The 44,841-nt window shown below is 62.4% G+C and carries 44 protein-coding genes and 4 pseudogenes; 15 read left to right on the forward strand and 33 right to left on the reverse strand.

Features of this window, described 5'->3' with window-relative positions:
• Positions 1–84: 84 nt before the first annotated feature.
• The gene (locus E7T06_RS16795; RefSeq protein WP_136366925.1) at positions 85–681 is read right to left on the reverse strand and encodes a hypothetical protein; all 597 of its coding nucleotides are present in this window, start codon (positions 679–681) and stop codon (positions 85–87) included.
• A gap of 402 nt (positions 682–1,083) precedes the next feature.
• On the reverse strand, positions 1,084–1,365 hold the full coding sequence (locus E7T06_RS16800) for a hypothetical protein (RefSeq protein ID WP_136366926.1): 282 nt from the start codon (positions 1,363–1,365) through the stop codon (positions 1,084–1,086).
• A 1,104-nt stretch (positions 1,366–2,469) separates the two neighbouring features.
• Between E7T06_RS16800 and E7T06_RS16805 the strand changes: the two genes are divergently transcribed.
• From E7T06_RS16805 to E7T06_RS16820, 4 genes are all read left to right on the forward strand, one after another.
• Complete coding sequence (locus tag E7T06_RS16805; protein ID WP_136366927.1) at positions 2,470–2,973, forward strand: hypothetical protein; 504 nt, start codon at positions 2,470–2,472, stop codon at positions 2,971–2,973.
• 278 nt (positions 2,974–3,251) lie between these two features.
• Positions 3,252–5,150 (forward strand): ATP-binding protein, encoded by a 1,899-nt coding sequence (locus E7T06_RS16810; RefSeq protein ID WP_136366928.1) that lies wholly within the window; start codon positions 3,252–3,254, stop codon positions 5,148–5,150.
• A gap of 86 nt (positions 5,151–5,236) precedes the next feature.
• Positions 5,237–5,431 carry a hypothetical protein gene (locus tag E7T06_RS16815; protein ID WP_136366929.1) on the forward strand — a complete coding sequence of 65 codons (195 nt, stop codon included), beginning with the start codon at positions 5,237–5,239 and terminating at the stop codon, positions 5,429–5,431.
• Positions 5,432–5,567: 136 nt separating this feature from the next.
• Positions 5,568–5,816 (forward strand): hypothetical protein, encoded by a 249-nt coding sequence (locus E7T06_RS16820; protein ID WP_136366930.1) that lies wholly within the window; start codon positions 5,568–5,570, stop codon positions 5,814–5,816.
• 232 nt (positions 5,817–6,048) lie between these two features.
• Here the strand turns inward: E7T06_RS16820 and E7T06_RS16825 are convergent, their stop codons facing one another.
• Both E7T06_RS16825 and E7T06_RS16830 read right to left on the reverse strand, forming a co-directional pair.
• Positions 6,049–6,381 carry a hypothetical protein gene (locus E7T06_RS16825; protein ID WP_136366931.1) on the reverse strand — a complete coding sequence of 111 codons (333 nt, stop codon included), beginning with the start codon at positions 6,379–6,381 and terminating at the stop codon, positions 6,049–6,051.
• A gap of 364 nt (positions 6,382–6,745) precedes the next feature.
• Entirely contained in the window at positions 6,746–7,003 is a 258-nt protein-coding gene (locus E7T06_RS16830) for a hypothetical protein (protein WP_136366932.1), read from the reverse strand.
• A 367-nt stretch (positions 7,004–7,370) separates the two neighbouring features.
• Here E7T06_RS16830 and E7T06_RS21320 point away from each other — a divergent pair, with 367 nt between their 5' ends.
• Complete coding sequence (locus E7T06_RS21320) at positions 7,371–9,299, forward strand: EAL domain-containing protein (RefSeq protein WP_168733607.1); 1,929 nt, start codon at positions 7,371–7,373, stop codon at positions 9,297–9,299.
• Here E7T06_RS21320 and E7T06_RS16840 read toward each other — a convergent pair.
• Positions 9,296–9,658, reverse strand: coding sequence for a hypothetical protein (locus E7T06_RS16840; protein ID WP_136366933.1), 363 nt, complete (start codon positions 9,656–9,658; stop codon positions 9,296–9,298). The genes E7T06_RS21320 and E7T06_RS16840 overlap by 4 nt on opposite strands.
• Positions 9,659–9,806: 148 nt before the next feature.
• Complete coding sequence (locus E7T06_RS16845) at positions 9,807–10,013, reverse strand: hypothetical protein (RefSeq protein ID WP_136366934.1); 207 nt, start codon at positions 10,011–10,013, stop codon at positions 9,807–9,809.
• Between the two features lie 419 nt (positions 10,014–10,432).
• Here E7T06_RS16845 and E7T06_RS21910 point away from each other — a divergent pair.
• A pseudogene (locus E7T06_RS21910) lies at positions 10,433–10,675 on the forward strand (IS6 family transposase); the annotation flags it as partial.
• On the opposite strand, the gene E7T06_RS16850 reads toward E7T06_RS21910, so the two are convergent.
• Positions 10,661–10,843, reverse strand: coding sequence for a hypothetical protein (locus tag E7T06_RS16850; protein ID WP_136366935.1), 183 nt, complete (start codon positions 10,841–10,843; stop codon positions 10,661–10,663). The pseudogene E7T06_RS21910 and the gene E7T06_RS16850 sit on opposite strands and share 15 nt — an antisense overlap.
• 481 nt (positions 10,844–11,324) lie before the next feature.
• On the opposite strand from E7T06_RS16850, the pseudogene E7T06_RS16855 reads away from it, so the two are divergent.
• Together E7T06_RS16855 and E7T06_RS21915 are read left to right on the forward strand one after the other, a co-directional pair.
• Positions 11,325–12,010: pseudogene (locus E7T06_RS16855) on the forward strand (IS6 family transposase).
• 84 nt (positions 12,011–12,094) lie between these two features.
• Positions 12,095–12,277: pseudogene (locus E7T06_RS21915) on the forward strand (ISKra4 family transposase); the annotation flags it as partial.
• A 54-nt stretch (positions 12,278–12,331) separates the two neighbouring features.
• Here the strand turns inward: E7T06_RS21915 and E7T06_RS16865 are convergent.
• The 9 genes from E7T06_RS16865 to E7T06_RS16905 form a co-directional block, all read right to left on the reverse strand.
• Complete coding sequence (locus E7T06_RS16865; protein ID WP_136366936.1) at positions 12,332–13,447, reverse strand: aminopeptidase; 1,116 nt, start codon at positions 13,445–13,447, stop codon at positions 12,332–12,334.
• The gene (locus E7T06_RS16870; protein WP_136366937.1) at positions 13,444–14,226 is read right to left on the reverse strand and encodes an SDR family oxidoreductase; all 783 of its coding nucleotides are present in this window, start codon (positions 14,224–14,226) and stop codon (positions 13,444–13,446) included. Before E7T06_RS16870 ends, E7T06_RS16865 begins: the two co-directional genes overlap by 4 nt.
• On the reverse strand, positions 14,223–14,906 hold the full coding sequence (locus E7T06_RS16875; protein ID WP_136366938.1) for an RraA family protein: 684 nt from the start codon (positions 14,904–14,906) through the stop codon (positions 14,223–14,225). Before E7T06_RS16875 ends, E7T06_RS16870 begins: the two co-directional genes overlap by 4 nt.
• Positions 14,903–16,552 (reverse strand): DUF885 family protein, encoded by a 1,650-nt coding sequence (locus E7T06_RS16880; protein WP_240741126.1) that lies wholly within the window; start codon positions 16,550–16,552, stop codon positions 14,903–14,905. The genes E7T06_RS16875 and E7T06_RS16880 overlap by 4 nt, the downstream gene beginning before the upstream one ends.
• A gap of 8 nt (positions 16,553–16,560) precedes the next feature.
• Complete coding sequence (locus tag E7T06_RS16885) at positions 16,561–17,748, reverse strand: Gfo/Idh/MocA family oxidoreductase (RefSeq protein ID WP_136366940.1); 1,188 nt, start codon at positions 17,746–17,748, stop codon at positions 16,561–16,563.
• Positions 17,745–18,824: a 2-dehydropantoate 2-reductase gene (locus E7T06_RS16890; protein WP_136366941.1), complete on the reverse strand. Its 1,080-nt coding sequence runs from the start codon at positions 18,822–18,824 to the stop codon at positions 17,745–17,747. Before E7T06_RS16890 ends, E7T06_RS16885 begins: the two co-directional genes overlap by 4 nt.
• A gap of 84 nt (positions 18,825–18,908) precedes the next feature.
• Entirely contained in the window at positions 18,909–19,793 is an 885-nt protein-coding gene (gene opp4C / locus E7T06_RS16895; RefSeq protein ID WP_136366942.1) for an oligopeptide ABC transporter permease, read from the reverse strand.
• The gene (locus tag E7T06_RS16900) at positions 19,786–20,739 is read right to left on the reverse strand and encodes an ABC transporter permease (RefSeq protein WP_276605584.1); all 954 of its coding nucleotides are present in this window, start codon (positions 20,737–20,739) and stop codon (positions 19,786–19,788) included. The genes opp4C and E7T06_RS16900 overlap by 8 nt, the downstream gene beginning before the upstream one ends.
• A gap of 67 nt (positions 20,740–20,806) precedes the next feature.
• Complete coding sequence (locus E7T06_RS16905) at positions 20,807–22,426, reverse strand: peptide ABC transporter substrate-binding protein (RefSeq protein WP_136366944.1); 1,620 nt, start codon at positions 22,424–22,426, stop codon at positions 20,807–20,809.
• Positions 22,427–22,633: 207 nt separating this feature from the next.
• Between E7T06_RS16905 and E7T06_RS16910 the strand changes: the two genes are divergently transcribed.
• The 3 genes from E7T06_RS16910 to E7T06_RS16920 are packed head-to-tail and all read left to right on the forward strand — an operon-like array spanning position 22,634 to position 25,850.
• Positions 22,634–23,842 carry a hypothetical protein gene (locus E7T06_RS16910; RefSeq protein ID WP_136366945.1) on the forward strand — a complete coding sequence of 403 codons (1,209 nt, stop codon included), beginning with the start codon at positions 22,634–22,636 and terminating at the stop codon, positions 23,840–23,842.
• A complete protein-coding gene (locus E7T06_RS16915) occupies positions 23,839–24,642 on the forward strand; it encodes an IclR family transcriptional regulator (RefSeq protein WP_136366946.1) in 804 nt (267 codons plus the stop codon). The genes E7T06_RS16910 and E7T06_RS16915 overlap by 4 nt, the downstream gene beginning before the upstream one ends.
• Positions 24,639–25,850 (forward strand): Xaa-Pro peptidase family protein, encoded by a 1,212-nt coding sequence (locus E7T06_RS16920; RefSeq protein WP_136366947.1) that lies wholly within the window; start codon positions 24,639–24,641, stop codon positions 25,848–25,850. The genes E7T06_RS16915 and E7T06_RS16920 overlap by 4 nt, the downstream gene beginning before the upstream one ends.
• 322 nt (positions 25,851–26,172) lie before the next feature.
• Here E7T06_RS16920 and E7T06_RS21325 read toward each other — a convergent pair whose 3' ends face one another.
• From E7T06_RS21325 to E7T06_RS16955, 8 genes and pseudogenes are all read right to left on the reverse strand, one after another.
• The gene (locus tag E7T06_RS21325; protein WP_168733608.1) at positions 26,173–26,592 is read right to left on the reverse strand and encodes a DUF421 domain-containing protein; all 420 of its coding nucleotides are present in this window, start codon (positions 26,590–26,592) and stop codon (positions 26,173–26,175) included.
• A 278-nt stretch (positions 26,593–26,870) separates the two neighbouring features.
• Positions 26,871–28,178 carry a sodium:proton antiporter gene (locus tag E7T06_RS16930; protein WP_136366948.1) on the reverse strand — a complete coding sequence of 436 codons (1,308 nt, stop codon included), beginning with the start codon at positions 28,176–28,178 and terminating at the stop codon, positions 26,871–26,873.
• A 9-nt stretch (positions 28,179–28,187) separates the two neighbouring features.
• Positions 28,188–29,540, reverse strand: coding sequence for an ArsB/NhaD family transporter (locus tag E7T06_RS16935; protein WP_136366949.1), 1,353 nt, complete (start codon positions 29,538–29,540; stop codon positions 28,188–28,190).
• Positions 29,533–29,706, reverse strand: a complete 174-nt coding sequence (locus E7T06_RS21330; protein WP_168733609.1) for a hypothetical protein — start codon at positions 29,704–29,706, stop codon at positions 29,533–29,535. Before E7T06_RS21330 ends, E7T06_RS16935 begins: the two co-directional genes overlap by 8 nt.
• A gap of 271 nt (positions 29,707–29,977) precedes the next feature.
• Positions 29,978–30,772: an ABC transporter permease gene (locus E7T06_RS16940; RefSeq protein ID WP_136366950.1), complete on the reverse strand. Its 795-nt coding sequence runs from the start codon at positions 30,770–30,772 to the stop codon at positions 29,978–29,980.
• The gene (locus tag E7T06_RS16945) at positions 30,750–31,664 is read right to left on the reverse strand and encodes an ABC transporter ATP-binding protein (protein WP_136366951.1); all 915 of its coding nucleotides are present in this window, start codon (positions 31,662–31,664) and stop codon (positions 30,750–30,752) included. Before E7T06_RS16945 ends, E7T06_RS16940 begins: the two co-directional genes overlap by 23 nt.
• Before the next feature lie 544 nt (positions 31,665–32,208).
• Positions 32,209–32,942: pseudogene (locus tag E7T06_RS16950) on the reverse strand (LysR substrate-binding domain-containing protein).
• Positions 32,939–33,298, reverse strand: coding sequence for a PD40 domain-containing protein (locus E7T06_RS16955; RefSeq protein WP_205750964.1), 360 nt, complete (start codon positions 33,296–33,298; stop codon positions 32,939–32,941). The pseudogene E7T06_RS16950 and the gene E7T06_RS16955 overlap by 4 nt, the downstream one beginning before the upstream one ends.
• A gap of 199 nt (positions 33,299–33,497) precedes the next feature.
• Here E7T06_RS16955 and E7T06_RS16960 point away from each other — a divergent pair, with 199 nt between their 5' ends.
• From E7T06_RS16960 to E7T06_RS16975, 4 genes are all read left to right on the forward strand, one after another.
• Positions 33,498–35,186 carry a YncE family protein gene (locus E7T06_RS16960; protein WP_136366952.1) on the forward strand — a complete coding sequence of 563 codons (1,689 nt, stop codon included), beginning with the start codon at positions 33,498–33,500 and terminating at the stop codon, positions 35,184–35,186.
• A gap of 11 nt (positions 35,187–35,197) precedes the next feature.
• The gene (locus E7T06_RS16965; protein WP_136366953.1) at positions 35,198–36,361 is read left to right on the forward strand and encodes a hypothetical protein; all 1,164 of its coding nucleotides are present in this window, start codon (positions 35,198–35,200) and stop codon (positions 36,359–36,361) included.
• 111 nt (positions 36,362–36,472) lie between these two features.
• Positions 36,473–37,189, forward strand: coding sequence for a plastocyanin/azurin family copper-binding protein (locus E7T06_RS16970; RefSeq protein WP_136366954.1), 717 nt, complete (start codon positions 36,473–36,475; stop codon positions 37,187–37,189).
• 38 nt (positions 37,190–37,227) lie between these two features.
• Positions 37,228–37,677 (forward strand): CHRD domain-containing protein, encoded by a 450-nt coding sequence (locus E7T06_RS16975; RefSeq protein ID WP_136366955.1) that lies wholly within the window; start codon positions 37,228–37,230, stop codon positions 37,675–37,677.
• 116 nt (positions 37,678–37,793) lie between these two features.
• On the opposite strand, the gene E7T06_RS16980 is transcribed toward E7T06_RS16975, so the two are convergent.
• The 9 genes from E7T06_RS16980 to E7T06_RS17020 form a co-directional block, all read right to left on the reverse strand.
• On the reverse strand, positions 37,794–38,486 hold the full coding sequence (locus E7T06_RS16980) for an anti-sigma factor (RefSeq protein WP_136366956.1): 693 nt from the start codon (positions 38,484–38,486) through the stop codon (positions 37,794–37,796).
• Positions 38,483–39,037 carry a sigma-70 family RNA polymerase sigma factor gene (locus E7T06_RS16985; protein ID WP_136366957.1) on the reverse strand — a complete coding sequence of 185 codons (555 nt, stop codon included), beginning with the start codon at positions 39,035–39,037 and terminating at the stop codon, positions 38,483–38,485. The genes E7T06_RS16980 and E7T06_RS16985 overlap by 4 nt, the downstream gene beginning before the upstream one ends.
• Positions 39,038–39,247: 210 nt before the next feature.
• Positions 39,248–39,460 (reverse strand): hypothetical protein, encoded by a 213-nt coding sequence (locus tag E7T06_RS16990; protein WP_205750966.1) that lies wholly within the window; start codon positions 39,458–39,460, stop codon positions 39,248–39,250.
• A gap of 75 nt (positions 39,461–39,535) precedes the next feature.
• A complete protein-coding gene (locus E7T06_RS16995; RefSeq protein ID WP_136366958.1) occupies positions 39,536–39,973 on the reverse strand; it encodes a four-helix bundle copper-binding protein in 438 nt (145 codons plus the stop codon).
• Positions 39,974–40,175: 202 nt separating this feature from the next.
• Positions 40,176–40,925, reverse strand: coding sequence for a cytochrome c biogenesis CcdA family protein (locus E7T06_RS17000; protein WP_136366959.1), 750 nt, complete (start codon positions 40,923–40,925; stop codon positions 40,176–40,178).
• Positions 40,926–40,936: 11 nt separating this feature from the next.
• Positions 40,937–41,419 (reverse strand): thioredoxin family protein, encoded by a 483-nt coding sequence (locus E7T06_RS17005; protein ID WP_136366960.1) that lies wholly within the window; start codon positions 41,417–41,419, stop codon positions 40,937–40,939.
• 429 nt (positions 41,420–41,848) lie between these two features.
• Positions 41,849–42,268 (reverse strand): OsmC family protein, encoded by a 420-nt coding sequence (locus E7T06_RS17010; RefSeq protein WP_136366961.1) that lies wholly within the window; start codon positions 42,266–42,268, stop codon positions 41,849–41,851.
• A 232-nt stretch (positions 42,269–42,500) separates the two neighbouring features.
• The gene (locus E7T06_RS17015) at positions 42,501–43,724 is read right to left on the reverse strand and encodes a zf-HC2 domain-containing protein (protein WP_136366962.1); all 1,224 of its coding nucleotides are present in this window, start codon (positions 43,722–43,724) and stop codon (positions 42,501–42,503) included.
• Positions 43,721–44,407, reverse strand: coding sequence for a sigma-70 family RNA polymerase sigma factor (locus E7T06_RS17020; protein ID WP_136366963.1), 687 nt, complete (start codon positions 44,405–44,407; stop codon positions 43,721–43,723). The genes E7T06_RS17015 and E7T06_RS17020 overlap by 4 nt, the downstream gene beginning before the upstream one ends.
• Positions 44,408–44,841: the final 434 nt, after the last annotated feature.

Below are 44,841 nucleotides of genomic sequence, written 5' to 3' on the forward strand. Positions count from 1 at the left end.
TTCGGGTCGATCATGGCGGGTCAGCCTATCCCACTCCGGTTAAGGCAACACAACCCCCCTGACAGCTCAACCTTCGCCGGGCCATTACGCCACCTTCAACGGCTGAACCAACTTCTGCACATAAGCACGTGGGTTGTGCAGCTCGTCCTTCTGACGGTAGGCACACACCACCACCTCCAGCAGGGCCTTGGACGGTGTGCGCTGAACCAGCGCCCGCGCTTGCCTCGCGGAAAAGCCCAACAACAGCAGACCGTCATACGCCCGCAGGAACTCCGGGACTTGTCGCCCGGCTTCGTCATAGAACGACCGGTGGACACGCAGCACCAGCGGCTTATTCGTCTCGATCATCCCGATCAGCAGTTGTTCCTGGCCCCCAAAGAGCCAGCTCCATTCCACGCACTCCCCCTGCTCCAACTCCGTGAGCTGATCTGAGACAAACAGCCACAGCCCCGCCTTCTGCGGCTGAGGCCTTGGAGCAGCTCGTTGGGGGGCCGTAGAGGGAGCAACGATCAACGCCTGCACATCACCCCAAGCTGGGTCGGCTTCATGGAGCGTGGGCGTTGACCAGGGAGACCAGGACAGATCCGCCATGACCCCAGTCATCAACACGGCACGGCGCTGCTGATCCTCCACCCGACCACACAAGGCCAGTGGCGTCAGCAACTCCGCGACCGTCGGCACCCGTTCAGCTTGAGCATTCCCCTGGACAAATACAAGTGGATCGACCCTCATCACTCAATCCCTCACACCAGGCGTCAGCAACTCACAACCATGCGCATTCCAGCTGCCCAACTCTCGGTCTTCAACTCTTCCCACCTTGTCCTCAACAACCTCCCCCAGGTCACGCCCAACTCCAGGGTTTCAACAGGCTTCAGGGTACGCCTTTACCCCCTTTTGCTGACCCCTTCACTCCAGAGCAACAAGGCGCAAGGCAGATTTTCGAGTGCCTTGCGCTCCAACATGCGCCAGGACGCATAGGAACACGCGCTGCAAGCGCACTCTTATCCTGCCCTCAGCCCTGGCTTGTTCCAGAGCGAGGGCCAGCGCAAACTGTGCACGACGAATCAGCAAAGGGGGATGACGTTACTCGGATAAGTCCATGCTGATGACATCGGGAGGGATGTCCTCCAACAGTCCCTGGATCTCTGGTCGATCACACAACCGTTGGAGGTTCAACCCAGGGTGCTCTAACGCAAATGCCTCATCTCTGGCCTGACATTTCGCGTAGTACTGACGGCGCCTCTGAAGCACGCTGGCCCAACTCTCTGGCGTGCCGTCATAACCCACGTGAGAGCTCTCAGGTCTGCCTGATCCAAGGGCAAACAGCACGTCCACATTCGCTGGGGTGTAGTCGTCGTTCGGCATGATCCATGCTCCTCGCATAACGCCTGTCGTATGGGTCGTTTCACGACACTCTCTAGGGCTTTCCCTGCGGCTGATGAAGTGGACTTCCTCGGGTGAACACTCAGGCTAAGCCTCAGCTTCTCCCACAGCTGCATGCCACGTTGAACAACGGCTCACACCGCGGCTCTTTCAGGCCTTCAGAGGACAAACTTCTGCACCTCCAACTGCCTTATTAAGTTGGTGCGCAACTTAATAAGGTTAGGTAGCGTCCAGGACAGCAAAAGGGCAACTGCTTAGTCTTACTATTATCCTGCCTTACGCCCACATAACCCCAAACGCCCCATGTTTTGCTGCGTTTGTTGGCAGGTTACTGAGGGTCCAAAACAGGTCGTTGACAGGCGCAAGTTGCAGGCTTGTCGCAGGCGAAGATCACGGTCAAAAAACAGTGGAATCTGGCTCTCGAGAGCGGATTCTGCTTCAGTGCCGTGCTGGAGAACAGATTCCCGTTTCGGAATCAGATTCTTATCCTGCCTTACGTTCCCTTCCACCTTCAACGGTCACTTGTTCCCCTCTTGTTGAAGGCGTTCGCGAGGGCGAAGAACGGCAGGAAGTTGCACCTTGTTCTGGCCATGTTGTGGAGCATTTACTAGGGTTAAAGCAGGGCCAAAAACACCTTGGCCAGGTAGCCGACACCTGGCCAAGGTTGGCGCCGCTCTCAGACGGCGAAATCTCGCACCGTGACCTTGTCCTTATCCTGCCTTACGTTCCCTTCCACCCCAAACGCCTTATCGGGACTACCCTCTTGTTCAAGCCGACGCTTGCCAGATCAACAGTTTGAATCCCCACGTCATGGCCCCAAAAGTCGGAAGAGCAGATCCCACTTTCAGGGGGCTGGCGAGGGCACGGCAGCCCCCTGAAAGTCACCGGGGAAACATTGAACAGGAGTGCAGCCTTAGCTTGAGTCCGCTCGTGGATCATCTTGCGTAACGACCAATCCAGGGCAGAAAACCTGAAATCTGAAGCGGCTAAAAAGCCCACCGAGCGGCGGGCCTAAAAGCACTTCAATGGACACACCAACAGATGTGCGGACTGCCTGCTTTGCCAGAACACCTAGACTTATCAGCTATGTCGTCCCAAGAAGCTCAACCACATTCACGCGAATGGTACGCCCGATTAGCTGAAGAGCTTGGCGGGTACCGTCATCCCTGGCAGCGCTCACTCGATGGCCCAGACGTCTTCGCGCTGCTGGGCCGCGAGAGCTGGCTGTCGTTTGTCAAGAACAAGCTGAGAATTGCCGGGTGGCCGGAAGACTTGCAAGACGCCATGCGGAACGGGCTGCCTTATTCGCTCGCAGGCGTGATTGCCGGGGCACCCGTGGAGATTCGGGCACAGCTCTTAGAAGCGGCCATTGCTGGAGCGTCCCGGGAAGACCTGCGGGCACTCGCAGTGAAGTTAATGCCCCCAGCACCCCGGCAACGCTTCGACGAAACACGGGTAGTCAGTGTGGCCCGGCAACTGGGAAGCGTGCGACTGCTGCGCGGACTGAACGACGCCGAGCAAAAGGCACTGGACACCTGGCTGAAGAAGATGCCGCCCCTATTAGCGGAACGGCTGAAAGAACTGGAGTAAAGATCTCTCCCTTAGACATCTCGCTCAACGAGGAGCAGGGGGTCAACATAAGGCGTGCCCAGTAATGATCACCTTAATTACGGACTGCGCTTAACTTGAACGAAGTGAGAAGCAAAGACGATGGAGTGCGGGAGACCAACCAACATCCGGCGTTGTTGTGAACGTCAGGGGATCATACGCAACCCGTAGAAGGGACTCAGTCATAGAGGATCAGCCTCCCCCTGTGGCGCTCAGTCAACACAACCATTCGAACACACCGCAGGCATTATGCTGCGGCCATGTTCGAGCCTTTCCAAGGCGCGCCGGGCCAGAGTGAACAGGCTGTGCCTGCTGGTTCGGCTTCGTCCCTCTCTACCACTCACTTGCAGGGCTGGTGGCACCTGACCCAGGCCCTCAGCACCGCCCAAACGCCCCAACACGTCACCGACGCAGTGGTGCAAGAGGGGATTGGCGCCATGGGCGCGCAAGCGGGTTCCGTGATGCTGCTGGGCCAGGACGGAACAGCCCTAAACATCGCGGCGTTTTCGGGCTACACCCTAGCGCAGGTGGAACCTTGGCGTGTGTTGTCTCTTGACCGAACGACGCCAGCCACCCAGGCCATCAAGCAGAGTCAGGCCCTGTTCATCGAAACCAAACAGCAGGCCCTGCTGGACTATCCGCTGCTCCAGGACGCGCTCCAACAGTTTTCAGGCAGCATCGTGGTTCTTCCGCTCGTGGTTCAAGATCAACGGCTGGGCGTCTTAAGCCTCAGCTTTGATGCGCAGCGGTTGTTTTCGGAAGTCGACCGGTTGTATCTGCTGTCGCTGGCCAGCCAGTGCGCCCAGGCGCTCCAGCGCACCACCGCGCTGCAAGAGGCCCACATCCTCAATGACCGCCTCGCTTTTCTGGCCGAAGCCAGTGAAATCCTGAGCGGTTCGCTGGATATGACGGTGACGTTGAACACCATCGCCCAGTTGGCCGTGCCGCGCTTGGCCGATTGGTGTGTGATCAGTCTGCCGACCCCGGATGGTCTGCTGGTGCCCGTGACGGTGGTGCATCAGGACCCGGCGATGGTGGACTTGCTGCGCCAGTTTATCGCCCGAAATCCAGTCGAGATCACCGCCGAAAATGGCTCTGGCCGGGTGTTTTTGACCAACGTACCGGAGCTGGTTCCCGTGGTCACCGACGAAATGTATGACGTCATTCCTCAACCTGAAGACTGGAAAGCCGAGGTTCGGCGCTTGCAACTGCGTTCCGTCATCACGGTGCCGATGCGGTCACGCGGGCGGGTGGTTGGTGTGTTGGGCATGGCCCGCACCAGCCTCGACCGGGTGTATGGCCCCGCTGATCTGACGTTTGCCCTTGAGGTGGCCGCGCGGTCGGGTGCCGCCGTCGAGAACGCCAGTCTGTATGGTCAGGCCCAGCAGGAAGTGTTGATGAGGACGCAGGCGCAACAGGAACTTGACGCCGCGCTGCTGCTGCTGGAGGAACGGGTGAAGGAACGCACCCACGAACTGGAACAGGTGAACGGAGAACTCGAAGCCTTTGCCTACTCCGCTTCGCACGACCTGCGAACACCGATTCGGCACATCACGAGCTTTGCCCAGTTGCTCAACCGGCACTTGCAGGTCAGCGATCCGCGGGCCTCCCGACTGCTCGACCAAATTCAGCAGGCGGCCACACGGCTTACGGCTACGGTGGACGGGATTCTCAGTTTGTCTAAATCCAGCCGGTTGCCCCTCCAAGTCGAGGCGGTGGATCTCAATGCGGTGGTCAGAGACGTGGTGCGGGGATTGGCCGCTTTTCACCCAGACCGGGTTATCGACTGGCAACTTGCCCCCTTGCCCGTCGTGCAGGGCGACGCGGCGCTGCTGCAATTGGCCCTGCAAAACCTGCTGGACAATGCCGTGAAGTACACCCAGTTTCAACCGGAAGCCCTGATTCAGGTGGCGGCTCAGGAAGAGGACGGCGAATACCTCGTCACGGTTCGGGACAATGGAGTGGGATTCGAGGCCGAGTACGCCCACAAGCTCTTTGAAGCCTTTCAGCGGCTGCATCATCCCGCCGAATTCGAGGGCACCGGTATCGGACTGGCGAATGTCCGCCGGATTGTGGGGCGGCACGGCGGGCGGGTGTGGGCCGAGAGTGAGCCGGGGCAGGGGGCCTGCTTTTCGCTCAGTCTGCCCAAAAGGGCTTAGGCAGGGCCAAAGAGCCCCTGTTGTTGCAAGGATCTGGAAGAAATCTCAGCTCAAACTTGCTGTGGCAAAACACTGTGAAGGCTGTGATGATCCACCTGGACGGGCGCAAAGAGCTGCTGAACCTGCTGGAGGGAAATATACGCCTGAGTGCTTTGCAAGGCGCGGTAGGCGGCTGGATCGCGTATTTCCCAGAAGCGTTCCACGAATTGAACCATTGGGAAGTGGTGCACCTAAACGACTGGTACGGCCAGCCTGTCAACCATGAGAGGCGGGGCGCATGATCGGCCTGCCCTCCACCTGCGCCCCACTGCAAGGGCCAGTGGTGTTGATTCCGTTGCGCGAGGGTCAGGACAACCGCGCTGAGCGTGAGCACTAGCGCCGGTACTTCGGCATGCTGGACGCGGTGGATGCTGGCTTTTGCACGGCAGCAGAGGCAGGCATCGGTGCCTTGATCCGGGTGGACGCGGCGTGAGTGAGCCGGATCTGGAGCTGGAGGGTCACCTGCAGGCGGTGGCCCGCGGGCTCGGCCAGCTCCTCCGGGCGCTGGGTCTGGAGTTCGACGAACGGCAGGAGGTGCGGGAGGCGGCAGTCGCCAGCACGCACGCGCTGACCCAGTTGAAGTTGCGCTTGCTCCAGCGTGACCTGAAACGGCAGGGCCAGCTGTGATCGAGGTGGATTTCCCGGACGAGTTCCGCGAGCCTGACTTGGAGCCGTCCGGCCCTGACTGCCCAGCGTGTGGGAGCAGCTACTACTACCAAGTGCACCACGACATCACTGGGGAGTTTTTAGGTTACAAATGTGGGAGTTGCGGGCATGAGGTGGACTCAGGGGCATCTTGACTCGTGTCAAGAAAGAGGCGCGGCGACCCGATACAGGTCGCCGCGCCTTTTGAATGGGCTCAGGAGTATCGGGAGCGTCTGCGGCCTCGGCGGGGCTTCCCGGTCTTGCCAAGCAGGCCCGCACCCCACAGAACCACGACGCCCAGCGTAATCAAGCCCTGTGCCAGGTTGACGCCTTTCAGAATAAAGACGCCCAGGGCCGCGCCGACCAGAAAGATGGCCACCGTACGCCAGACCCAGGACACGCCACCGGGAACCTCGCGTTGCTTCTGGGCGAGCAAGAGACACAGACCCGCACCTGAAATAAGCAGCAATGTAACAAGGAGCCACCCAGCGGAATAGAGAAAGGGGCCATAAGTTTTAAGTGCGCTGTCAAAAAATAGATTTTCCATGGATTCAGTCTAGTTGAGCGAGACTAAAAGTCAACGCCATTTTGGCGGTAAAGGACACGCTCCATTGGAAGCGCTGAGTCGGACAGATCAACACAGCGAAGAGGTGTTGCTGGTCAATCGTCGGTCTCTTCAGGCAACCCCCACCGGAAGGGCGGACGCATGGGCCATGCAGCCACCTGATGGCCGATCATAAAGAGGGGAGAGTATTGCGGGACATGAACCCCGATGTAGGGGGCCAGTTGCATGGGCCAGCTCGACCAAGACGCCGCGCCACAGGTACAGCGGGTTCCAACAGGCCGCACGAATTCACAGTGCAAGCACCAGAGGGCCGCTCCAGGCTGGGCGCGGATGGCGAATGTCCACTTCATTGCGGGCAGGGCTCCACAAATTCCACGTCCAGCCAGTATTCGGCCTCGTCTTCCTCAATGTCACCGCCCTCAGTCATCAATTCCTGCCACGCCGCCCAGGCTTCAGCCTGCACGTCGGGATGGCAGCCGAGGAAGTCGGCCAGCTCGCCGCGCAGCTCCAGATCAGGCCCTTCGCGACTAAGCCCTCGGTCTTGACGGTGGGCAGCGTCCAACAGGTCAGCGAGTTCGACAGGGGTCAGATCACGCGGGTGCATAGGCTGAGAGTAAAACAAGAGCCTGACTGAAGCGGGGTGTTTCTGGACTGGATTCAACTGCGCACTCGCGTTTCAGGATCAGCACAGGTTTTGATCCGCCGATCGTGGGGCCAGTTCAAGCGGCCTCACCTCTCTGGTGTCGGCTGGCCTGAGTCACCCCGCACCGTGCGGAACAATCCCGGCCAGCTCTCGCCGTGCTGAATGTCGCCTCCGCATTCCTCTGGACGCTCTTGGCTGCATTCACATCCCGCGAGCTGGACAGTTCAGTACCATCGGTGACAGTTCCCTCAACGCATGGTCTTTCCGGTCGGCCTAAAGCCAGAGATGTTCCCGTCCTACCCAGGCCCGGCCCCACTCCAGAGGTTCCATGACCGATCCAGAATCGTTGTTCGAGCAACATCACCTGCGGGGAAAAGCCGAACACCACGTGCGTTCCACACCCTCCCTCCACCTTTGGGATGGCTGGCACGCCGCTGCCCTGGTGCATGAACTTCAGGTCTACCACACGGAACTGGATGCCCAGAACGAAGAACTCCAGCTTACGGTCGTTGAGCTGGAACGCGAGCACCGGCTCTACCACACCCTCTATGAACACGCCCCCACGGCGTACTTCACCCTGGATGGGCAGGGGCAGATTCTCAACGTCAATGAGTCGGGAGAAGCGCTGCTAGGCTTCCCCAGAACGCAGCTGGTGACGCGGCGCTTCTTGCAATTCATTGAAACTGAGCAGCGGGCGGAGTTCAGCCACTTGCTCGACACCTTGCCGTCCACGGGAACAACGGCCTCCGAGCGCTTCAGCATCCTGCACCAGAGTGATGCGCGTTTAGAGGTGCAGGTGCAGCTGCTTACCCTACCGGGCGTCGCCCACGATCAGCCGACCTACCTGTTGACGCTGATGAACGTGACCCCGCTGATGGAGGCTCAAGCGGCCCTGAACGCCCTGAACGTGACTCTCGAAGAACAAGTGCGCGAGGGCACCCAACATTTCCGCCTGCTGAGCGCGCAGTTCCGGCATCAAGCGCAGCATGACGCCCTGACCGGCCTGCCCAACCGGGCCGCCTTTGAGGAATGTTTGACCTTGGCACTCAAAGAGCTGCATGAGCAAGGCAAAGCGTTCGCGGTCTTGTTTTGTGATATCGACCGCTTCAAACGCATCAATGACAGTTTGGGACACCCGGCGGGCGATCAAGTGCTGCAAGAACTCGCCCGGCGATTGCATGCCGTGATCCGTCCCACCGATCATGTGGCCCGCTTGGGCGGCGATGAATTCGCCGTGCTGCTGCACAGCGTCGCCGATCCGACCCTGGTGTCCCGGGTGGTCACCCGCCTGGAGGCGGCCTTGCAAGTGCCCTGTGTGGTGGAAGGTCAAGAGCTGTTCCTTCAGCTCGGCAGCGGGGTGTTGCTGGTCACCGCCGAGTACCACACCCCGGAAGACATCCTGCGCGACGTGGATCTGGCCCTCTATCAAGCCAAACGGGGTGGCCCTTCCGGCACCCGCCTGTTTGAGCCGTCCATGCGCGACGAGTTTCGGGGCCGCCTCGAACTCGAAGGCTACCTGCGGCACGCCCTGGAACGGGACGAACTGGAGGTGTATTACCAGCCCATCGTGGCCGTCAAGGACGGTCAACTGCTGGGGCTCGAAGCCCTGCTGCGCTGGCAGCATCCCCAGCGGGGCCTCTTGGCCGCTGGGGCCTTCGTGCCTTTGGCCGAGGAACTGGGGTTAATGGAAGGTCTGGACAGTTGGGTGATTCAAACCGCGGAGCGGCAACTTCAGCACTGGGCGGTCGATCTGGAGCACTGCCCGGCCTTATGGCTGAACGTCAATGTGTCGGCGGCCCACCTGAGCGAGGTCGCCGCCGTAGCGTCCCAGCTGAGCAGCACACCCTTGCCCGCCCCCTGGCAAGTCCTCTTGGAGATTACCGAACGGGTGATGATGCAGACGGCGGACACCGATGCCACCACCCTCAAACTCCTGCGGGCGGCGGGAATCGAACTGGTCGTGGACGACTTCGGGATCGGGGCCTCCTCCCTGAGCAGCCTGCACCGCTTTCCGCTGCGGATGCTCAAAATCGACCGCTCGTTCGTGGCCACCCTTGATCAGAACCAGGAACTCATCCGAACCATTGCGGTGGTGGGCCAGACCCTGGGCCTGACGGTGGTGGCCGAGGGCATCGAGACCGAAGCCCAGCGCGCTCAACTGCTGGAACTGGGCGTCACAGTCGGTCAAGGGTATCTGTTTGCCCGGCCCCAGCCTGCGGAGCAGATCGCGGCACTCCTGAGCCCCGGGGCGCTTTAGAGCCTTTCGCTAGACTCGCTCTGATGCCTGAGGTGTTCGTCGCTCAGGGGTTGATTGTCAATGATGGTCTGAAAAATCAGTGTGGTGCGGTCTTCCATAGTTTTGGCCTTCCGAAGATACTCTCCTGCCAGTTCGGTTTGCCCGTTCGCGGCCAGTTCCTCTGCAGTGTGCTCCAGCAGCATGCTGGCCTCCTCTAAGGCCCGCATGCTGATCCACAATTTATCCTCGATGGCTTCGGTGACGCTGACCAGCAGCGTGTCGCCGCTGTAGGCGTGCCCGGTGTGATAGCGGTAGCGGGTAAAGCCGCCCTCTTTGATCTGCACCAACACGCCGCACTCGGGACAGGTCTGGGACGTCACTTTCCCAAAATTTATGACGCCCTTCCGGAACGCCTGCGCGCTGCCGGCAATACTGACCTCGATCCCGACCCGCTGAAGATCCGTTGCATTGACGTGTGATGCCTCCCCAACCGGTTGGGCCACCAGGCGGGCGGGGCATTTCTGGACATCAGGCAGGGTCTTTGGCCTGCAGCGGCACCGCGTCTGCTCGGCAGTAGAGGCCGCAGAGGTGTTCGCAGTCACCGCTCCGCAGGTTGAACAGGGCCGCGACGGGTTGGCCATCAGCGGGTTGCCGGCCTCCAAGTCTCAAGGCTTCGATGGTGGCGAAGTCTGGGGGATGGACTTGTTGGTAGATCGGAACTTTTTCTTTGGGCATGCAAGCGCTCTCCCGCTGGCTGGGGCGCGGGCTCAGGCGGGTACACAGTATCGCTCAGGTGAGAGGGGGCAGTTGGGGGCTGGGGACATGGCGGATTGGCAATGCTGAAGCACCCGGTAGTTGGCCACCCTCTGCCTTGCCCGAGACAACCCGGACAACAGATGGTCTCGCGTTCGCTGCAGAGTCAGTACACATTCACTTCGATAGAACCCAGGCAGCACATGCTGTCGAAGAGAGCAATAACAGTGAGTAAAACTCCTTCCCATACAAAATTGAAGCGCTGGAGAGTGGGCTCTTCAGTGTCAAGAAGGATACAGACGGGGGATATCCCCGCGTTTGCGGTGGCTGCGGGTTCGTATCTGAATTAGCCCTTTGAGAGGTTGTGTTGCCTTAATCGGTCTGGGCTAGGCTGACCTGCCGTGATCGAGCCGAAACCATATCGCCACCGGTTCCCCATGACCATCATCCAGCACGCCATCTGGCGGTACCACCGTTTTCCCCTCAGCTACCGAGATGTTCAAGAGTTGCTCTACCAGCGCGGCATCCAAGTCAGTCACGAGACACTCCGCGAGTGGTGCATCAAATTCAGTTCCCTATTCGCCGATGAACTGCGTCACCGAGAACCCCGGCGGGGTTCTCAATGGTATTTATACGAGGTCTGTACAACGGTAGAGGCCGCAGAGGTGTTCGCGGTCGCCCGTGCGCAGGTTGAACAAAGCGGCCACGGGTTGACCATCAGCAGGTTGCAGGCCTTCCAGCTTCAGGGCGTCAATGGTGGCGAGGTCACGTGGATGGGTTTGGTGGTAGGTGGGGATTTTGTCTTTGGGCATGCAAGAAGTTCTCTGTCCGCTGAGGCACGAGCTGGATGGACACAGCGTATCGCTTCGCTTAGTTGAGGCACGCCAGCCCTCCGCTCGATTCACCACAGCCGGGTCACGCTGAAGCGTCCGCTGTTCAGTTGCCCTGCGCCTCGCTTGAGGACTCCCAGGACAGCAGATGAGCTTGCTCATGCCGCTCTCGGGAGAAGTCTTGCACCTGCAGGTGCCCGTCTGGTGTCATTTAGCACGTCCAATCCACAGCTGGAACCCACATCTCTTCTGGCCATCATCCGTCCGGCATCCGCTTGCAGGCAATGATCCAGGTCAACAGGGCCGAGGCACGCGTGAGGTCAAACTGCGCCAGCACGGCCTCCGCATCCTGAATGCGTCCGGGAAGACTGCTGGTCTCGGTTTCAATCTGCGCAGCGTAGAGCCCGAACCGCTTCAGCGGGGGTTATGTTGCCTTAACTGGGTCGGGGTAGGCTGACCGTCTGTGACCGACCCAAAACCGTACCGCCACCGATTCCCGATAACAACCCATCCAGCACTCGGTTTGGCTCTACCATCGCTTTCCCCTGAGTGACCGTGACGTTCAAGAATTGCTGCACCAGCGCGGCCCAACAGGTCAGCCATGAGACCCTCCGCGAGTGGTATATCAAGTTCGGTTCACTGTTCGCGGAAGGATTGCGCCACCGAGAACCCCGGCGGGGTTCTCGGTGGCATCTGATTGAGGTCTGTACGAGCGTCGATGGCGTCCGGCATTGGTTCTGGCGGGCGGTGGACGAGCACGGTTTCGTGCAGGGTACCCTGCTTCAGCGGCACCGCGACACCGACGCCGCAAGGACCTTCCTGATCAGACTCCTGGGTGAAGATGAGGTTCCAGAGGTCATTCATACCGATCAACTGGGGAGTGACGGGGCCGCAATCCGGGAACCCCCCAGTCTGAAGGGCGTCGACCACCAGCAGATGATCTCTCCGGCACGCTGCAACACCATCATTGAGCACTCTCACCGTTCTCCACGATGTCAGGAACGGCAGCAACTTGGATTCAGGCGGCGGAAACGAGCGCAGGAATTTCTGAGCCTACACGCCCGAACCTTGAATTTCCACCATCACACCCGAACGAGCGTCTCCGCAGCTCACAGACGAAGCACTCAGAGACAAGCGTTCCAGACGTAGTCAACCGTCGCGGCAGGGGTGGCCTGAGATTCAGGCCACCCCTGCCCTCAGCCCGCCGTGACGCCAGTTAAGGCAACACAACCGAATCAGGTGATCTCGAAGCGGATAGTCAAAAAGCAGTCCATGGCCTGGACGCCCAAGGGCGCGCATTTGCTGCTTCAGGTCAGGACACGCGTACTGAATGACGAACTCGAAAACCTGTTTCGCGAGTGGCATCCTGCGTTCCGTCCACCAGCTCCGCTGGCGACCGCTGCCCCCGGAATTTAGTGCCCTCGCTAACAAATTCAGATATTGAACGCTGTACGAGGCATATCGCGGAACTCAGTCAGATTCTCTAGCAAAAATGCCGTCCTGCTGGAACACCTCACCATCCAGCAGAATCTGCCCACCGGGGCGCAGGTCGCGTATCATGTCCCAGTGCAGGGCGGAATGGTTGATGCCCCCAGTTTCCGGATAGCTTTTCCCCAGGGCCAGATGCACCGTGCCGCCAATTTTTTCATCGAACAGAATGTTCATGCTGGGCCACTGGATGCCGTTGTTGGTGCCGATGCCCAGTTCGCCCACGAAACGTGCGCCGTCGTCGGTGCCCAGCGCCGCTTGTAGGGCGTCGTCTCCCTCCTCTGCGCGGGCTTCCACGACCTTGCCCTGCTCGAAGCGCAGGCGAATGCCGCTGACCCGGCGGCCCTGAAAGGTGGTGGGCAGATCGTACAGGATGTGGCCCTCCACGCTGTCCTCCAGCGGCCCGGTGAACACCTCGCCGCTGGGCATGTTGCGTTTGCCGTCGCTGTTGACCCATCCCCGGCCCTTTACGCTCATTCGCAGATCCGTTTCCGGGGCCAGAATCCGCACCTCGTCCGCACGGCTCAGGCGCTCGATCAGGCGGGCTTGCCGGGAACGAATTTCGCCCCACGCCGCCACCGGGTCAGGGCGATCCAAAAACAGCGCACTGGCGACGAACGCCTCGTAATCGGCCTGAGAAAGCCCCGCCAGCTCTGCCCCCTGTGCCGTGGGAAAGAGGGTGAGCGTCCAGCGCCGCTGGGCACGGGCCGAGGCCACCGGGCCGAGGGTGCGGGTATACCGGGCTTGCCGGGCGGGGTCAGAAGCACCGGAGGGGTGTTGCGGCGTCAGGATCCGGATGCTGGCCTGCACACTCTCTATATCGGCCAGGTCGGCGGCATGCAGGGTATCTAGCACTTCATCTGAGGCCAGGCACAGAAAATCCTCCTGTTGACTGGGATAGTCCAGCCGCAGCACAGGCTGGGCACCGCGCATCAGCAGTGTGCGGTGGATGGCTTCGACCAGGGGCAGGGCCAGCGTACTGGACGCGACCAGCACCCGGTCTCCGGGTTGGGCGGTGACGCAGTAGTCCACCATCAGAGCGGCGTGTTTTTCGGCATTGTAGGCTGAGCCGGACGGGACAGAGGACAGAGGGGTCACAGGTTGGTCACGGCTCCTCCATCTACCAGCAGCGTGCTTCCAGTCACGTAGGACGCGGCAGAAGAACACAGGAAGGCGGCCACCCGGCCGAATTCGGCGGGTTCACCCAGTCGGCCCAGCGGCACTTCCTGTTCGGTCTGGGTACGAACCTCCTGCCAGGAGCGGCCTTCGCGGACAGCGCGGGCTTCATCCAGTTCCTGAATGCGCTCGGTCAGCACCCGGCCCGGCGCGATGCAGTTCACGGCCACCTGCGGAGCCAGCTCGATGCTCAGCGATTTCATCAGGCCGTGCACGGCAGGCCGGAACACATTGGACAGGGTCAGGTTGGGCAGTGGCCGCCGGACGCTGGAACTCACGATGGTCAGCACCCGGCCCCCATGCTGCCGCAGATGGGGCAGCGCCGCACGGGTCAGGCGCACGGTGCTCATCAAGGTCAGCTGGAAGGCCGATTCCCACGCGCCGTCGTCAAATTTCTCGAAACCGCCGGGGGGCGGGCCGCCTGCATTGCAGACCAGCACACCCAGTCCACCTAGGACATCGGCGGCCTGCTGCACCACGTCGCGGCAGGCCGCCGCCTCACGCACATCGGCCTGCAAGGCCAGCACAGGCCGTCCTGTCTCGGCTTCGATGCGCCGGGCCGCGGCCTGTGCCCGCTCCAGATCACGCGAACACAGCGCCACACGCGCTCCTTCGCGTGCCAGTTCCAGCGCCGTGGCGTAGCCAAGGCCGCTGCTGGCCGCTGTGACCAGGGCGGGGGTCGAATCTGGAAAAAGATTCATACGTGCCCGTACCTGGCAAGCACTTCCGGCAGGGTCGCCCCCTGATCCAGGTCTTTGCGGATGCGCTGTTCCTGGACAGTGAGGGCCTCGGCCTGCTCCAGCACCTCCAGCACCAATTCTGCCGGAATGACCATGGCTCCATCGAAGTCGGCCAGCACAAAGTCGCCGGGACGCACCTTCACACGCTCGCTGGTGGCCCCTGGCAAATACACCGGAATTTGCCAGGCGTTGACCTGCCAGCGGCCGATCGACTGAACAGGCGTGCGGTAGCGGGCAAAGACCGGGTAATTCATGCGGGCCAGCCACTCGATGTCACGGATGCCGCCGTCGACCAACGCGCCCACGCTGCCCCGGTGCTGCATGCCCCGCGCAATCAACTCGCCAAAAAAGCAGATGCCTGTGGCGCCGCCGCCGCTCCAGACGCTCAGTTCATCGGGACCGATGCCGCTGACCGCTTCCATTTTCTGGGGATCACCCGTACCCGGATAGGGGGTCATCTGGCCGCGAATGGTGTAGGCCCAGCCGCCCATCTTTTCTAGGCGCTCACGAATAGGCCAGAATTCGGAGCTTAGGCCGTAGTCGGTGTGTCCGAGTTGATCCAGGACATCGGCCACGTTGGCTGTATCGACTTGAAGATAACGTTGCCGCAGGTCGCGGCGTTCATCGGTGCTGAAGGTCATGAGGCTCCTGAAGTGTCTGGCAGTGGGTTGGAGTGGGGGTCGGCCGCTTGCGGAATGTCCAGCCAGTGAAGGGGCGCGTGGCCGTGGGCCAGCAATTGATCGTGAAATTCACGGGGAGGCAGCGGAGAAGCGGCGCGGAGACGGCGAATCTGTTGGATGCCCAACCAGTACATCAGGCGGGTGGCGGGCAACATGCTGTTGCGGGTGCTTTCGCCCCAGACCCGCGCTTCGGGAAAGCCCACCTCGTCGCGGTAAAAGGCCCGCATCTGCTCTAAAGTCCACTGGCCCAGATGCAGCTTGATGTCGGCGATACAGCAGGCCGCATTGCGCCGCTCGAAGGTCTTGAGCAGCAACCTTTCTTCGGGCGTGTAAAAGCCGCCGGTTTCCAGCAGCAGGTCTTCGGCGTAACAGGCCCACCCTTCTACAGCCGTGCCCGAACTCAAAAAGGTGAGGCCCAGTGCCCCGTCCGTACCGCCTAGGCGGGCCAGCTGAGACGGCGACTGCCGCGCCCGCGCATTCTGGGTGTGGTGGCCCACCGAACCGTGGTGAACAGCATGCACCAGCTTGATAAAGCTGACGTTGGGCGGCGTGCCGTCCTCGACGATCCAATACACGCTGCCAGTCCCCGCACGGGCCGCGGCAGGCGAGCGGTAAAACAGGAAATACAGGTCGCGCGACACCTGCCGCGCCCAGTCGGGCATCGGCCGGAAGTCCAGCCCGTAACCGCTGGCTGCCGTGACCAACTCCGCGTCTTCCGCTGCCTGAAGCGCGCGTTGGTGCCAATGCCGGTAGATGTCGGCCAATTCGGCTGGGTCGGGTCGAACGGCGTCCAGGCTCGCCAGAACGCTCTGCCAGTCGGTGCCGAAAGAGAGGGCGTCCTGCTCCAACTCTGCCGTAAGGTGCGCAAACGCGGCCTCAGCCTGGGCCAGAGCTTCGTGTGGCCCAAAAGGCAGCCCGTGGACGCGCCGCATCAACAGTTCCAAATGGGCTGCTCCGCAGGCGGTCGACACCTCGGGGGAACCACGCAGCGGCCCCTGCACTTCTAGGGCAAACGCCTCAGCGGCTTGGGCGGCCTGTGCCGCCGCGTCTGCGAGGGCGGCGTCCCGCGAATCGGTATGGGGGTGAAGCCACAACTCTTGTCTCAGGAACTCCACCAAAGACGTCGCTTCTGTGGCGGCCCGCGTCGACCAGTCGGCGGGAATCTGCTGAGCTGCATGCAAATGGGCCAATCCTTCATTCAGAAAGCGTGGCATGTCACTCAGGCGGGCCGTGAGGGCCGTGCGAATCTCTTCCGGCGTTTTTCCAGGTTGAGGCAGCAGCAAAGAAATGATTCCAAATGCCGCCTCGCCCGTGTACCACGCGGGATTCAGCAGCCGTGGAGCCCGGTTCAGTTCAGCGGCGGCGTGGGCCAATTGTGCGTCCAGCAGTCGGGCGTCCAACTGCTCGCCTGCGTGCTGAGGCGGGGCAGCAGCGTCCAAAGCGGAACGTAACCGCTCCAAGCCCTCACTTTCTTGCTGCGCCACTTGCGGGCCAGCCGGGGGCAGGCGGTGATCGTGGCCGGGCAGTCCCATAAAGGTCAGGTCCACGGGGCGAAACTGGGCGTGCAGTTCCAGATACGCCTCGACCAGCGCTGCTATCCCGCTCACAGTCTGGCTCATCGGGCAGGCGTGCCGTGTTCAGCCGCCTGTGCTTCTTGTGAACGCGTCTCTTCGGGGTACAGGGGCAGATCGATCCAGCGGCGCTCGGTATTCGACTGGACGATGGCATTCACGACTTCCTGACTCTTGGCCCCGTCGTAGAAGGTACATTCCTCGGGCGTGCCGTCCAGAATCTCATCGACAAAATGGCGAACCAGGTTGCGGTAATACAGCTCGGGCCACGGCGTATGGAGAGTCGTGCCAGGAGGATAGGCGCTGTCTGGCAGCGGTACGTCGCGGAATTCCACCTGATCGGGCGTGGCGAAGCGTAGCGTTTCGGCCACACCGTTCTCCTCGACCAGACGGGCCACTGCCGCCCCCTTACTGCCGTAGACCCGCAGTTCCACGCCGGGGTAATTGCCGATGGCAATGTAACTGGTCTGCAAGATTCCCTGCGCTCCGCTGGCAAATTCAGCCAGAGCGACAGTTCCGTCCTCGACCTGAATGCGCTGCAGGCCCTCGCCGTAGCCGCGAACCACCCGCTCGGGCACGAAGTTTTTCATGCTGCCGATCACGCTGCTGTATTCACCCACGCACCAGCGCACCAGGTCGAGCAGATGCGAGCCGTACCCGACCACCGAGGAGGGAATCAGCGTGCCGAAATCCGCGCCCACCGTGACCTGCCGCAGCGGAAACTGGGGGTCCAGAAACTGGCTGTTCTGTTCCAGGCCGTGCACATGAAAAATCTCGCCCAGGGTGCCGTCCTGAATCCAGCGCTGCACCTGCCGGATGGCCGGGGAGTAGCGGAAGGTGAAGCCCAGCTTGGTGCGGACGCCTGCCTCACGGGCCTTGCGGGCGGCCATGAAGGCATCAGCGGCGTCGTGGGCCAGCGGTTTTTCGCTCAGAACGTGTTTGCCTGCGGCGATGGCGGCCAGACTGAGGGGCAGATGCGTATCGGTGGGCGTGCAGACATCTACCATCTCGATATCCGGGTCCTGCAGCATCTCTCGGTAGTCGGTGTACACCCGCCGCGCCCCGAACATCTGGGCCAGTCGGTGGGCACGTTCCGGCACGCTGTCACAAATGGCGACCAAATCGACGCGGTCATAGGCGGCGTAGCCCGGCAGGTGGGCCGATTCTGCCCAGGCATGGGCGCCGATCACGCCGACGCCGAGTTTCTTGGCTGGAGTTGCGGAAGAAATCATGGTAGGGCCTTCCCGATGCTGTTCACGTAGGTCTCCAGTTCGTCGTAGTTGTGAAAGCCCAGCTCGCGCTGACCGTCCTCGATTTCGTAAATCATTTCGCACAGTCGGGCGTTGAGCCGGGTGTCGGCCCCGACCCGCTCACCAAAGGCAATCAGCTTGCCGTTGCTGGAGCGCACCTCGCTGGGGCGGTTGCGGTACACGATGTCCCACCAGATGCCGCTGCCCTTTTTCTTGAAGCTATGCGCCTGCGGTTTCTGGTCTTTTTTCAGGAGCCAGACGGCGTGCTGAATGTTGTCCAGCAGCTTCTGCGTTTCGCTGGGAGTGGTGGGTTTGTAATTGGCCGGATCGAAAAAATCGAAGGCTTCGACTTGAATACCGTTGGCCTCGGCAATTTCGAGGGCCTCGCGCACTACCGCGCCCGCCACACGGGCGTAGCGTTCTTGTCCCAGGCTCTCGGTGACGGGCGCGTTGACCAGCGCGCTGAACACCACCTGGGCGCTGTACACCTCCTTGGCCCAAATCTGCCCCCAGATGTTGTCGGACAGTTGCACCTCGGTCAGCGCCCCCAGGCAGCGGGCCAGTTCCAGCAGGCGCGGGGTACGCTCGCCGGTCATTTCGCCCAGCTGGATGGGGCCTTCGTGCACAAATTCAATATGGCCGGGATCAACCAACGCGCCGCCGTAATTGGGAATACTGCCCATCACGCGCTCTGCGCCGCCCAGCCCCGCCTGCTGCAGCCGCGCAATCAGGTCAGGCTCATTGAAGCCGTTCTGATAGGACACCACAAAGGTTTCCGGCCCAAACAGCGGCAGGACGCTTTCGAGTGCGTCCAGGCTGTGCTGCGATTTGGTGGCGATCATCACGCAGTCCAGCGGGCCAGTCAGTTCGTGTGGGTGCAGGGCCTTCACTTCAAAGTGCAGCTCGCCCCGAACCCCGTCTACCCGCAGGCCACCGACCTTGAGAGCGTCGATATGTTCAGCCCAGCGATCCGTCAGGGTCACGTCATGGCCCATCTTAGACATGTAGGCCCCCGCGAGGCCGCCGATGGCACCGGCCCCAATAATGGTTATCTTCATGGTTGTTTCCTTAAGGTCAAAGAGAAAGGAGAGAGTGTGAAGGACTGGCCCAGTATTGGATTGGCCCGATTTTGTTGGATCGGCTCAGTTGCGGGGATCGAGGGCGTCGCGCAGACCATCGCCCAGAAAGTTGACAGCCAGCACGGTAAACAAGATCATCAGCCCCGGAAAGACCGCCAACCACGGCGCCCCCTGAAGCCACTGGCTGGCCGAATTCAGCAGGTTGCCCCAGGTGGGTGTGGGCGGCTGAACGCCGAGGCCCAGAAAGCTCAGGGCACTTTCGAGCATGATGGCGCTGCCGACGGCTAGGGTGGTGGACACCACGACCGGGCCAATCGCGTTGGGCAGAATGTGCCGGAACATGATCCGCCCGTGACTGCCCCCTAGGGCGCGGCTGGCTTCCACATATTCCCGCTCGCGCAGACTCAGGAATTGGCCGCGCACCAACCGGGCCGTGCCCATCCAGCCCAGTGCGCCGATGATGCAGATCAGCAACGTGACGCTGGGACGGATCATTCCGCTGACCAGAATCACCAGCGGCAGCAGAGGAATCGACAACACGACATCGGTAAAGCGCATCAGGAGGGTATCAAGCCAGCCCCGGTAGTAGCCCGCCAATGCGCCGATCAGCGTGCCCAGCACCGTGGCGATCAACGCGCTGCTGATGCCCACCGACAGAGAAATCCGCGCTCCATACAGCACCCGCGTCAGGGCGTCGCGGCCCAGTTCATCGGTGCCCATCGGGTGCGCCCGGCTGGGGGGCTGGGGCGTGCCGATGATGTCCAGATCCTGTCCATCGAAGGTATAGGGCGTGAGTTGTGGGGCCAGCAGGGCTGCCAGACCCATCAGCAGCAGCACCCCGAGGCCGATCAGGGCCAGACGGTGCTTGACGAAGGTACGCAAGAAGCGTCGCCAGGGAGATTCGGTGCGAATCAACCGAACCGGGGCGGGAGAACTCAGTTCAGTCATAACGGATCCTGGGATCGGCGGCGGCGTAGGCAAGATCGGCCAGCACGTTGGTGATTACCAAGGCAAAGGAACCCAGCATCATCAGGGCCAGCAGCACGGGATAATCGCGCCCATTCATGCTCTCGATAAAGAGCCGCCCGATGCCGGGCCACGCGAAAATCGTTTCAGTAATGACTGCGCCCGAAAGGATGCCCGCAAAGTCGAGGGCCACCACCGTAATGACCGGAATTAGGGCATTGCGCAGGGCGTGGCGGTAAACCACCTTGTTGTGGGGCAGCCCCTTGGCTCTGGCCGTCCGCACGTAGTCCTGACTCAGCACTTCTACCATGCTGGAGCGCATATACCGGCTCCATCCCGCCACATTGGCAAAGGCCAGAATCAAGGCGGGCAGGGCCAGATGCCGCAGCAGATCCACCAGGGAGTTTTCTCCAATGGTCTGCATTCCGGCGGAAGGCAAGATCCGCCACTGCACGGCAAACAGGAGCTGCAGCATGAGGGCCAGCCAGAACACGGGCATGCTGATACCCAGAAAAGACATGAACGTGATGCTGTAGTCCGTGGCGCTGTAGCGGCGCACAGCGCTGAGAACCCCGAGCGGCACGGCCACCAGTAGGGCCAGAAAGAAGCTGGAGCCGCCCAGTACAATGGTCGGCCACAGCCGTTCCGAAATTTCGGTGACGACGGGCCGGGCTGTGCGGATGGAATAGCCCCACTCACCAGTAAAGAAAGCAGTGACCCATTTGGTGTACTGCACGGGCAGCGGCTGATCTAGGCCCAGCGCTACCTTCATCTGGTCAAGGGCTTCTTGAGACACGCTCGGATTGTCGGCGTAGACATCCATGGGCGTTCCGGGGGCCAGGTGCAGGACCCCGAACAACACCAGCGACACGCCTAGAAGCAGCGGGATGGTTCCCAGCATACGTTTCAGCAGATAATTCAGGGTCACGTTCGGCAGGACCTCGCTTGCGAGAGGCAGAGCCCAGCGTGTATGGACTCTGCCTACAAAAGGGCGCTTACTTCTTCAGATACCAACTGCTGGTATTGACGAAGTTTGTCATGTTGGTCGGGTTGGGCACGAAATTCCCCAGTTTGCTGGTCACCGCGACGACCGACAGGTTGGTGGTGATCGGAATGGTGGGCAGCACCTTCATCAACTCGGCCTGAAAGTCCATCAGGGCCGATTTCTGGACGGTAGGGTCGAGCGTGTTCTCGGCACGGTCCAGGAAGGCGTCGATCCTGGGGTTGCTGAAGCCCTGACCATTGTTGACGCCGCCCGTCTTGAAGAAGACGCTGTATACCGGGTCGGCGCTGGTGATCCAGCCGCTGTAAAACACGTCGTAGCTGCCCTTGTAGCGGGCTTCGCGGAAGGCAACGCCTGTTTTGTTGTCGGGCTGAAGCTCGATGCCCACAGCTTTCAGGCTGCTGATGATGACCTGCTGGGCAATTTCATCGTTGGCGCGTCCGGCCTGAACCAGAATCTTGTAACTCATGCGCTGGCCGTTCTTAACCCGGATACCGTCTGGGCCGGGCTTGTATCCGGCGGCGTCCAGCAGGGCCTTGGCCTTGGCAGGGTTGTAGGGATACTTGACCACGTTCCTGTTGCTGGCCGAGAAGACAGGAACCACCACCGTGTCGATGGGCTTCGGAAAGCCTCCCAGCGCTTTGGAAATGGCGCTCTTGTTGATGGCGTAGGCAAAGGCCTGACGCACCTCCAGATCACGCAACGCTTCCGGCCCCTTGAAGTTAAAATCCAGGTGCTGCCAGCTCAAGATGTTGTTCTTGACGATATTCATGTTGGGGAGGGCGTCCAGCTGCGTCACCTGTGCATACGGCACGCTGGGCGTCATCTGGATTTCACCGGATTTCAACTGGGTCACCAGCGTATTGGCGTCCGGAATGATCTTGAACACGATCTGGTCGAGGTAAGGCAGCTGCACGCCCTTGCTGTCCTTGCGCCAATACAGGGGATTGCGCTCCACGATGACATATTGGCCGCGCCGGAATTCCTTAACCCTGAAAGGCCCAGTGCCCAGCGGTTTTTCGTTGTAAACGTCGGTGTTTAGGTCTTTGCCTTCGAGCGCGTGCTTGGGAAAGATGCCGAAGGTAAACAGCGTACTGGCGTAATCCGGCGCAACCCGTTTGTAGTTGACCACGGCAGTATAAGGATCAGGGGTATCGATTGAGCTGACATCCTCACTGCCGTCTTTGGATTCTGCAATGAACTTGGGATTTTTGATGGCCTCCCAAGTAAATTTCACGTCTGCGCTGGTAAAGGGCGCTCCATCCGACCATTTCACGTTGCGGCGCAGCTTGTAGGTGATGCTCATCTGCTTGCCGTCGGCGCTGACCTTGACGCCTCCGTTTTTGATGGTCGGTACGGTAGTCGCCAGCACAGGCACGTAATTGGCGTTCTTGTCTGGGGCCAAGAGACCCTCGACCACGGTGGCCTGAACGTCACCCAGATAACCCGTGGAGTAGACATTCAATGTGTCGATGTCGTAGCTGAGTCCGACGGTGAGGGTTCCGCCGCGTTCCTGGGCCAGAGCGGTTCCGCAGAGCAGAACGCTGGTCAGGGCCAGCAGAAGACGACCTTTTCGCGATGCGGAATGCTGGCTGATCGGGCTAAACTTCATGGGAACCTCCTGAATAGGGGACACAGAGCGTTTTCACGGCCATTTCTTACCTGCAAGCGTTGTTTGCTTAGCTGTGAGTGTGAAGGTCGTGACAGAGAAATGTCAAGCACAAATCTGAATTTTGTTCCATCAGACAGAATAAGTTGTCTAGATATAGGTTCCACATCGTGGAATTTCTGTTTAGGATGAAGGTCAAGGAGAAAACAAATGACTACCAGTACGCCGCAAGATCATGAACTTGGACGTCGCCTTACCGCTCTGACCATAGGAATGGATCATCTGGAACGCCGCCTCTCGCGGGGCCACGGCGTGCTGGACAGTGAAGGCTTGGTGCCGATCTACCTGGGTGACGCATTGGTGCCCGCTGCGCCCTTGGAAGACTGGGACGCCGTGCAGCACGAACTCAGCTCGTTGGAGCAGGCGGCGTCGGGTCTAGAGGCGGGGCCAAGGCGGGTTTTTCTGGACGATATGTTCCGTTCGTTGCGAACCGCTGCCCGCCTGTTTGAAGGCGAGGAACTGAGTTTCAAGGAAAAACTGGAAGGACTGGTGGGCGTTCCGGCACAGGCGGTAGACACCGAGCAGATCGAGAGCATGAAACTGGATGTAGACCGGGTGCTGATGGACGCCGGATACCGTCAGGGAACGGTGGCAGAGCGGGTGGCCCGCTGGGAACAGGAACAGGCCATTCCAGCCGAGCGCTTGGAAGCCGAATTCAAGCGGCTGATGGACGACGCGCAGGCCCGCACCGACCGTCTGATCTACGCCACCGGCGATTACCAGATGCAGCTCAACACCCTGCGCGGCGTTCCTTTCACGGCCCGCTGCAACTTCAACGAAGGCCAGATGGACTTGAATGTCGATCTCAGCTTTACCCGCAGCGCCCTCAAGCATCTGGTGGCCCATGAGGTGTTTCCTGGTCATTCGACCCAATTGCTGCTGACCCACGACTGGGCCACACAGGGCAAAAGCACCGCCGACGTGTTGCTGTGCACCACCAATGCCGTCACAGGCTGCGTGCAGGAAGGCATCGGGGATCAGGGCGTCCACCTGATCGACTGGATCGAGGATGAGGGCGACCTGCTTCACCGGGCCTTGCGGCGGGTGCGCAGCGCTACCGCCACCAGCGCCGCCTGGTATCAAATGGGAGAGGGCTGGCCCGAAGCCCGCGTGATCGAATATTTGGAACAGCACAGCTACGGTCAGCGGCCCTGGATCGAAGGACGCGTGCGCTTCGCCAGTTATCCGTTCCGTGGCCCCTTTATCGCCAGCTATTGGTTCGGTGACGAGGCCGTGCGGGAGGTCAGGGAACGCACCTTACCTGGAGACCGGGCGGCCTTTGTGGATTACCTTTATGGTCAGATGCATTCACCCCGCAGCCTCCTGATGTTTGATCCCCAACGACGTGCGACCACATGAGCGAAAATGTTCAGAGCGTTGAGCGTGCCCTCGACATTGTGGGAACCATCGTTGCCGCACACCGTCCCCTGAGCATTGCCGAGCTGTCTCAACAGATGCAGCTGGCCCCCAGCACCATTCACCGGATTTTGCAGACGTTGTCGGCCAAAGGATATGTCCATCAGGACGCGCTCAGCAAACGCTACGACATCGGCCCCGAGATCGTCGAAATTTCACGGTCTCTGTACCTGCGCTACGACCTGGTGCGCCGGGTGCGGCCTTATCTGCAGGAATTGGTGGACTGCACGGGTGAAACTGCACACCTGGCCGAGCTGTACGGCACGACCGCCATGTACCTGAGCCAGCTGGAGCCCCTGACCATGATGCGAATGTTTACCACCCCCGGCAGCATCACGCCGCTGACCTGCTCCGACGTGGGCAAGCTGTTTCTGGCCGACCTGCCGCCCAGCACCGTCAAACGCATCGTGGACAAGGTGGGATTGATTCCCCGCACGCCTCATACGTTGGTCAGCTGGGAGCGGCTGCAAGCCGAACTCCAGACGGTGCGCGAGCAGGGCTATGCCGAGGACAACGAGGAGCGTGAGCTGGGCGTGCGCTGCCTGTCGGCCCCACTGAGCAACGGCGCGGGCAAGGTCATCGCCGCTCTTGGCATCGCTGGGCCTTCCGGGCGGCTGACCAAAGAGCGGGTTCCGGAACTGAGTCAGCAGATTCGCGCTATTGCCCGCCGCGCCGCCCACGACCTGATGCTGGTTGCCAGCCCGGTGCTCGAACCTGCTCCCCTGGAATCCCTCCCCTCATGACGGCTCCTTCACGCCTTGAAATTCAGCCTGCCGAGTACCGCGCCCGCCGGGAAAAGTTGGCCGGAGCCCTGCAACAGCACAGCTACGACCTGATCTGTGTCTTCGGCCCCACGCGCGTGGCTTACCTGACCGGCTTTTTCTTTGCGGCCACCGAGCGTCCTGTGGCGGCCATCCTCACCGATGACGGCGAATGCAGCCTCTTTATTCCTGAATTGGAATCAGACCATGTGCGGCAACAGTGTCCAGAGCTGAGCCAGTTCGCCACCTATCCGGAATATCCGGGCGGCGGCAGCGGCCAACATCCACTGCTGACGCTGGCGGCGCACCTGCGCACCCTCAAACCGAATGCACGGGCTATAGCTGCCGACCTAGACGGCTACGAACACCGCTGGGGCTACCGTGGCCCCCGGCTCAGTCAGGTGATGGACATGCCCATTCACGAGCGGCTGGATCTGATCGACGACGCACGGGCCATCAAAAGTTCAGCCGAGATCGCGCTGATTCGTGAAGCCTGCGTGTGGGGAGATCACGCCCACCAACTCATGCAAGACGCCGTTCGCCAGGGCAGCGACGAACTGCTGGTCTCACACGGCGCGAGTTTACAGGCCACCCGCGACATGCTCTCTGTCCTAGGTGACCGCTACGTCCCCAAATCGCGCGAGGGGCTGCCCGCCAACGCCATGTTCATCCGGGGCCACAACACCGCCAACCCACACGGACTTCATCAGCAGGGAGGGGTGCAGGCGGGCGATACGTTGGTCACAGGGGCCTACGGTGTGGTCGGCGGCTACGAGAGCGAACTGGAACGAACCATGTTCGTCGGTGAACCGACCTCCGAGCAGATCAGGTATTTTCAGGCCATGCTAGACGCCCAAGATGCAGGCTTCGCGGCGCTGAGACCTGGTCGACACTGTTCAGAGGTCGAGCAGGAGGTACGTGACCTGCTGGAGGAGCGCGGCCTTTTGGCCCTCACCCGTCACCACATCGGGCACGCTTTCGGCATGGAAGGGCATGAACATCCGTTTCTGGATTTGGACGATCACACCGAACTGGCTGCGGGCATGATCTTTTCCATAGAACCGGGATTGTATGTGCCCGGCCTTGGAGGCTTTCGGCACTCCGATACTCTGGTGATTACCTCAGACGGAGCAGAGCGGCTCAGCCTCTATCCACGCGATCTGGACAGTCTGTTGATTGGGCTGGTCTGACGGAACCTGTTTGGCACTGAGATCTCAGCACCTGACACTTTGATGTGAATGGCGTCCTGGACGCAGTCTGGCAGTACGAAGGGCGGTATCAGGGTTTGTGACAAGCTCCGAAGCCGCCCTACTGAATGCTGACACGCTGGCTGCCCATTTGAAAACCCGCCTCCCCCATCGCCGCGGGGACGCCCTGAAGCGACTGGCCGAAGTGCTCTTAGCGATTCTTCAAGCCGAGTCCACACTCCGCCGCAAGATCGCTCTGGGCTTGAGTCGGTCTTGCACACGTGTGGTTAAGCCACCTGAGCTTGGCGCTCGAACTCATGTGGTGTCAAGTCGTCCAATTGGAGTGAACCCAAAGTACCGAGGGGTTCAGTCCAGCCCCTTCCACGTACTGCCCATGTTCGATGAGCACGACCGGTGGATTGTCCACGAAGTCATGAAAGCGGGCGGAGCGGGCACTGAGCCGCGACGTGAGCCACTGCAGCACGGCCAAGCACACCAGCGCGAGTGCACCTTCAGTCAGGTTACGGCCCATGATTGAACTCGCCACCAACGACCTCGCGGCGACATTGATCAGAAAGTCAAAGGAGGTGAAGGATGCGAAGGTGCGGGAACCAAACAGGCGGGCCATGAACACCACCCAGGCGTAGAGCAACCCCACGGAGAGCAGCACGCGCAGCAGAAACTCAAGCGACCAGCCTCCTTGCGGGGTCAGGAGGTCTTGAAAGACCGAAAGGAGCGTGTGCATGGGTCACCCTATTCAGGATGCGTCTGCTGCGGGCGTGCCATCCTTCCGCCCTTGTTCATTTTCCCTGCTCGCTGCGACGTCTTGACGGGCAGGAGAGAGTGGGATGGCGGTTCAGTCTGGGGCTGCGCGCGTTGAAGCACCAGCAGCATCAGGAAACCAAGCCAGACTCTCAGAACACCCAGCCATTGGGGAAAACAAGCGTCGAGCGGGGTCAGTGGCAGCGTCCAGACCACTGGGAGGGCCGGTCGAGCGTGATTGCCGACCGCAGCAACCCAGCCTTATCCCGAGTGTGAATCACGTTTAATCTCGGTGCCTTCTCCTGCCCCCCGCTCTCCGGTGGCTTTCCCGGCCTGAGTCGCCAACTTGCCCACGGTCAGGCCCTGCACGATGATCGAGAACACCACGACCACGTAGGTCAGCACCAAAAACAGCTCCCGCTGCGGTCCGGGCGGCACGGTGAAGGCCAGCGCTACGCTGATGGCGCCGCGCAGCCCGCCCCAAATCATCAGGCGACGCGTAAATGGCAACCAGTTCTGCCGCTGACCCAGCAGCACGAACGGCACCTGCACACTGGCGGCGCGGCTGATCAGCACCAACGGGATTGCCAAAACACCCAGCAACAGGGCTTCTCCGCTGAATTTGACCACCACCACTTCCAAGGCCAGCAGCGCGAACAAAAAGATGTTCAGCAGTTCGTCGGCCAGATGCCAAAAGGAATCGAACTTTTCGCGGCTGGACAGGGCGGCGGGGCGGCGATCCGTCAAGGAACCCACCAATAAGCCCGCAGCCACCGCGGCCAGGGGCGCCGACACATGCAGGTGCAGGGCTACGGCGGTACAGGCCAGCACCAGGCCCAAGGTCACCAGCACCTCCACCACAAAATCGTCGACGGCCCGCAGTGCGAGGTACCCCAGCAGTCCCAACACGCTGCCGAGGACAAGGCCGCCCACCGCTTCTTGGGCAAAGAACCCGGCCACGCCGCCCAGACTCAGCGCCGGGCCGTGTGCGCCGCCCGCCGCTGCTGCCACGCCTGCCAGCACCGCGAAGGCCACCACGCCGACGCCGTCGTTGAACAGGCTTTCGCCCGCCACCAGCGTTTCGATGCGCCGGGGCACCTTGGCTTGCTTGAGCATGCCCAACACCGCCACCGGGTCGGTGGGCGAGATCAGTGCTCCGAACAGGAGGCAGTACACCAGGGGCACCGACAGGTCAAAGAGGGTGAGGAGGGCGAACAGGCCACCCCCCACCAAACCAATCGACAGGGCGGTGGACAGCAGAGCGAAAACCACCACTTGGCCGCGCAGGGCCCACAACGCGTGTGAGTTGACGCCCAAAGCCCCTGCAAATAAGAGGAAAGACAAGACCCCCTCAAAGACGAAGTCGTCAAACTGAATGCCCCGCACCAGTTCGACGGCATTCAGGGCTTGGGGTACTTGCAACCCCACCAAAGCCAGCAAGATCAGGCTGACCAGCAGGCCGCCGACGGTGACGCCAATAGAAGCAGGCAATTTGAAGATCCGGGCATTCAGGAACGCTAAGGCGGCCGTCACGCACACTAGCACCGTGGTCAAGTCCAATACACTCATGGGCATACCTCAGCGGGTCAACGTGAAGAAGAGAAAATACAGCCCGAGGGCGACCGTCGTCGTGATCAGAGCAATGGGCGTGGCGTAGCCCATAAATTGCCCGAAACTCAGCGGATGGCCTTCCCGCGCGGCAATATCGGAGACCACAATGTTGGCCGACGCGCCGATCAGGGTCAGGTTGCCGCCCAAGCAGGCCCCGAGGCTCAAGGCCCACCACAGAGGATCCATGGCCGCGCCCAGCGTGCCCTGCAACTCCTTGAGCACGCTGGCCATGCTGATGGTGAAGGGAATGTTGTCGACAAACCCACTGATGATGGCGCTGGAAAAGCCGACCAACAAGATGCCTAGGCCGATATCCCCGTCGATGGCGGCGGTGAGACTGGTGGCGACCTGTGCAAAGACACCAACATGTTCGAGGGCGCCGACCACGATGAACAAGCCCATAAAAAACAGCAGGGTCGTCCATTCCACCTGCTCGAACAGTTCGACCGGGGTCAGGTCGGCGATCAGCATCAAGAAGGTGCTGGTGGTGAGGGCAATCAGACCCGCTTCGAGGCCGATGGGGTGCCCGACCATAAACAACACCAAGGTGATGCCAAAGATGATGAGGGCTTGGCGCATCAGTTTTGGATCCGTGCGAATAGGGGTCGGGTCGGACAAGACGCTGTTGAGGCGTTCAGCGGCTCCGTCGGAGTTCAGGTCGCCGCGCCAGCGCATCAAGAGGTGCATCAGGCCGATGCCCAGAACAGTCGCGACGACCGCGTAGGGGGCGACATTGACCAGGAAGTCCCCGAAACCTTTCCCGGCCACGGAGCCGATGATGATGTTGGGGGGATCGCCGACCAGCGTGGCCGTGCCGCCCGTATTGCTGGCCAGAATGACGGCGATCAGGTAGGGAATGGGTCTCAGACCCAAGCGAACGACGACGGTGACGACCACCGGGGCCATGAACAGCACGGTGGTGACGTTGTCCAGAAAAGCGCTGAAGACGGCGGTGAGCAGACTGAAAATCCACAGAACCCGGGCGGGTTCGCCGCGGGTGTACAGCATGCCCCAGCGGGCCACCAGATCAAAGAAGCCGCTGCGGCTCAGCACATTGACGATGTTCATCATGCCGAACAGCAAGAAGATGGTGTTGAAATCAATGCTGCCCCACGCTTGATCGGGCGTGAGGAGGCCCAAGATCATCACCGCGCAGGCTCCGAGCAGGGCAGCCACCGTGCGGTGAACGTATTTTTCCAGCAAGATGAGGATGTAGGTCAGCACAAACAGGCCGATGGCAAGAACCGTTAGCGTGCTGTCGCTGAGGGTCAGTCCAAAGGCATCGAACAGGGTGGGATGCGGATCAGCAGCTTCAGACATGGAGGAACCAGAAGGCGGTGGCAGGCGGAAAGAACAGGAAAGCCACCCCGAGGATCACGAACCCAACGAGCAAGAGGGCCAGAGCGAAACTGCCGATCATCAGGCCGACTTGGCGCAGGGTCACGGGCTCACGGTCTTCGGGGGGCGGGTCAGGGGGAGTGGGCATGGGCACCTCGGGGTAGAGCGGGAACGGAACGACACGGCAAGGAGGAGCCTGCTTAGCAGACTCCTCCAGTTCGGCGTATAGTCGCCGGCACCTGTCACAGAGACAGGGTTGTGATGCCTGCAGTGTACATGGCCAGCACAGGACAGGCAAAGAAGCGCAGACGAACTCGCTTTGATTCCCGGTTCTAGAAGAAAGCACCAGACGAACAGAAACCGCTTTGAATGCGCATCCAGTGGTTGTAAACCGGCTTGTTGTTGGCGCTTTGCCTGGCTTAGCGGCCAATATCCCGGCGCAAGAAGGCGGGGGTGGCCAGCAGCACAGCCACCACGCCCACGAGCAGCAGCACCCCCACGCCGCGTGCATCCGGCGGCCCAGCAAACGGACTCTGACCGACGGCGTACCAGAAAGGCGAGACCACCCGCCACGGCTGTAAGGCGGGCACTTGAGGAGACAGGCTGTGAATCAAATACGCGCCGAGGGTCAACGCGAAGGCCAAGCCTGACGCGAGGCCGGGCCGCCCCGTGGCTGTGCCGAGTGCCAAGGCCACCGCGCCCAGCGCCCAAGCCAGCAAGATCACCTGCGCGGTGGCCAGCAGTAGGCGTGCGCCGTCCAAGTCAGCCTGCACGAGGCGCGCCCCCAGGGCAGTCACCGTAAAAATGCCGACGCCCAACACCAACAGATTGGCGGCCAACGAAGCGGTGCGTGCGGCCAGCAACTCGGTTCGGGTGATGGGTTGGGCCAGCAGCACTTCCAAGCGGCCCTGCTCCTCGTCTCCGGCTACGGCGCGTGTACCGGCCCGGATACTGTAGATCACCAACGTGATCGGCAGCAGCAAACTGAACAGACGGGCCCAAGCGTAGCCGCCCGGCGACACCAAGTCTTGGGCTCCGAACGTCTGCCGCAAGGCCTCGGGAAGGCGCTCGACAAATTGGGCCAGGTCAGGACTGTCGCGCACCACCGGATAAAACGCCCATGAGACCGCCACATACAGCGCCAAGCCCGCCATCCACCACAGGGTCGTGCGCCGGGTGGTTCGCAGATCGTCAAAGAGCAACTGAGTCCACATGGGCTTCCTCCCGGTAAAAGGATAAGAACACGTCTTCAAGGCTGGGCTGGTGGCCGCGAACCTCCAGCACCCGGTAGGCCGCCAGGGTTTTGATCAGGTGGTCAGCCTCACCCACCACGACGCAGCGCAGGGTTTGGTGCTCCACCTGCACGTCCCGCAGTTCGGGGAGGGCCTGAAATACGCCCTCTGGCACTGGATGGGCAAACCGCACTTCAAGGCGGTGCGGCAACTGGGCCTTGAGGTCGGCGACGCGGGCCACTGTGACCAAGCGGCCGGCCCGGATGATGCCCACCCGGTCGGCCACCTGCTCGACCTCGGCCAGCACATGCGAGGACAAGAAGACGGTGCGGCCCTCCGTTCGGAACTCGCGCAGCACCTGCAAGACTTCGTCGTGCACCAGAGGGTCGAGACCGTCGGTCGGTTCATCCAAGATCAGCAGATCGGGTTGGCCCAGCAACGCCGCGATCAACCCCACCTTCTGCTTGTTGCCTTTGGAGAGAGTGCCCAGCGGACGGGAGGCATCGAGGCCGAAACGCTCGGTCAAACTCTGCACCTGTCGACCCGACATTCCGCCCCGCAACCGGCCGAGAATGCCAAACAATTCTTGAGCGGTCAGGTGGGGGGCCAGCCGGAGTTCACCGGGCAAGTACCCGACCCGGGCGTGAATCTCCCGCGTGTGCCGGGCCAGATCAAGGCCCAATACTTGCGCTGCTCCACCGGTCGGGCGTAAGTACCCCATGAGTGTGCGGATGGCCGTCGTTTTACCCGCACCATTAGGCCCCAAGAATCCGAAGATTTCTCCGAGCTTGATCTCCAGATTCAAGGGGTGCAGGCCCACGCCCGTTCGGTACAGCTTGGCAAGGGCTTGGGTGTGAATGACGCTGGTGGTCATGGCAAAACCTCCGGGGCACCCCAGGAACAAGACACGGGTGGAGCCAAGCTGAGCTGACTCCACCAATTCGGTTTATGGGGACCGATCCCGTGCGTTCCTTGAACTGTACGCTTGCACCCACTTGCTTGGCAAGAGAGGACGGCTGGCGTGCCCTATTCCTAGAATTCCAGTGAACCGCTGCAACCGCGGAATCCACTCAGCAGTAGGCTAAAACCTAAACCATGACGACCCCGTCCAGCCCTAATGGCTGGGTTCATCCTGATGTGGCCCGCCTACCGCTGAGTGGCTGATGAAGGCAGCAGCGTGCTGGCTGTCGTGCGTTTAACCAGCAGGATCCCCTTCCCTTTTGCACAGGTAGATGCATCGTCAGCGCCGTCTTGTGGTGCCCTCCTGCTTCGCGGTCTCGGCCCGGGCGCTGAGCGGCGCTTGGCGGCTCAGCGCAGGCATGTGGCTTAAACAGCGGCCTTCCTCCCAACGCTGGACACGCTCGGGGCCGTGGCCCGAACTCTCTTCAGGTGCTGTCTGGCCCCTGTCCCGTTTCGCTCTACGCAGTGCGCTGCAATAGATGCAGAAATGCCTGTGCGGCGCGGGACTGCTGCTCGGGTGGGGGCGTGACCTGCGTCAGCGGCCGGCGCAGTCCGGGCAGGTTCAGGGGCACCTGGATGAGGAGCCCTGCCCGCAGCTCAGACAGGAAGGCCATGCCCAGTCCACCGATCACTGCTTCCTTGACAGCTTCGGTGCCAGGAAGTTCCAGGAGGATCGTGGTTGCCAGGTCGGCCCGCGCCAGCGCCAGTTCGGCCACTTCCCGCGTGCCCGACCCGCGCTCCCGCCAGACCAGTGGCAACGCCGTCAGGTCGCTTCCAGCACGTGCCAGCGGATGGTGTGGAGACGTTACCAGCACCAGCTCGTCCTCAGCGAACACCTGGGCCTGCCACCCAGGATGCCCGGCGAACCCTCGATCAGCGCGAGTTCGACCTGGCCGTCCTGCAACGCGTTCATCACCGCGCGGGTGTTGCCCTGCCGCATGTGGATGCTCACCGCCGGATATCGGGCGTGGAAGAGGGCCAGCACGGCCGGCACCACGGCCGCCGCGATGGTGCTGCTCGCGGCCACACTGAGCGTGCCAGACGCCAGACCGCGGAGATCACGCACGTAGCCCTGGGCACCGTCCAGCGCGCGGGTGAGGGGCTGTCTGGGGCTATGACTTGTGAATGATGAGAAGTAGGTGGTGTGTTCTGGAGAACGAGAGATCAGCAGCCGACGGCGATGGTTTTTCATTGGACATGCCTGTGGCCGTCCACTAGGGCTGGGCCATACCCCGGCTGAGGATGGGCGTGGAGGAGCGTGACCTGACCCTGGAACTGCCGGAACAGGGCCGTCGATCCCAGGCGGTCACTGACGAAGACCAGGTCGTCGGGGGTGAAGAAGGCGGGCCGTCCCGCGCTGTCCGAGTCGTCAGGTTCCTCGAGTGCGAAGGGTTCCAGATTGGAACCATCCGGATGCACACGGTGTAGCCGCCGACGCCCGTCCTGAAGGCGTTCGAACACGATCCACTGGCCGTCAGGGGTCCAGTTCGCGCGCAGATCGGTTCCAGCTCCCTGCGTGATGGCGTGCGGAGCACTGAAGGTAAGCATGGCTGAGCGTACTGGTCGCCCAGAGTCAGGAGGTCAGCGAGACGTAGCGTAACCTTCAGCAACTCCAGGGCTGCCCGGCAAACCACACCGTGAAGCTTCGGTGAAGAGTTGGGTGCATCCGGGATGGGGGGGGCGGCGCATACGGGGGTGAAAGAAGCCGCCCAGGTTTCCGCCGCCCCGCCCCCACCCAGGGCCACCCGTGTTGTCCGAGGTCGTCATGTTCCAGAGCCACCGTGTCCAGCGTCATCGTCCGTTCCGTCCCGCCCTCGCCGCCCTGCTCACCGTCGGCGTGACCGGCGCGCTCGCCCTTGCACAGCAGGCCAGGAGCGTCGGCGCCCAGGGCCTGAGTCAGCCCCCGACACTCACCGGCCCCGCTCTGTCCTCCCGCGACCGGGTCTACACCGCCGACCAGACCTCGAATACCGTGACGGTCATCAACCCTGCGACCAATGCTGTGGTGGGCCAGATCGCTCTAGGCAACCCCCGGCCCAAGGTGCTCGGGGCGCTGGACGACATGCAGGTGAACGTGCACGGCCTGGGCTTCTCGCCCAACGGGCGGTATTTGAGCGTCATCAGCAACGCCTCGAACGGCGTGACCATCGTTCGCACCCGCGATAACCACGTGATGGGCACGGTTTACCTCGGGCGCGGCCCTCACGAGGGCTTCTTCACCCCGGACGGCAAGCAGGTGTGGGTCACGGTGCGCGGCGAGGATTACCTCTCGGTCATTGACGTAGCCAGCCTGAAAGAAACCGGGCGCATCATGGTCGCCCAGGGGCCGGGCATGGTCGTCTTCACTCCGGATGGACAGCGCGCCTTCGTAGACTCCAGTCGCACCGCGCAGCTCGACGTGATCGACGTCCGAAGCCGCAAGGTCATCGCCCGTGTGCCGGTGGTGAGTCCCTTCTCGCCCAACCTGGTGGTCACCCCCGACGGGAAGGAGGTCTGGCTGACCCACAAGGACGTGGGCAAGGTCACCGCCATCGACGCCCGCACCTTCAAGGTGCTGCACGTGCTGGAGACTGGCAAGGTGACCAACCACGTGAATGCGGTGAGTACCAAGAACGGCGATTTCATCTATGTCACGGTGGGCGGCGAGAACGTGGTGAAGGTGATCAGGCGTGGCGCGAAGCCGCAGATCGTGGCGACCATCAAGACCGGCTTCACCCCGCACGGGATCTGGCCCAGCGGGGACAACACGCGGGTCTACGTGGGCCTGGAAGACCAGGACGCGGTGGACGTGATCGACACGGCCAGCAACACGGTGATGAAGACCATTCCCATCGGCCAGATGCCGCAGGCGCTGGTGTACGTCGCGGGTGCCGTGCCCAGCGGTGCTGGCACCCAGAACCTGAAGACCGTGCGGGTGGGTCTGCCCTCGGTGAAGATGGGGCTGGAAGTCCCGGACAAGCCCTTCGCGTTCCTGCCAGCGGCCCTGAAGGCAGTCTCGGGCAACGTGGTGATCCGCTCCCTGGACGGGACGGACGACTTGACGCTCAAGGCCGAGGGCCTGACGCCCGGTGCCAGCTACACCCTGTTCCTGACCGAGTCGGCGGTCGCCCCCTTCGGGATGATGCAGCACGTGATGGACTTCAAGGCGGACGCGGGGGGCAAAGTCGAGGCGAGCGCGATGGCCAGCATCTTCGACGCCTTCACGCTGCGGGGCACCGCCAAGGACGGCAAGCCGGACGGCCCGGCCATCAAGGCCAGTAAGGTCAATCTCGATCACCTGGTGGTCTGGCCGAAAGACCCTCAGACGACCGCCAAGCTCTTCACCGATCAGGGCCAGCCCTCCGCGGTCTCGCCCTTTGACACGGATCTGGACGCCGGCCCGGCCATCCTGAGCGACAGCAACGACGCCTCCGCGAACAGCCCTCTCACGCGTTAAAAGGACTGCCCATGAATAAGTTCATCCCCTTCGCCCTGCTCCTGAGTGCGCTCCTGGGAGCCTGCAGCACCAACGTTCCCGTGCCCCCCTCGCCTGAGAGCGCGGCCCCGATCATGCGCATCGTCTCGCCGTTAGGGAACGCCACCGTCTCGCCGGGCACTGGCGTGCCGGGCACCGTGACAGCGCTGAACACCGGCGCGGGTTTCGTGATCAACCTGGAAATCGTCACACGGGACGACGTCAAGGTGAAGGTCAGGGAGGCGACGGTCGGCCCAGGCAGCGCAGGTATCCGCCATGAAGACCTGCTGGGCCAGGCCAACCCCGACTTCCCCGACCTGACGGTGAGCGCCGACGTCGACCTGATCAAGCCGGACGGCGGCGTCATCGCCAGGGGAACCAATCTCGCCGCCCTGTTCAACGTCGCGGGCACCGACGACACGCCCGGCCCCGGCGTGACGGTCTGGGCGGGCTGGCACGTGTTGGAATCGCTGCCCGCCGGTGTGAGCGCCCTGACCCTCACCGCCTCGGTCAAGGACGACGCGGGCCGGGTCTCGCAGGATAAGGTCACAGTGCAGGTGAGGGCGGGCGCGCGGACGGCGGGCCAGGAACTGACGCTGGCCCCCGGCCCGCTCGCCGGAGACGGCCTGGACGACCCGGATGGCCCCGAAGTGAGCCTGATCGCGCCGCGTGTCCCCAGCAGCATCTCCCCCGGCCCGAGCGGCACGCCGCCGGCCGGAACGGGCTCGCTGTTCTTCATCCAGGTCAGCGCGACCGACCGCAGCGGGGCCGGCATCGGCGTCCGCGAGGGGCTGATCTTCGATCCCACCAAGATTGCCAATCCCAAGACCGGCACCCTGGCCGGGCCGAACAGCTTCTACCCCGGCCTGGAACTGAGTTTCGACGTGCCGCTGATCCAGCCCAACGGCAACCGGGTAGCGGCCGGCGCGAACCTCGCCCCACTGTTCGATGTGGCGGGCAGTGAGACCGGGCCGGGCGGCGCGGTGCGCACGACCGCCGACTGGGTGGTGGGCGGCTCGCTCGACCTGCCAGCGGGCAAGACGACCGTCACCATCACTGCGCGCGTCACCGACAACGCTGGCAAAACCACCACGACCCGGCAGGTGGTTGGCGTCAGCTCCACGGTGAACGGGCAGGAACTGACCAGCACTCCGTAACGCGGGCCAGCTCTGAGGGTGAATCATCACCGTGCAGCACCCGTCCGTGTCCCCTGGCCGCAGACGACTCTCCGCTCTCCTTTCGACATGAATCACCACATAAGGAGCTCCATGTTCAGACGTGTCCTGATTAGCCCGTTGATCCTGAGCAGTTTCATGCTGACCCCAGCCAGCGCGGCAACCCTCCAACTGTTCCCATTCAAGGCGCTGGGCACGGCGGGCGGCGTGTCCGGTCAACTCAGTGTTCGCACGCTCTCGCCCACCCAGTCTGTGTCGACGTTGACCTTGCGCGGCCTGACTCCGGGCCGGGCCTACGCCGCCCACTACCACGCGCTGGGCAAGGCGAGCGCTGAGCCCTGCGCGTCTCAGGGGCCCATCACCTTGGGCTTCCCAGCCTTCAAAGCCAATGCACGCGGTCAGGCCACCATTCTCCTGCGGGCCGATCCGGCGCGGATCGCCGGAACCCTGGGCGCCTACGTCAACGTCCACACCGCGTCCGATCTCACGGTCGTCCCTCTATGCGCGGCGCTAGTAAAGACGGGGGCAGCTCGAGGGACGCCGGTCGCCGCAGACTCGGTCACCGTGAAGGTCGGGGACAACCTGTTCCAGCCCGCCAGCCTGAGCGTCCCCGCCGGCACTATGGTGACCTGGATCCACACCGGCCAGATCACCCACAACGTCCTCTCGTTGACGGTCGCCGACTTGAAGTCACCGGATCTGCGGCCGGGGGACAGATACAGCTACACCTTCAAGACGCCCGGCACCTACACCTACTACTGCTCGTACCACGACGGCATGAGCGCCACAATCACCGTGACCAACCGCTGAGGCGGAGTCAATGCAGTTCACGTACCACGGAGGAAGATATGTTCGGACACAAGATCGTTCTGGGGATGGCCACCACCGCACTGCTCGGCTCGTGCAGCATGATGATGGGGATGGGTGGCACCACCTATACCTTCAAGCACAATCCCAACGCGGCCGATCCCGCCGCGATGGGCAAGGCCGTGGCTATTAGGAAGGACACCATGGTCAGCACCACCCTGACAGTGAGTGGGCTGACGCCCAACAAGGCCTACATCGCGCACTACCACGCTTTCGGGCCCGCGTCGAGCACTGATCCCTGCGCGTCCAACGGACCCGTCACACTGGGCTTCCCGAGCTTTACGTCGGACGCCAGCGGCAATGCCAGCGTGACGGTCAGCGGCGACCCGGCCAAGATTGCCGGCGACATGGGCGCCTACATCAACGTGCACTACGCCAGCGAGCCCAGCGTCGTGCCGATCTGCGCCCCAGTCAAGATGACCAAGGGCTGAAGATCACCATCGGGGCGGCCCTCACGGCAACGTGGGGGCCGCCTCACATGGCCTGAACCGCACCATACCGCGCCAGGGACGGCCGGAGAACCTGCACAGGCACCGCCGATCCGTACTCAACTGCCGGGCAGCGCTACCCGGCCGAGCGGCTGCGTCGGTGCTGGGCTGCCCCCGGCGGGTTCCACGCTGATGCCCACGGACGCGTAGCCCCGCCAGCCCACCTGCATGACGGTGCCGCCCGTCAGCCCCAGACTGACCGGCACACCGGCATCCGGCCCGTTGCCCCGGCGGCCCCACGCCTGGTAGACCTGCCCAGTAGGCGCTGGCCGCGTGAGCACGACGAGCGCTTGCCCATCTGGCCGAACAAACAGTGTGCCGAACGGCTCACTGCCCTGAGCCGTGAGCATGACCCGTCTCACGCTCTGCGCCTCCCACTGCGCAGCGGTGGCTTGCTGGGACGGCTCGGTGAAGGGGCGGGTCGTGATAACGCCCAGGGCCAGCACCACCACGGCGGCGGCCGCCAACCACGGCCAGCGCGGACGCTGGAGGCGGGGCGCCACGCTGAGCGGTCGGTGAGACCTGCGGGGAACCGCGCTGACGGTCCGGCGGGCCTGAAGGCGTTGCCACGCGCCGCTGGGCAACGCCGCGTCGGGCAGGTCGTCCGCGAGAGAGAACAGGGCGTCCCGCAGCCGGGCCACCTCGGCGCGGCAGTCCGCGCAACCGGACAGGTGAGTCTCGACGCTCTCCAGCTCCGGCCCTGTCAGGTCACCCAGGACGTACCCGGGCAGTAGCTCAGTCGGATGGGTCATGGCGTTATCCTTTCCCGCAACCCCAGCAGCGCGCGGCGCAGGCGGCTTTTCACGGTGCCCAGCGGCAGCCCGGTGCGGGCCGTGAGTTCGGCGTGCGTGTAGCCGCCGAAAAACATTCCTTCGAGCAGCAGCCGGTCGGTCTCGGGCAACGATCCCAAGGCAGCATCGATCCGGGCCTGATCCAGGGGATCGCGTGGCGGGGAAGGCGCTGGCAGATCGAAGGCCGGATCCTCGAACGCGCCGTCACGGGCCTGTGGCCGGGCGCGGCGGGCCCGCAGGCGCTCCAAGCACAGGTGGTGGGCGATGGTCAGCACGAAGGTCTGCACTGTACCGCGCGCCGGATCATAGCGGTGTGCTTGGGCCTCCAAGCGCAGGAACGTGTCCTGAAGGACTTCCTCGGCATCCTCGGGGGAGACCAGCATCCGCAGGCATACCCGGTAAGTTACGCCGGCGAACGCGTCGTACAGGCCTTTGAAGGCCTCCTCCTGTCCATGCTGGAGCTGCACGATCAGCTGCTGGTGATCCAGACCGGTCGGCAGGGTAGCGGGCATGACCACAGTGTGCCGCACCGGCCGTCGTTCCCGGGCACGCAACTCGGAGGGAAGAAGGGCGGCAGAGAAGCTGGGCATACCTCCCGTATGCGCGCAGAGGGCCGCCTGGATGCACCTCTTCGGCAAGAAGGGTGCCCAGGCAACACGCTCAAACCTCAGCCCCTCGATTCACCCCCCACTTAGACGATCTGGACAACATTTGGACTTTCGCTAGGTTGGGCCCATGTAAAGCGCCATCCACATGCGCGTCTGGCTGAAATAGATGTGGTCCAGCTGAGAGGTGTTCGGGTACATGAGGCCGTACATGATCACCGTAGAGGTGGCGATCATGACCGCAAATCGGCCATAGCTGCCGCCCATCTTGCCCAGCGGTTTCTCGCCGGAGTCTTGTGCTTTGGCCGGGCGATCCATGGATTCGTTCACAGGATGCTCCTTCTCTCAACACAGCCGCCTGCCCGCAGGGACGCTGCGGCAGACGGCGGGAGAGTTGGGTGCCGTTCAGGCGCTCAAGCCGTCCAGCATCTTCTGGCACGCCTGCTCACAGCGGCGGCAGGATTCCATGCAGACCTCGCAGTGCTTCATGCCCATGTTCTCGGCGTGCTGCTGGCATTCATCGCCGCACGCCTTACAGGCCACCAGGCACGACTGAAGCTGCGCACGGATCACGGCCATGTCCGGTTGTGTCTGGCGCATCAACACGCGCCCAGTGGTGTCACAAATATCCGCGCAGTCGGCATTCAGGCGAATGCAGTGCGTCAGGTGTCCAGCGTGTTCGGTCTCGCCCAGGCAAGCGTCAGCGCAGGAAGTGCAGACCTGCACGCACTCGAAACAGGCTTGAATGCACTCCATCAGGCGGTCCAAATCAAAGGACGGTTGACCGATCTGCGGGTGCGTTTGCAGCATACGGGTCACGGCGGACGTGGTGTTCTGGGTCATGGCATCAGCTCCAGGAAAAGGGCGAACGGTGAGGGGTGCTGAAGGTCAACTCTCATCGTAGGCTTGGCTCCTGTCCTGAGAGCGGTGTGTTAAGTCCCTGTAAATCGTCATGCAAGGATGGCTCAGGATCAGAGTGGCCTTGAGTCGGTGGGGCGCATGGCGGCTGAAGCCGAGTCTCCATGGGCCACCATCGAGGCCCGCATCAGGGAGCTTGCCGTTCCAACTGTCCGCGCACGGTGTCGGTTTCCTCAAGGAAGGTGAGGCGCTGCACGTAAGGCACGCGCTCCACGATAAAGGTCTGGGCGGCGCGGTCGAGCCCGAAGGCCATGCCTACCGCGAACACGGCCAGCACCACCCCGAACGTCTGCTGAATCCGGCTCAGGTTCCCCATCAACGCCGGAACCCGTTTCAGCATGGCCCGCCCACCGCGCATGATCGCCAGCATGGGGAGGGCGACACCGAGGGCATACGCCAGCGTGACGGCCACCGCGAAGGCCGTGACCTGCCCACTCAGGGCCAAGGTCGTCACGCTGGCCAGAATCGGCCCGACGCACGGCGTCCAGACCAGCCCCAAGGTCAGGCCCACCAGCAGACCACCGCCGAAGCCGTCGCCGCCTTTGCTGTTTCCAGTCGCCACCCGTTGGGGCACTACCCTTGCCGCCAGCAGCTCAAAGCGCCGTTGCAGGGCAGGCACCGCCAGCGTCAGACCAAACACGAACAGCAGGGCCACCGCGCCCCAGCGCAGGGCGTCCGGGCTGAGGTTCAGGGCCGACACCAGAGTGGACAGAAACAGGGTCAGCACCACGAAACTGCCCACGAAGCCCACGATAATTCCGGCGGGCCGCGCCCTGCCGCCCACCGTGCCCGACAGCAGCACAGGCAACACAGGCAGCACGCAGGGCGAAATGACGGTCAGCACGCCGCCCACGAAGGCGATCAGCAGCAGCAACATCGTTCAGGCTCCTAGCTGGCTGTCTTGGTCTTGGCGATGATGTCGCGCAGAGTGCCGCCTGCCCACTTTTTCAGCGCCTTGCCCTGCGCGTCGACCAGCACGAAGGTATGCTGGTAGGTGATGCCATACTGCTTCTTTAACGCCGATTCCTTGTCGTAGTCGGTCTTGAAAATGGTCACGCCTGCGGGCAACTGCGCCAGATTCTTGGTGATGTCGGCGTCGGCGGCCTTGCAGTTGGGGCACCACGTCGCGTGAAAGAACAGCACCCGCTGTGTGCCTTTGGCGGCGTCGAAGGCGGCTTTGGTGTACGCCACGTAGCCGCCCGACTTCTTCATGGTGTCGGTCATGGCTGGCTCGGACTTGGCCGGGGTGGTCATGGTCTGGGCGGGCGCGGCACTGCTGAGCAGCGCGGCGGCCACCAGCAGTCCGGGCAGCACCAGCGCGGGCAGGGCAAGGCGAGACAGGGCGGAACGGGATACAGCAGTGTTAGACATGGTGGAGCCTCCTGCTGACTGATACGCCCCGCCCTACGCAAAGGTTCATTTCCACCGATTCAATTGCCCGCCCCCACCGTCAGCACCTGGCCGCCGCGCACCAGCGGCAGCTTCAACCGTGGTGTTGCCTTCCTCCAGGGCCGGGGATGGGGAGGGGTGGCCTGAGATTCAGGCCACCCCTTCCGAAACAACTCACCACGTCTGGAACGCTGGTTTCTGATGTTTTCTTCTGGTCGAGGCAGCGCTGGTGCGGGCATGAGGGTGAAGGTTCGTGATGCGGGCGTGCACACTCCGGAATTCTTGAGCGCGCCCCTGCCGCCCCAACCCCTGATGACTTCGCTCCTGTGGCCGAGTGGATCCGTGTTCTTGCTCCATCAGGTGAGTGCACCGGGCCGTGGAGAGCACCAGCAGGTGATCGCCGCCTTTCAATCATAAAACCTCAACTGTTGGTTGGGTCTCCACACGGAACACGAGATTCACCGCTGGGCGCAAGGTGTTGGACACGATGCAGGCCCGGTCGGACATCACCACCAGCTTCTCGAGCACGTCGAGATCCTCAGTCTGGGCATTCACCGCCACCTCAATGTCACTGAAGCGGCTCGGCGCGGACGCCAGCGTGCCTGTGACCTGTAACCGCACGCTCTGAATGTTGGCGTTGCGGGCCTGGATGGCCGCCAGTAAATTGCTCATGAAGCAGCCGCCGAGCGCCACCAGCAAGTGCTCACCGCCCATCATGCCTTGGTCACTGCCCTCTTTGTCCAGCGGGCGATCGATCACCACCCGGTGGGTTCGGGCTTGGCCCAAGGACGTGGACGGACCCGTTTGATGAACACTGACTTGGATGTGCATGCGGAAGTATGGCACCCTGATGTGACCCCTGGTTCTCGGTCGAGGCCACCACCATCCGATCCTGGTGGCCACTCCAGCAGATGGCCCCTGAGAACAACCGTTTGTGCACCTGCGGCATGGATCTTCTCCGGTGAACAACAGACCCCTTGAATTTGCCGCTGGGGTTCAGTTCTGAAGCACGTCCACCCCTCATTTCCGTGTAGCACAGATCCGTTTCAGAGCACACCAGCCCTTAGACGTCGCTCAGATCAGGCCTCAGCATCAGCAGGCCGCGTGTGGCGTCCGCGAGGGCCAGGTGTCCACCCGGCAGGGCAGCGATGTCCATCGGGGTGCCGAAGGTGCGCTGGCGAGCCACGCGGAAGGTGGCGAGGTCGACCACACTCACCGTGCCGCCCCGGTCGGTCAGGTAGGCTTGGCCGTCCATCACGCTGAATTTGTCCGGATTCCCCTTCAGCTTCAGCGTGCGCTTGATCTGTCCGTCTTCGGCCAGTTCCAGCAGGCGGCCCTGAACATCCAACACCAGTACGCCGCCCGACCACTCGGCAAGGCCCACCGGTGCGCCGCCCACCGCGTAAGTGTCCAACACCTGCCCACCATCGACTGACAGGACAAAGACTTGCCCGGTGGCATGACTTGTTGCCAGTAGACGGTTCCCGACGTGCAGCACAGCGTCCATGCATTCGGCTTGGGGCATGGGGGTGGCTTTGGCCAGAACCCGGCGCGTAGTGGCCGAGTCGTTTGGGCCGCCGAACACCAACAGTTCCCCGCTGGCCGCTGTTTTCACAAACACGCGGCCACCCTCTACGGCCAAGCCTGCTGCCCCGCCCGGTGTAGGGTAGCGGCGCTCTATGTTCCCCTGCGCCACGTTCAGCACGATCAACTGGTTGTTGGCGGCGTCCAGGAGATAGGCGCGGCCCTGTGCGTACACGGCTTCGGTAAACCACGCGGGCTGGGGTGTCTCCATGCTCACGCGGCGCAATTGGCCGCCCGCCGAGCGAATCGTCAGGGGAGCGCCAGAGCTTTTGCTGGAGGCGAACACCACGCTGTCTCCGGCGCTCACCACCACATCGGCCCGCGTGGGCGCAGGCTGGGGCCACAGCACAAAGGCGGCGACGGCGGCAGCCAGTCCAAGGCTGGTGGGCAGCCAGAGGGCAAGGTTTGGGCGCTGGCGTGCGTCGGACCTGTGTACTGTGGTAGATGCCTTGGCGCTGTTCAGCACACGCGCACGCAGTTCGGCAGGTGGGGCGAGTTCGGGGGCAGCTTGCAGCACGCCGCCCAGCACTTGCCGCAGTTCGGCGGCCTCACGCTGGCAGTCGGCGCAGGTTTGAAGGTGTGCCCGCACGCGCTCCGTTTCCGCTTCAGAGGCGATGCCCAGCAGCACGGCGCTCAGGTCTTCGCGGCAAGCTTCACAGTCTGAATTGTTGATGCCCTGTCCGCTCCATTCCTGCCCGTTCATAAGCTCTCTCCCTCCTCGCCCAACACGCCGCGCAGACGGTCTAGCGCGTATTTCAGCCGGCTTTTGACCGTACCTACCGGAACCGACATGGCCGCCGCGATGTCTTCGCGCGTTTCTCCCCGGAAAAAGGCCCGCTCCACCGTTTCGCGCTGCACGGGCTTAAGGGTATGCAGCGCGGCCCTGATCTGCTCGGCGCGGGCGCGTTCCTCGGCTCTGACCTGCAAGTTCACCCGCTCATCGGGGAAGGGGAGGGGCAGTCCTTCCGAGTCGTCTATCGGCAGAGTAGGCCGCCCGCCACGCAGCTTGGAAATGGCCGCATGGCGCACCACGGTCAGAAAAAAAGTGGGAAACGAGGCCCGCGCCGGATCAAAGAGCCCCGGCTTTTCCCAAACCTTCAGGAAGGCGTCATGGACAATATCCTGCGCCTGAGCCGCGTCTTTAAGGATGTACGACGCAATACCGTAAGCGGCGCGGCTGTGGCGGTCATAGAGAGTGGCCAGAGCCGCCTCGTCGCGTCGGGTAAAGCGGGCCAGCAGCGCTAAGTCAGATTCGTCCGGCAAGGACTGAAGGCTGGACACCTGCTCGCTGGGGCGCATCACCGACACACTAACCGAAACCGCTACCAGAGCGCCGACGCCGCGTCGCCTGTGCAGGTGCAAACCTGCCCCGTACACGCTCAACATCTTGGCCCACGCCTCATCCTCATGCTAACCTATACGTCTGCCGCACCAGAAAAGTTCAGAAAGAAGGCCACTCAGACGGAACTATTGATTCTGACCTGACTGGGCAACACTCTGGGGAAATTGAGCTGGAAGGTCAACCTCCCCCGCTGCTGACGCAACGCCCCCTTTCAAGGTGGAGACTTAACGGCTGTAGTGCTCCCGTTTCAGGGGGCTGCCTGCGAAGCAGATTGGGGGGTGCCCGGAATCGCCATTACTGAATGGTAGGTGAACTTGGTCTCCATTAGATGTTGCCCAGCCGCACTGGATGCACCCGCACGCACAGCAGGCCCGGACCTCCTGCTCTGTCCGGGCCTGCCGTCCTCCCAACCAACGGGAGCGTTTACTTGAAGCGGAAGACGATGGGGCAGTTGACGATGATGCCCGACGACCCGAAC

This window comes from Deinococcus sp. Arct2-2 (assembly GCF_004801315.1).
In the GTDB taxonomy this organism is placed as follows: Bacteria; Deinococcota; Deinococci; order Deinococcales; family Deinococcaceae; genus Deinococcus.

Bases quoted from the DNA above. Each gene is read 5' to 3' on its own strand.
- E7T06_RS16800 (WP_136366926.1), bottom strand. From the start codon at position 1,365: ATGCCGAACGACGACTACACCCCAGCGAATGTGGACGTGCTGTTTGCC.
- E7T06_RS16805 (WP_136366927.1), top strand. From the start codon at position 2,470: ATGTCGTCCCAAGAAGCTCAACCACATTCACGCGAATGGTACGCCCGA.
- E7T06_RS16810 (WP_136366928.1), top strand. From the start codon at position 3,252: ATGTTCGAGCCTTTCCAAGGCGCGCCGGGCCAGAGTGAACAGGCTGTG.
- E7T06_RS16815 (WP_136366929.1), top strand. From the start codon at position 5,237: ATGATCCACCTGGACGGGCGCAAAGAGCTGCTGAACCTGCTGGAGGGA.
- E7T06_RS16825 (WP_136366931.1), bottom strand. From the start codon at position 6,381: ATGGAAAATCTATTTTTTGACAGCGCACTTAAAACTTATGGCCCCTTT.
- E7T06_RS16830 (WP_136366932.1), bottom strand. From the start codon at position 7,003: ATGCACCCGCGTGATCTGACCCCTGTCGAACTCGCTGACCTGTTGGAC.
- E7T06_RS21320 (WP_168733607.1), top strand. From the start codon at position 7,371: ATGACCGATCCAGAATCGTTGTTCGAGCAACATCACCTGCGGGGAAAA.
- E7T06_RS16845 (WP_136366934.1), bottom strand. From the start codon at position 10,013: ATGCCCAAAGAAAAAGTTCCGATCTACCAACAAGTCCATCCCCCAGAC.
- E7T06_RS16850 (WP_136366935.1), bottom strand. From the start codon at position 10,843: ATGCCCAAAGACAAAATCCCCACCTACCACCAAACCCATCCACGTGAC.
- E7T06_RS16870 (WP_136366937.1), bottom strand. From the start codon at position 14,226: ATGAATCTTTTTCCAGATTCGACCCCCGCCCTGGTCACAGCGGCCAGC.
- E7T06_RS16875 (WP_136366938.1), bottom strand. From the start codon at position 14,906: ATGACCTTCAGCACCGATGAACGCCGCGACCTGCGGCAACGTTATCTT.
- E7T06_RS16885 (WP_136366940.1), bottom strand. From the start codon at position 17,748: ATGATTTCTTCCGCAACTCCAGCCAAGAAACTCGGCGTCGGCGTGATC.
- E7T06_RS16890 (WP_136366941.1), bottom strand. From the start codon at position 18,824: ATGAAGATAACCATTATTGGGGCCGGTGCCATCGGCGGCCTCGCGGGG.
- opp4C (WP_136366942.1), bottom strand. From the start codon at position 19,793: ATGACTGAACTGAGTTCTCCCGCCCCGGTTCGGTTGATTCGCACCGAA.
- E7T06_RS16905 (WP_136366944.1), bottom strand. From the start codon at position 22,426: ATGAAGTTTAGCCCGATCAGCCAGCATTCCGCATCGCGAAAAGGTCGT.
- E7T06_RS16910 (WP_136366945.1), top strand. From the start codon at position 22,634: ATGACTACCAGTACGCCGCAAGATCATGAACTTGGACGTCGCCTTACC.
- E7T06_RS16915 (WP_136366946.1), top strand. From the start codon at position 23,839: ATGAGCGAAAATGTTCAGAGCGTTGAGCGTGCCCTCGACATTGTGGGA.
- E7T06_RS16920 (WP_136366947.1), top strand. From the start codon at position 24,639: ATGACGGCTCCTTCACGCCTTGAAATTCAGCCTGCCGAGTACCGCGCC.
- E7T06_RS21325 (WP_168733608.1), bottom strand. From the start codon at position 26,592: ATGCACACGCTCCTTTCGGTCTTTCAAGACCTCCTGACCCCGCAAGGA.
- E7T06_RS16930 (WP_136366948.1), bottom strand. From the start codon at position 28,178: ATGAGTGTATTGGACTTGACCACGGTGCTAGTGTGCGTGACGGCCGCC.
- E7T06_RS16935 (WP_136366949.1), bottom strand. From the start codon at position 29,540: ATGTCTGAAGCTGCTGATCCGCATCCCACCCTGTTCGATGCCTTTGGA.
- E7T06_RS21330 (WP_168733609.1), bottom strand. From the start codon at position 29,706: ATGCCCACTCCCCCTGACCCGCCCCCCGAAGACCGTGAGCCCGTGACC.
- E7T06_RS16940 (WP_136366950.1), bottom strand. From the start codon at position 30,772: ATGTGGACTCAGTTGCTCTTTGACGATCTGCGAACCACCCGGCGCACG.
- E7T06_RS16945 (WP_136366951.1), bottom strand. From the start codon at position 31,664: ATGACCACCAGCGTCATTCACACCCAAGCCCTTGCCAAGCTGTACCGA.
- E7T06_RS16955 (WP_205750964.1), bottom strand. From the start codon at position 33,298: ATGCTTACCTTCAGTGCTCCGCACGCCATCACGCAGGGAGCTGGAACC.
- E7T06_RS16965 (WP_136366953.1), top strand. From the start codon at position 35,198: ATGAATAAGTTCATCCCCTTCGCCCTGCTCCTGAGTGCGCTCCTGGGA.
- E7T06_RS16970 (WP_136366954.1), top strand. From the start codon at position 36,473: ATGTTCAGACGTGTCCTGATTAGCCCGTTGATCCTGAGCAGTTTCATG.
- E7T06_RS16975 (WP_136366955.1), top strand. From the start codon at position 37,228: ATGTTCGGACACAAGATCGTTCTGGGGATGGCCACCACCGCACTGCTC.
- E7T06_RS16980 (WP_136366956.1), bottom strand. From the start codon at position 38,486: ATGACCCATCCGACTGAGCTACTGCCCGGGTACGTCCTGGGTGACCTG.
- E7T06_RS16985 (WP_136366957.1), bottom strand. From the start codon at position 39,037: ATGCCCGCTACCCTGCCGACCGGTCTGGATCACCAGCAGCTGATCGTG.
- E7T06_RS16995 (WP_136366958.1), bottom strand. From the start codon at position 39,973: ATGACCCAGAACACCACGTCCGCCGTGACCCGTATGCTGCAAACGCAC.
- E7T06_RS17000 (WP_136366959.1), bottom strand. From the start codon at position 40,925: ATGTTGCTGCTGCTGATCGCCTTCGTGGGCGGCGTGCTGACCGTCATT.
- E7T06_RS17005 (WP_136366960.1), bottom strand. From the start codon at position 41,419: ATGTCTAACACTGCTGTATCCCGTTCCGCCCTGTCTCGCCTTGCCCTG.
- E7T06_RS17010 (WP_136366961.1), bottom strand. From the start codon at position 42,268: ATGCACATCCAAGTCAGTGTTCATCAAACGGGTCCGTCCACGTCCTTG.
- E7T06_RS17015 (WP_136366962.1), bottom strand. From the start codon at position 43,724: ATGAACGGGCAGGAATGGAGCGGACAGGGCATCAACAATTCAGACTGT.
- E7T06_RS17020 (WP_136366963.1), bottom strand. From the start codon at position 44,407: ATGTTGAGCGTGTACGGGGCAGGTTTGCACCTGCACAGGCGACGCGGC.